The 57,671-nt window shown below is 71.3% G+C and carries 46 protein-coding genes (1 of these 46 running past the window's edge); 21 read left to right on the top strand and 25 right to left on the bottom strand.

The window, feature by feature from the left end; translation table 11 throughout:
- A protein-coding gene (locus ACVCAG_RS05380; RefSeq protein ID WP_447189548.1) for an AAA family ATPase crosses the window boundary here: on the bottom strand, nt 1-679 show its 5' portion. It extends 3,350 nt beyond the left edge of the window; the window shows 679 of its 4,029 coding nt (coding positions 1-679); the start codon lies at nt 677-679; the stop codon falls past the left edge of the window.
- Nucleotides 680-1,807 (bottom strand): exonuclease SbcCD subunit D C-terminal domain-containing protein, encoded by a 1,128-nt coding sequence (locus ACVCAG_RS05375; RefSeq protein ID WP_440082233.1) that lies wholly within the window; start codon nt 1,805-1,807, stop codon nt 680-682. It abuts the gene before it with no gap.
- Between the two features lie 141 nt (nt 1,808-1,948).
- Between ACVCAG_RS05375 and ACVCAG_RS05370 the strand changes: the two genes are divergently transcribed.
- The gene (locus tag ACVCAG_RS05370; protein WP_440082232.1) at nt 1,949-3,466 is read left to right on the top strand and encodes a prolyl oligopeptidase family serine peptidase; all 1,518 of its coding nucleotides are present in this window, start codon (nt 1,949-1,951) and stop codon (nt 3,464-3,466) included.
- Between the two features lie 101 nt (nt 3,467-3,567).
- On the opposite strand, the gene ACVCAG_RS05365 is transcribed toward ACVCAG_RS05370, so the two are convergent.
- Nucleotides 3,568-4,506, bottom strand: a complete 939-nt coding sequence (locus ACVCAG_RS05365; protein WP_440082231.1) for an alpha/beta fold hydrolase — start codon at nt 4,504-4,506, stop codon at nt 3,568-3,570.
- A gap of 331 nt (nt 4,507-4,837) precedes the next feature.
- Here ACVCAG_RS05365 and ACVCAG_RS05360 point away from each other — a divergent pair, with 331 nt between their 5' ends.
- A complete protein-coding gene (locus ACVCAG_RS05360; RefSeq protein ID WP_440082230.1) occupies nt 4,838-6,316 on the top strand; it encodes an LCP family glycopolymer transferase in 1,479 nt (492 codons plus the stop codon).
- Nucleotides 6,317-6,443: 127 nt separating this feature from the next.
- On the opposite strand, the gene ACVCAG_RS05355 is transcribed toward ACVCAG_RS05360, so the two are convergent.
- The 3 genes from ACVCAG_RS05355 to ACVCAG_RS05345 form a co-directional block, all read right to left on the bottom strand.
- Nucleotides 6,444-7,457, bottom strand: coding sequence for an enolase C-terminal domain-like protein (locus ACVCAG_RS05355; RefSeq protein ID WP_362846451.1), 1,014 nt, complete (start codon nt 7,455-7,457; stop codon nt 6,444-6,446).
- Between the two features lie 274 nt (nt 7,458-7,731).
- Nucleotides 7,732-9,201 (bottom strand): MFS transporter, encoded by a 1,470-nt coding sequence (locus ACVCAG_RS05350; RefSeq protein WP_440082229.1) that lies wholly within the window; start codon nt 9,199-9,201, stop codon nt 7,732-7,734.
- A gap of 49 nt (nt 9,202-9,250) precedes the next feature.
- Complete coding sequence (locus ACVCAG_RS05345) at nt 9,251-9,988, bottom strand: TetR/AcrR family transcriptional regulator C-terminal domain-containing protein (RefSeq protein WP_440082228.1); 738 nt, start codon at nt 9,986-9,988, stop codon at nt 9,251-9,253.
- 171 nt (nt 9,989-10,159) lie between these two features.
- Between ACVCAG_RS05345 and ACVCAG_RS05340 the strand changes: the two genes are divergently transcribed.
- Nucleotides 10,160-11,617 carry an MFS transporter gene (locus tag ACVCAG_RS05340; RefSeq protein WP_447189547.1) on the top strand — a complete coding sequence of 486 codons (1,458 nt, stop codon included), beginning with the start codon at nt 10,160-10,162 and terminating at the stop codon, nt 11,615-11,617.
- Nucleotides 11,618-11,761: 144 nt separating this feature from the next.
- Here the strand turns inward: ACVCAG_RS05340 and ACVCAG_RS05335 are convergent, their stop codons facing one another.
- The 5 genes from ACVCAG_RS05335 to ACVCAG_RS05315 form a co-directional block, all read right to left on the bottom strand.
- Nucleotides 11,762-12,922 carry a VWA domain-containing protein gene (locus ACVCAG_RS05335; RefSeq protein WP_447189546.1) on the bottom strand — a complete coding sequence of 387 codons (1,161 nt, stop codon included), beginning with the start codon at nt 12,920-12,922 and terminating at the stop codon, nt 11,762-11,764.
- Entirely contained in the window at nt 12,915-15,623 is a 2,709-nt protein-coding gene (locus ACVCAG_RS05330) for a DUF5682 family protein (protein WP_447189545.1), read from the bottom strand. Before ACVCAG_RS05330 ends, ACVCAG_RS05335 begins: the two co-directional genes overlap by 8 nt.
- Before the next feature lie 162 nt (nt 15,624-15,785).
- Nucleotides 15,786-16,853, bottom strand: a complete 1,068-nt coding sequence (locus ACVCAG_RS05325; protein ID WP_440082224.1) for an AAA family ATPase — start codon at nt 16,851-16,853, stop codon at nt 15,786-15,788.
- Nucleotides 16,853-18,265, bottom strand: a complete 1,413-nt coding sequence (locus ACVCAG_RS05320; protein WP_440082223.1) for a DUF5691 domain-containing protein — start codon at nt 18,263-18,265, stop codon at nt 16,853-16,855. Before ACVCAG_RS05320 ends, ACVCAG_RS05325 begins: the two co-directional genes overlap by 1 nt.
- Nucleotides 18,262-19,746, bottom strand: coding sequence for an SWIM zinc finger family protein (locus ACVCAG_RS05315; protein ID WP_447189544.1), 1,485 nt, complete (start codon nt 19,744-19,746; stop codon nt 18,262-18,264). The genes ACVCAG_RS05320 and ACVCAG_RS05315 overlap by 4 nt, the downstream gene beginning before the upstream one ends.
- Before the next feature lie 97 nt (nt 19,747-19,843).
- Between ACVCAG_RS05315 and ACVCAG_RS05310 the strand changes: the two genes are divergently transcribed.
- The 3 genes from ACVCAG_RS05310 to ACVCAG_RS05300 all read left to right on the top strand — a co-directional run bounded on the left by ACVCAG_RS05310 (nt 19,844) and on the right by ACVCAG_RS05300 (nt 22,961).
- Entirely contained in the window at nt 19,844-20,275 is a 432-nt protein-coding gene (locus tag ACVCAG_RS05310; RefSeq protein WP_447189543.1) for a cupin domain-containing protein, read from the top strand.
- Between the two features lie 153 nt (nt 20,276-20,428).
- The gene (locus tag ACVCAG_RS05305; protein ID WP_440082220.1) at nt 20,429-21,964 is read left to right on the top strand and encodes an aldehyde dehydrogenase family protein; all 1,536 of its coding nucleotides are present in this window, start codon (nt 20,429-20,431) and stop codon (nt 21,962-21,964) included.
- Nucleotides 21,965-22,151: 187 nt separating this feature from the next.
- Nucleotides 22,152-22,961, top strand: coding sequence for a class I SAM-dependent methyltransferase (locus tag ACVCAG_RS05300; RefSeq protein WP_447189542.1), 810 nt, complete (start codon nt 22,152-22,154; stop codon nt 22,959-22,961).
- A gap of 39 nt (nt 22,962-23,000) precedes the next feature.
- Here ACVCAG_RS05300 and ACVCAG_RS05295 read toward each other — a convergent pair whose 3' ends face one another.
- Nucleotides 23,001-24,830 (bottom strand): M14 family zinc carboxypeptidase, encoded by a 1,830-nt coding sequence (locus ACVCAG_RS05295; protein WP_447189541.1) that lies wholly within the window; start codon nt 24,828-24,830, stop codon nt 23,001-23,003.
- 152 nt (nt 24,831-24,982) lie between these two features.
- On the bottom strand, nt 24,983-25,390 hold the full coding sequence (locus ACVCAG_RS05290; RefSeq protein WP_440082217.1) for an ATP-binding protein: 408 nt from the start codon (nt 25,388-25,390) through the stop codon (nt 24,983-24,985).
- A 192-nt stretch (nt 25,391-25,582) separates the two neighbouring features.
- On the opposite strand from ACVCAG_RS05290, the gene ACVCAG_RS05285 reads away from it, so the two are divergent.
- Nucleotides 25,583-26,407, top strand: coding sequence for a Scr1 family TA system antitoxin-like transcriptional regulator (locus tag ACVCAG_RS05285; RefSeq protein WP_440082216.1), 825 nt, complete (start codon nt 25,583-25,585; stop codon nt 26,405-26,407).
- A gap of 33 nt (nt 26,408-26,440) precedes the next feature.
- The gene (locus tag ACVCAG_RS05280; RefSeq protein ID WP_440082560.1) at nt 26,441-26,671 is read left to right on the top strand and encodes a DUF397 domain-containing protein; all 231 of its coding nucleotides are present in this window, start codon (nt 26,441-26,443) and stop codon (nt 26,669-26,671) included.
- 188 nt (nt 26,672-26,859) lie between these two features.
- Here ACVCAG_RS05280 and ACVCAG_RS05275 read toward each other — a convergent pair whose 3' ends face one another.
- Together ACVCAG_RS05275 and ACVCAG_RS05270 are read right to left on the bottom strand one after the other, a co-directional pair.
- On the bottom strand, nt 26,860-29,811 hold the full coding sequence (locus ACVCAG_RS05275) for an AAA family ATPase (protein WP_447189540.1): 2,952 nt from the start codon (nt 29,809-29,811) through the stop codon (nt 26,860-26,862).
- A gap of 14 nt (nt 29,812-29,825) precedes the next feature.
- Nucleotides 29,826-30,518 (bottom strand): hypothetical protein, encoded by a 693-nt coding sequence (locus ACVCAG_RS05270; protein ID WP_440082214.1) that lies wholly within the window; start codon nt 30,516-30,518, stop codon nt 29,826-29,828.
- 1,013 nt (nt 30,519-31,531) lie between these two features.
- Between ACVCAG_RS05270 and ACVCAG_RS05265 the strand changes: the two genes are divergently transcribed.
- Genes ACVCAG_RS05265 through ACVCAG_RS05220 form a run of 10 tightly spaced genes read left to right on the top strand, consistent with a single transcriptional unit; the run spans nt 31,532 to nt 37,454 of the window.
- On the top strand, nt 31,532-32,266 hold the full coding sequence (locus ACVCAG_RS05265) for a hypothetical protein (RefSeq protein WP_447189539.1): 735 nt from the start codon (nt 31,532-31,534) through the stop codon (nt 32,264-32,266).
- A gap of 5 nt (nt 32,267-32,271) precedes the next feature.
- Nucleotides 32,272-33,456: an SRPBCC family protein gene (locus tag ACVCAG_RS05260; RefSeq protein ID WP_447189538.1), complete on the top strand. Its 1,185-nt coding sequence runs from the start codon at nt 32,272-32,274 to the stop codon at nt 33,454-33,456.
- Between the two features lie 25 nt (nt 33,457-33,481).
- Nucleotides 33,482-33,922 carry a gas vesicle protein GvpJ gene (gvpJ, locus tag ACVCAG_RS05255; protein ID WP_440082211.1) on the top strand — a complete coding sequence of 147 codons (441 nt, stop codon included), beginning with the start codon at nt 33,482-33,484 and terminating at the stop codon, nt 33,920-33,922.
- Between the two features lies 1 nt (nt 33,923).
- Nucleotides 33,924-34,802, top strand: a complete 879-nt coding sequence (locus ACVCAG_RS05250) for a GvpL/GvpF family gas vesicle protein (RefSeq protein WP_447189537.1) — start codon at nt 33,924-33,926, stop codon at nt 34,800-34,802.
- A 16-nt stretch (nt 34,803-34,818) separates the two neighbouring features.
- The gene (locus tag ACVCAG_RS05245; RefSeq protein ID WP_440082209.1) at nt 34,819-35,040 is read left to right on the top strand and encodes a gas vesicle protein GvpG; all 222 of its coding nucleotides are present in this window, start codon (nt 34,819-34,821) and stop codon (nt 35,038-35,040) included.
- Nucleotides 35,041-35,085: 45 nt separating this feature from the next.
- Nucleotides 35,086-35,517 carry a gas vesicle protein GvpO gene (gvpO, locus tag ACVCAG_RS05240; RefSeq protein WP_447189536.1) on the top strand — a complete coding sequence of 144 codons (432 nt, stop codon included), beginning with the start codon at nt 35,086-35,088 and terminating at the stop codon, nt 35,515-35,517.
- 1 nt (nt 35,518) lies between these two features.
- Nucleotides 35,519-35,953, top strand: coding sequence for a gas vesicle protein GvpJ (locus ACVCAG_RS05235; RefSeq protein WP_440082207.1), 435 nt, complete (start codon nt 35,519-35,521; stop codon nt 35,951-35,953).
- Nucleotides 35,946-36,740: a GvpL/GvpF family gas vesicle protein gene (locus ACVCAG_RS05230; protein WP_440082206.1), complete on the top strand. Its 795-nt coding sequence runs from the start codon at nt 35,946-35,948 to the stop codon at nt 36,738-36,740. Before ACVCAG_RS05235 ends, ACVCAG_RS05230 begins: the two co-directional genes overlap by 8 nt.
- Entirely contained in the window at nt 36,730-37,023 is a 294-nt protein-coding gene (locus tag ACVCAG_RS05225; RefSeq protein ID WP_440082205.1) for a gas vesicle protein GvpJ, read from the top strand. The genes ACVCAG_RS05230 and ACVCAG_RS05225 overlap by 11 nt, the downstream gene beginning before the upstream one ends.
- Entirely contained in the window at nt 37,020-37,454 is a 435-nt protein-coding gene (locus tag ACVCAG_RS05220) for a gas vesicle protein GvpK (RefSeq protein ID WP_440082204.1), read from the top strand. Before ACVCAG_RS05225 ends, ACVCAG_RS05220 begins: the two co-directional genes overlap by 4 nt.
- Nucleotides 37,455-37,559: 105 nt before the next feature.
- Here the strand turns inward: ACVCAG_RS05220 and ACVCAG_RS05215 are convergent, their stop codons facing one another.
- The 3 genes from ACVCAG_RS05215 to ACVCAG_RS05205 form a co-directional block, all read right to left on the bottom strand.
- The gene (locus tag ACVCAG_RS05215) at nt 37,560-40,223 is read right to left on the bottom strand and encodes a glycoside hydrolase family 3 N-terminal domain-containing protein (RefSeq protein ID WP_440082203.1); all 2,664 of its coding nucleotides are present in this window, start codon (nt 40,221-40,223) and stop codon (nt 37,560-37,562) included.
- Between the two features lie 399 nt (nt 40,224-40,622).
- On the bottom strand, nt 40,623-42,167 hold the full coding sequence (locus tag ACVCAG_RS05210) for an MFS transporter (protein ID WP_440082202.1): 1,545 nt from the start codon (nt 42,165-42,167) through the stop codon (nt 40,623-40,625).
- A 209-nt stretch (nt 42,168-42,376) separates the two neighbouring features.
- Nucleotides 42,377-45,673 (bottom strand): BTAD domain-containing putative transcriptional regulator, encoded by a 3,297-nt coding sequence (locus ACVCAG_RS05205; RefSeq protein ID WP_447189535.1) that lies wholly within the window; start codon nt 45,671-45,673, stop codon nt 42,377-42,379.
- A gap of 236 nt (nt 45,674-45,909) precedes the next feature.
- Here ACVCAG_RS05205 and ACVCAG_RS05200 point away from each other — a divergent pair, with 236 nt between their 5' ends.
- Nucleotides 45,910-46,236, top strand: a complete 327-nt coding sequence (locus ACVCAG_RS05200; RefSeq protein WP_440082200.1) for a carboxymuconolactone decarboxylase family protein — start codon at nt 45,910-45,912, stop codon at nt 46,234-46,236.
- 95 nt (nt 46,237-46,331) lie between these two features.
- Here ACVCAG_RS05200 and ACVCAG_RS05195 read toward each other — a convergent pair whose 3' ends face one another.
- Nucleotides 46,332-47,591, bottom strand: coding sequence for a nucleotide sugar dehydrogenase (locus ACVCAG_RS05195; protein WP_440082199.1), 1,260 nt, complete (start codon nt 47,589-47,591; stop codon nt 46,332-46,334).
- A gap of 648 nt (nt 47,592-48,239) precedes the next feature.
- On the opposite strand from ACVCAG_RS05195, the gene ACVCAG_RS05190 reads away from it, so the two are divergent.
- A complete protein-coding gene (locus ACVCAG_RS05190) occupies nt 48,240-50,348 on the top strand; it encodes a DUF4082 domain-containing protein (protein WP_440082198.1) in 2,109 nt (702 codons plus the stop codon).
- Nucleotides 50,349-50,420: 72 nt separating this feature from the next.
- Here ACVCAG_RS05190 and rfbB read toward each other — a convergent pair whose 3' ends face one another.
- The 3 genes from rfbB to ACVCAG_RS05175 form a co-directional block, all read right to left on the bottom strand.
- Nucleotides 50,421-51,398: a dTDP-glucose 4,6-dehydratase gene (gene rfbB / locus ACVCAG_RS05185; protein WP_440082197.1), complete on the bottom strand. Its 978-nt coding sequence runs from the start codon at nt 51,396-51,398 to the stop codon at nt 50,421-50,423.
- Nucleotides 51,395-52,462: a glucose-1-phosphate thymidylyltransferase gene (locus ACVCAG_RS05180; protein WP_440082196.1), complete on the bottom strand. Its 1,068-nt coding sequence runs from the start codon at nt 52,460-52,462 to the stop codon at nt 51,395-51,397. The genes rfbB and ACVCAG_RS05180 overlap by 4 nt, the downstream gene beginning before the upstream one ends.
- A gap of 86 nt (nt 52,463-52,548) precedes the next feature.
- Nucleotides 52,549-53,082 carry a GtrA family protein gene (locus ACVCAG_RS05175; RefSeq protein ID WP_440082195.1) on the bottom strand — a complete coding sequence of 178 codons (534 nt, stop codon included), beginning with the start codon at nt 53,080-53,082 and terminating at the stop codon, nt 52,549-52,551.
- A 14-nt stretch (nt 53,083-53,096) separates the two neighbouring features.
- Here ACVCAG_RS05175 and ACVCAG_RS05170 point away from each other — a divergent pair, with 14 nt between their 5' ends.
- Nucleotides 53,097-54,146, top strand: coding sequence for a glycosyltransferase (locus tag ACVCAG_RS05170; protein WP_440082194.1), 1,050 nt, complete (start codon nt 53,097-53,099; stop codon nt 54,144-54,146).
- Here ACVCAG_RS05170 and ACVCAG_RS05165 read toward each other — a convergent pair.
- The 3 genes from ACVCAG_RS05165 to ACVCAG_RS05155 form a co-directional block, all read right to left on the bottom strand.
- Nucleotides 54,064-54,888: a GNAT family N-acetyltransferase gene (locus ACVCAG_RS05165; RefSeq protein WP_440082193.1), complete on the bottom strand. Its 825-nt coding sequence runs from the start codon at nt 54,886-54,888 to the stop codon at nt 54,064-54,066. The genes ACVCAG_RS05170 and ACVCAG_RS05165 overlap by 83 nt on opposite strands.
- Nucleotides 54,888-56,042 carry a dTDP-4-amino-4,6-dideoxygalactose transaminase gene (gene rffA, locus ACVCAG_RS05160; RefSeq protein WP_440082192.1) on the bottom strand — a complete coding sequence of 385 codons (1,155 nt, stop codon included), beginning with the start codon at nt 56,040-56,042 and terminating at the stop codon, nt 54,888-54,890. The genes ACVCAG_RS05165 and rffA overlap by 1 nt, the downstream gene beginning before the upstream one ends.
- A gap of 79 nt (nt 56,043-56,121) precedes the next feature.
- The coding region (locus ACVCAG_RS05155; RefSeq protein ID WP_440082191.1) for a hypothetical protein at nt 56,122-57,671 on the bottom strand (1,550 nt) is incomplete at its 5' end.

The following is a 57,671-nucleotide window of genomic DNA, read 5'->3' as shown; positions in this document are numbered from 1 at the left end:
GGAGGGCGGGGCCCGCGGCCTCCTCCAGGCGCTTGACGGCGAAGTCGACCTCCTTGCGGAGGGTCTGCTGCTCGCGGTACGCCTCGGTGCGCTGCTCGGCGAGCCAGGACTCGGCGGTGGCGTAGATCTTCACCGAGAACAGGCGCTCCAGCACCCTGCGGCGATCCTCGCCGTCGGCGCGCAGGAACTTGGCGAAGTCCCCCTGGGGCAGCATCGCGACCTGGAGGAACTGCTCGGCGTTCATGCCGAGCAGGGTGCCGACGAACTCCCCTGCCTCGTCGACCCTGGTCGTCAGCCCCACCCACTCCCCGGAGGGCGCGAGCTCCTGGAGCAGGGCCTTCTCGTTCTCCCTGGTCGTGCCGGTGCCCCTGAGCTTGGGGCGCTGCCAGGCCGGCGACCGGGTGATCTTCAGCCTGCGGCCCCTGACCGTGACCTCCAGTGCCACGCTGGGCCCCCGGCCCGGGGGCGCGTGGTCGCAGCGCAGGCTCTTGGCACTGTCGCGCCTGCCGGGCACCCTGCCGTACAGGGCGTAGCAGAGCGCGTCGAGCACGGTGGTCTTACCCGCGCCGGTGGGGCCGTGGATCAGGAACAGCCCCGCCTCGGCGAGGGCGTCGAAGTCGACCTGCTCCTCACCGGGGAAGGAGCCGAAAGCGGTGATCCACAGACGGTGCGGGCGCATCTACGCCTTCGCCTCCTTCATGCGGGAGAACTCCACGGCCTCCCGCAGCAGCCGGGTCTCGGCGGGGTCGGCGGCCTCGCCGCGCACCTCGCGGACGAAGTCGAGGGCGACGTCGATCTCGGGGCGCCCGGCCGCCCTGGCGCGGGTCACGGTCTCGTGGACCCCGCCCTCGGGTTCGAAGGACAGGGCGAGCGTGTGCGGGAAGCGGGACCGGAGCCGCTCCATCGCGCCCTTGGGCCGGATCCGGTCGACGAGCGTCACCTGGAGCCAGTGGTCCTCGTGACGGGCGTGCTCGGGCGCGGCCAGCAGGTCGTCGATGCGGCCGGTGAGGCGGCTGACCGGCCGGGGCACCGGGGCCTCGACGAACTCGGCGCCCTCGTAGCCGCCGGGGTCGATGTCGACCACCCAGGAGCCCTTCGTCTGGCCGCTCTCGGAGAAGGAGTAGGCGATCGGGGAGCCGGAGTAGCGGGCGGTCTCGCTCATCCGCTGGCGGCCGTGCAGGTGGCCGAGCGCCACGTAGTCGACGCCGTCGAAGGCGCGCACCGGGACGTGCGCGACGCCTCCCACGCTGATGTCGCGCTCGCTGTCGCTGCCCTGCCCCCCGGTCACGAACGCGTGGGCGAGGACCACCGACCGGGGCCCTCGCCGCCCGAGGTCGGCGCGGACCAGGGACATGGCGTGCTCGATCGCGGCGGTGTGGGTGCGCTCGGGCAGCTCCCAGGGGACGCGTACCAGCTCGGGCTCCAGGTAGGGGATGCCGTAGAAGGCGACGTCGCCGACGACGACCGGCTCGCCGACCCGCTCCGGGTCGGTGCGCAGGTGGACACCCGCCGCGTCGATGAGGTCGGCGCCGAAGCCGAGGCGGCGGGCCGAGTCGTGGTTTCCGCTGATCAGCACGGTGCGCACCCGGGCGTCGACGAGCCTGCGCAGCGCCTGGTTGCACAGGTCGACCGCGTCGACCGAGGGCAGCGCCCGGTCGTAGACGTCACCGGAGACCACGACCACGTCGATCCGCTCCGACCTGACCGTCTCGATCAGGTGGTCGACGAAGACGCCCTGGGCGGCCAGGAGACTCTCCCGGTGGAACGAGCGGCCCAGGTGCCAGTCCGATGTGTGCAACACCCGCATGTCGCACGAAGCTAACAGGACTCAGCGACAAATGTGGCCACTCGCGTCACGCGAATCCCCCCTCTGGTGGGGGCTTCCGGTGGTGAGTACGCTTGAAGATCGGATGGAACGATACCGGAACAACGACGATCGCGGAGGCGAGTGACCATCGGGGATCGCGTGGGTGTCCAGGTGGGCCGCGGTGTCCTGAGCGTCGCATCCGGCCTGATCCTGGTGGTTCTCGCGACGGTGGGCTACACCCTGCCGCCGCCGTTCGACCCGACCCCCCTGCACGTCGATCCGGTCTTCCAGGCCCTTCCGCCCCAACCGCCGTCCGAGCTCCGGCCGGTCACCGCGAACAGGCAGATCACCACGCGGGACGTCACCGTCACGGCCGAGGACGGCACGTTGCTGGGAGCGACCATCCGCGCGCCGATGGCCCCGGGACGGCACCCGGCGCTGGTCTTCGTGCAGGGGGCGGGTCCCGGGGTCAGGGGCGAGTTCACCACCCAGGCCGAGTGGCTGGCCAGGGCCGGGATCGTCACCCTCGTCTACGACAAGCGGACCGTCGGCTACGACTTCATGAAGCGCGACTTCGGCCTCCTCGCCCGCGACGCCCTGCGCGTCCTGAAGGAGCTGCGTTCGCGCGAGGACGTCGACCCGGCCAGGGTGGGACTCTGGGGGGTGAGCGAGGGGAGCTGGGTGGTGCCCCTCGCCGCCAACGAGAGCGGCGCCGTCGGGTTCACCGTGCTGGTGTCGGCCCCCAACGTCTCCCCCATGCGGCAGGTGACGTGGGCGCTGGGCGAGCAGCTCCAGCGGTTGTACGCGCCCAGCGGGGTGCGCGAGCTGCTCATCCGCGCGATCGGCGCCGTGGACGCGGACTTCCTGCGCTACGACGGCCTGCCCGCGCTGCGCGAGCTGCGGCAGCCGGTCCTGGCCCTGTACGGCACACGCGACCCCTCGATCCCGTTCGTGGAGAGCAGCAAGGCGCTGACCGGTGCGCTCGCCGAGGGCGGCAACAACGCCTACACGATCCGCTACCTCGACCGCGCCGACCACGGCATGCGCTTCCACGGCGGCCCTCTCGTCCCCGACTACCTTCGGACGCTGGCCAACTGGGTGCTGGGCCTGCCGGGCACGGCCACGCCGTCGGTGCACATCGCCGGTGCCACGCCGGTCCAGCGTCTGGAGGCGAGCGACGTCCCGGCCGCTCCCTGGTACGCCGGGGGTACGGTGATCGGCCTGACGCTCTGCCTGGCCGTGGTCGGTTACGTGGTCGGGCCGGTGGCGGAGATGGCCGCGCGGCTGCGCGGCCGGGCGGCGGCCGCGGAGGCCGGCGTCCTGATCTGGCCGCCGATACGGCGGCGGTTCCGCCGGATGGCGTGGACCGGGGTCGGGCTGCTCGTCTCGGTGGTGGCGTTCATCACGCTGCTCGTGCTGTTCTCGGTCAACCAGGCCGGGGCGTGGCCCGCGGTGCTCGCCGGGTGGCTGGTCATCAGGATCCTGGCGCTGCTGATGCTGCTGCAGGAGGTCACGGGCGTGGCGGCCGTCGTGTCGGGCCTGCGGGAGGGCTGGCAGCCCTCCCGCCCGCAGAGCTTCGCGGTGGCCGGGGTGCTGGGCAGCACCGGCCTGCTGCTGGTGGCCGCGGCCTACTACGGCCTGTTCTCGTTTCCCTGGTAGGGCTTTCCCGGTGGGGCCGCGGCGTCCCTCGCCTCCGCGTCCCCCGGCAGGCCACGACGCAGGCCACGACGGCCGGAGGCGGCGTCACGTCCTCGTGACCGTCAGGGACAGCCGTCGAGCCAGCGGTCCATCTCGACGAAGACGCGCTTGCGGACCGGCTCGGCTGACAGCACCAGGTCGTGTACGCCGCCTGGCACGCGGACGCACGTCACGTGCGAGCCGATGCTGGTCGACCAGCGGGCGATCCGCCGGGGGTCGAGCACGACGTCCGCCTCCTGCGCCTCCGGCGCGAAGGCGCGCAGCCGCAGGCCCTTCTCCGCGCAGAGCACCAGCACCGGCACGTCCACCCGGAGACCGTCGTGCAGCCTGCGCTGCGCCCGGCGGATCGCCCCGATCCAGGCCGCGTGCACCGGGAACCCGCCGATGGGCTTCCACTCCAGGTCGAAGTCCCACTCGCCGTGGTGGCTGCGGTGCAGGCTCGTGCCGTACGCGGTGGCGGTCACCATGGGCAGGACGGTGCGGGTGGGCAGCCTGGACAGCTGCACCCGCAGCAGGTCCGCGGCGACCCGCACGGGGGCGGGGACGTTGAGGTCGAGGAAGGGGCTGTTGAGCACCAGTGCCTGGACCAGTCCCCGGCCGCGGACCCGGTCGGCCCAGAGCGGGGCGATCAGGCCCCCGGTGGAGTGGGCGTTGAGGACGACGTGATCGTGCCCGTCGCGCTCGCGGATGATCCGTACCGCCTCGTCGATCTCCGGGAAGTACTCGGTGAGGCTGCGCACGAACCCGCGGGTCTGGTGCGGCAGCAGCGAGCGGCCGTACTTGCGCAGGTCGAGCCCGTAGAAGTCGAAGCCCCTGGCGACGAAATGGTCGGCCAGGTGGGTCTGGAAGAAGTAGTCGGTGAAGCCGTGCAGGTAGAGCACGGCTCCGCGGGCGGGCTCGGCGGCACGCCGCCGCACCAGCGAGGCCACCACCGCCCCCTCGTCGTCATCGGCCATCGGCAGGACCGTGAGCTCGTAGTCGGGACCGAGAACGTCGGGCATGACGGCCAGGGTAGTTCGTGCGGATTGTCCGCTCTCCAGGGGGATCTCGCGAGGAGGACCGGAGGACCCGGCGGGGAGGGTCACGGGGGCGTTCCTCCGGGGAGACCGTGACGGTTCCGCCGGGGGCGAGCCGGTGCGGGTGACCGGGAATCACCGCGGCGCCGCCGTGATTCGATCCCAGTGAAAACCATGATCGATTCTTATTGCTGTAGAAATGACGCGATATAGGAGCATTAGCTTCCCGAGTTGTTCACCGACTTGTCGCCCGCGACCTGGTTTCACCCCCCTACCATCTCCCTGCGGCGGTCAAGCGCGAGGAAACGGGGAGCAGTTGCGGGACAGATCAAAGCCGCCCGGAGTCGGCGCGGTCATCGGCTGGACGGCACTGGCCGCCATCGTCCCGGGCGCCGCGCACCTGCGCGCCGGATGGCGCAGGACGGGGCTGGCGATCCTGTGCGCGTACACGGCGCTGCTGCTGGCCCTGCTCTGGGTGGCGCTCACCTCCGACCTCGGCGGGATCGCCGGGCGGCTGGCCGCCTCCTCCGCGCTGACCAACGTCACCGTGGTCGTCTCCCTGGCGCTCGGCGCCGCCTGGTTCGCGCTGGTCGTGCACTCGTTCGTCGTGATGAACCCCGGCACGCTGCCCAGTGTGGGACAGGCGATCGCCGGAGGCGTGGCGGGAACGCTCGCGGTGGCCGTACTCCTGCCGTTCGGCCTGGTCGGGCAGTACACGGCGGTCTCGCAGTCGGCACTGGACGACGTCTTCAACGCCCCGTCCACGCCGCGCCCGGCGAGCGACGGGGGCGGGGGCGGCGAGGACGACCCGTGGGCGGGCCGCAGCCGGGTGAACATCCTGCTGCTCGGCGGCGACGCCGACACCCATCGGGTGGGCGTGCGGACCGACAGCATCAACGTGGCCAGCGTGGACGTCAAGACCGGCAACACCGTGCTGCTCAGCCTGCCGCGCAACCTGGAGAACGTCCGCTTCGTGCCCGGCTCCCCCATGGCGAAACGCTTCCCCGAGGGGTTCCGGCTCCCGGCCAACCCCGACGGCTCGCGCGAGGATCTGCTCTTCGCGGTCTGGGAGTACGCCGACTCCCACCCCGAGATCTTCGGGGGCCGTAAGGGCCAGGGCACCAAGACGCTCATCGACACGGTCGGCTACACGCTGGGCCTGAAGATCGACTGGTACGCCCTCGTCAACATGTGGGGCTTCGCCCGGCTGATCGACGCGATCGGGGGCGTGACGCTGACCGTTCCCCAGGACGTGGTCTTCGGCAAGTACAACGAGGGCCTGGTCAAGGCCGGAACCCGCAAGCTGCGCGGCGCCGACGCGATGTGGTTCGCCCGCTCGCGCACCAACAGCGACGACTACACCCGGATGGGACGCCAGCGCTGCGTGCTGGGCGCCCTGCTCTCCCAGTCGGACCCGGCGACCGTGCTGTCCCGCTTCAACCAGGTCGCGCTGGCCACCAAGGAACTGCTGCGCACCGACATCCCGCGCCCGATGCTGGAGCACCTGGTCCCGCTGGCGCTGAAGGTCAAGAACGCGAAGGTGACCAGCGTCCAGTTCGTCCCACCGCTGATCAACACCGGCTACCCCGACTGGAGCAGGATCCGCACGGTCACCGCCAAGGCCCTGCGCGCCTCGGCCGTCACCCGGCGCCCCCTCACCGCCACCGCGGCCCCCACCACCACGCCGAAGACTGCGGCTGAGCGAGGACCCACCCGCACCCCCCGCCCCGGGACGAGCACCACGGCGAAACCCGATCCGACCTCTCCCAAGGGCATCACCGAAGGCTGCGGCTGAGCGGGGCCCTGTCTCCCGTTCGTCTCCCCGTTCGTCTCCCCGTTCGTCTCCCGTTCGCCTCCGGCCGGCGGCGGACAGGCCAGGGTGCGACCGGGCGGCCGGGCCGGCTCCCCGCGCGGGCCGCGGGCTAGACCGAGTACGACTCCTTGGACAGGCGGCGGACCCGGTCCTCGTCGATGCGGTGACCGAGGCCCGCCTGGGTGAGCGGCACCGCCACCACGCCGCCCGAGGCACCGACCGGCGGGTCGACGATCTGCGCGCTGCGCGGCGGCTCGGCCACGTCGCAGGGCAGGCCGCAGCCGGGCAGGCTGGCCGCGGCGACGGTGGCCGCGCGGGCCAGCCCGGTGCCCTTGCCCCCGGCGCAGGCGATCTCCCATCCGGCGCGTACCGCGCGGTCGTGCACCCGTCGCACCTCGCGCAGGGAGCCCAGGGCCGCGGGACGGAGCAGCAGCGCCCGGCCCGCCCTCGCGGTGATCGCCTCGTCCAGCTCGGCGGCCGAGGCGACCTCGAGCAGCACCGGGGCGGCGACGCGCTCCTGCAGGTCGGCATGGTCGCCGAGACTCGCGAGACCGGTGAAGGGGCGTTCGATGACGGAGAGCGTGTAGGCGTCCAGCGCCTCGAGGGCGTCGACGTCGGTGTAGGCGCCGCGGGCGTCCACGCCGATGCCCAGCGCGGGGTACGCCCGGCGGACGGCGCGCAGCGGCTCGATGTCCCAGCCGGGGTGGACGTCCAGGGTGACGTGGGCGTACCCGGCGCAGACGTGCCGGTTCACCCTCGCGACCAGGCTCTCCAGGTTGCGGTCGGCGCCGATCCTGACGGTGGCCATGAGGGAGGTGCGGGTGCCGCCGAGCGCGTGGGCCAGCGGCACCCCGCGCATCTTCGTCCACAGGTCCCAGCAGGCCATGTCGGCGGCGGACCCCCCGGGGACGGCTCCCAGCTCGTCGGGATGCTCCCAGTCGACGCCGATCAGCGCCTGGGCGAGCCCCTCCTCCAACGCGACCCAGGTCTTGGGATCGGCGTCGACGACCTCTCCCCACCCGGTCATGCCGCCGTAGTCGGTGAGCCGGACGAGGATGCTCTCCGGCCGCCTGCCGTACGGCAGGACCAGCCGGAACACCTCAAGCTCACGGACGCGCGGCATGGACCCCCCTGGACCTCTCCGAGCCCGGACGACTCCGGGCTCCGACGACTTCCCAGGCTCGGAGGACCCGGGCTCTGGAAACGCGAATCCCGCCCGGAGGCGGGACTCCCCCCTCAACACCGCGAAGAACGGCGTTCTTCCCATGGTGCCACGATGGCCCGGGAACGCCTCCGGCGCGGAGGGGGAATCCGGTCCGGTACTTCCGTCCTTTCCGGCTCGGAGAGACCGGGACCAGGGGGCCGGGAGTGCTTGAGGGGTCGCAGGACGGGGGAGCTCAGCTCCGGGGAAGGACGCGTCCGGAGACCAGGGCTCCGGTGGCCGCCATCAGCGCCGTCAGCCCGAAGCACAGCACGTAGACGGCGACGGAGGCGCCCAGGGCCGCCAGGAGCGCTCCGGTGACCGCTACCGCGACGACCGTGTAGACCGACTCGGCGACGCCGAGCGACGCGCTGTTCTCCCCCTCCTCGCCCGGGGGCGACAGCTCCAGGATGAGCACCGACAGCGTCGGGTACACGATGCCCATGCCGAGCCCGAGCAGGATCTCGCCGAGGAAGGCGGTGGCGACCGGGACGGCGGCGAAGACGGTCAGGCCCATCAGCGCGAGGCCCACGGCGATCAGCACCGAGCCGGAGCGCAGCACCAGGACCCGGTCGAACCGCTTGCGGCCCACCACCCAGGAACCGAACGACCAGCTCAGCGCGCCACCGGTCAGGGTGAGCCCGGCCATGGTCAGCGACAGGCCGCGTTCCTCGTTGAGCATCAGCGGCAGGAACGCCTCGCCGCCGATGGCCGCGCCCGCCGCGATCCCCCGCAGGGAGATCACCGATGGCAGGCCGCGGGCCGCGCGCAGGGTTCCCGGGGGGAGCAGCCGGGGCAGCGCCGCGACCAGCATGGCCAGACCGGCGGCGAGCAGGACGAGCCCGGTGCCGGGCACCGCACCGCCGGAGCGCGTGAGTGCCGACGCGCCGTACTGCATGAGCGCGGCTCCGGCCGCGACGAGCAGCGCCCAGCCCAGCCGGTGCGCGATCGAGGAACGGGCACCGGACGGCCGCTCCGGCATCGCCCCCGACACTGTCTCCGACACCGCCCCCGGCACCGGCCCCTGCTCCGTCACCGGCCTTGTCACCGGCTCCGTCATCGGCTCCGTCATCGGCGCGGAGGCCAGCCCGCGCCAGAGCAGCAGGGCCGCCGGGAGGAGGATCGCCGTCACTCCGATGAAGACCCAGCGCCAGCCCGCGTTCTCCACCACGACGCCGGTGATCGCGGGCCCCACCATGGAGGGCACCACCCAGGCGGTCGCGAAGATCGAGAACACCCGGGGATGAAGATCCGCCGGGTAGGAGCGTGAGACCAGCACGTACATCGAGACCTGCAGGATGCCCGCGCCGAAGCCCTGGACGAACCGGCCCGCGACGAACACGTCCATCGTCGGCGCCACCCCGGCGACGACCAGCCCGGCGGCGAAGACCGCCACCCCGGTCCAGAGCGGCGCGACCGGCCCCCCGCGGTCGCCCCACCACCCGCCCAGCACCGTCGCGACCACCCCGGCCGCGAGCGCCCCGCTGAACGCCAGCCCGTACAGCGCGTGACCGTCCAGCTCGTCGGCCACGACCGGCATGGCGGTGGCCACCGCGAGGTACTCGAAGGCGGCCAGGGAGATGAGGGCCACCATCCCCACCGTCAGGGCGCGGTGACTCCGGGCGAATATCCCGGCAGGAGGCTCGTCGGTCATCACGGTAGTCATGGGGTCGACGGTACGGCCCGCGCGCGGTGGCACACATCAGGCTTTCGGATCAGCCCTTGGTCGTAGGACCGGCGTCCTGGACGTGGGAGACCAGGCCCCGCAGGAGCAGGTCGAGCCCGAACTCGAACCGCTCGGTGCCGTTGGCGGCCATCAAGGTGTCGACCTGGGCGACGATGTTGGGGAACCGGTCGACGGGCAGGCTGCGGTAGAACGCGGCGATCTGACCGAAGAATTCACCCAGGAAGCTCGCCAGGTCCTTGCCGCTGCCGCGCTGCCGGTTGACGTAGAGCGACCCCTCGTAGGCGTCCGAGCAGACGTACAGACCGAGGCGGTCGATCATCAGGGCGGCGGCCCTGGGCGGCACACCGCCCGCGAGCATGACGGCCAGCTGCCCCTCGGCCACCCGCAGCGCGTTGGGCCCGGTCGGGATGCCCGCCAGGCCGACCCTGGCGATGTCGGCGTGGGCGCTGAAGACCCGGAAGGCGTCGAGGACCATCTCCCTGAGCTGCTCCAGCCAGCGCTCCGGCTCGGGCTCGGGCACGTGGATCTCGCCCACGACCTCGTCGTACATCAGGTCGAGCAGCTCCTCCTTGTTCGCCACGTGGGCGTAGAGCGAGGCGGGACCGGTGCCGAGCTCCTGGGCGACACGGCGCATGCTCAGCGCGTCCAGCCCCTCGGCGTCGATGAGACGCAGCCCGGTGGCGACGATGAGATCCCTGCTCAGGACGGTTCGCGGAGCGCTCACCTTGCGGGTCTTGCGCCACGGCGGGACGGGGATCTCGGTCACGCGCCGATCCTATACCGCGGCGGATCACGGTCGCGAACACCGTACTTTTTACGAACATCGTTCGTTTGCTGCGAACGACGTACTTGACTCAAACGTCGTTCGTTTATAAAACAGTGTTCGCAGTCAACGAACACTGTTCTTCGGCCATCGACTCCCCAGATCGGATCCCCCATGACACACACGGTCGAGACCGGCTCCTCACCCACCGGCGCGGAGCCGTACCGATGGCGCTGGCCCGCCCTCTTCGTGGTTCTCGCCGCGGAGGTGATGGACCTGATGGACGCCATGATCACGATCATCGCGGCGCCGTCCATCCAGAAGGAGCTGGGCGGCTCGTCGAGCATGATCCAGTGGCTCAGCGCCGGATACACCCTGGCGATGGCCATCGGCCTCGTCACCGGGGGCCGCCTCGGCGACCTCTACGGGCGCAGGCGCATGTTCGTGGCCGGCGCCCTCGGCTTCACCCTGTTCTCGCTGCTGTGCGGCCTGGCCACCTCCCCCGAGATGCTGATCGGCGCGCGGGTGCTGCAGGGCCTGGCCGGGGCGGTGATGGTGCCGCAGGGCCTCGGCATCATCAAGGAGGTCTTCCCGCCCAAAGAGCTGGCCGCGGCGTTCGGCGCGTTCGGCCCGGTCATGGCGCTGTCCACGGTGGCGGGCCCCGTCCTCGCGGGCTGGCTCGTCGACGGCGACTTCTTCGGCACCGGATGGCGCATGATCTTCCTGATCAACCTGCCGGTCGGCCTGATCGCCCTCCTCGGCGCGCTCCGCTACCTGCCCGCGTCGAAACCCTCGCACGCCTCGCGCCTGGACCTGACCGGCACCGGGCTCATCTCGGCCGCCTCCTTCCTGCTGATCTTCCCCCTGGTCCAGGGTCGCGACCTCGACTGGCCCGCGTGGACCTTCGCCCTGATGGCCGCCTCGATCCCGGTCTTCGCGCTCTTCTGCCTGCACCAGTCCCGCAAGGAGCGCGCGGGCGGCGACCCGCTGGTGGTGATGAGCCTGTTCCGCAAGCGCTCCTTCACCGGCGGCCTGATCACCGGTCTCGTCTTCTTCGCCGGGATGATCGGCTTCTCCCTGGTGTTCGGGCTCTACACCCAGATCGCCCTGGGCTACGACCCGTTGAAGGCGGGGCTCGCGGGCCTGCCGAACGCCATCGGCACCCTGGTCGGCTTCGGCCTCGTCAACGCCTCGGGACTGGCGAGGAAGGTGGGTCGCAGGCTGATCCACATCGGCGCGGTCGCGATGGCCGGGGGCGTCACGGGGGTCGCCCTCACCCTGAACATCGCGGGCATGGGCGTCACCCCCTGGCAGCTCGCACCCGCCCTGCTGCTCACCGGCGCGGGGATGAGCCTGATCATGGCGCCGTTCTTCGACATCGTGCTGGCCGGGGTGGAGCCCCACGAGTCCGGCTCCGCCTCCGGCACCCTCACCGCCGTCCAGCAGCTCGGCGGCGCCCTGGGCACGGCGGCGATCGGGACGCTCTTCTTCGGCCTGGTCAAGCAGGGCCGCAGCCTTGAGGACGCGATGCTGCTGACGATCTGGGTCGAGGTGGGCCTGCTCGCCGTCACCTTCGTGACCGCCTTCCTCCTCCCCCGGCGGGCGCGGGCCGAGCAGGAGGTCGCGCACTGACACCCACCGGCGAACGGGCGGGCTCCCGAGGGCCCGCCCGTTCACGGCGCCCCGAGTACCGCGGCCTCCGAAGGTGACCCGGCCCTCCCTGGCGTCCCGGCGAGGGCAGGCCCCCGTGGCCCTGCCGCCCTCGCCGGGACGGGATCAGGTGGCGGCGCGCTCCAGCCGGCGTTCCGCCCACTGGCCGATGTCGCGGCGCTCGATCGCCGCGGCCATCAGGTCGGGGAAGGCGTCGGGAGTACAGGCGAAGGCGGGCACCCCCATGGCCGCGAGCGCCGCGGCGTTGTCGTGGTCGTAGAAGGGCGCGCCCTCGTCGGAGAGCGCGAGCAACACGATCACCTGGACACCGCCCGCGGTCATCTGGGCGACCCTGCGGAGCATCTCCTCCCGTACGCCGCCCTCGTAGAGGTCGCTGATCAGGATGAAGATCGAGTCACTGGGGCGGGTGATGAGACCCTGGCCGTAGGCGATGGCCCGGTTGATGTCGGTGCCGCCGCCGAGCTGGGTGCCGAACAGCAGCTCCACCGGGTCGTGGAGCTGGTCGGTGAGGTCGACGACCGCCGTGTCGAAGACGACCAGCGAGGTCCTCAGCGAGCTCATCGAGGCGAGCACCGCGCCGAAGACGCTCGAGTAGACGACGGAGGCGGCCATCGACCCGCTCTGGTCGATGCAGAGCACGACCTCGCGCTGGACGGCCCGCTGCCGCCTGCCGTATCCGACCAGCCTCGACGGGATCACGGTGTTGCGCTCGGGCAGGTAGTTCTTCAGGTTGGCCCGGATCGTGCGGTCCCAGTCGATGTCGGCGGCCCGCTTGGGCCGGTGGGTCCTGGCCGAGCGGTCCAGGGCGCCGGTCACGGCGGCCTTCGTCTTCTGCACGAGTTTCCGCTCCAGCTCGGAGACGACCTTGCGCACCAGCGCCCTGGCCGACTCGCGCGCCTTCTCGGGCATCACCCGGTTGAGCGACAGGAGCGTGCCGACCATGTGGACGTCCGGCTCGACCGCGTCCAGCATCTCCGGCTCCATCAGCAACCGGGTCAGGTTCAGCCGGTCGACGGCGTCCTTCTGCATGACCTGGACGACGGTCGAGGGGAAATAGGAGCGGATGTCGCCCAGCCAGCGCGCCACCCTGGGCGCGGAGGCGCCCAGGCCCCCGCTCCGCTCGGCCGAAGCACCACCACCACCGCCGCCGTTGTACAGCGCGGCCAGCGCGCCGTCCATCTGGGCGTCGGTCCCGGTGAGCGAACACCCGGTGCCGTCCGCGTCGCCGCCCAGGACCATCCGCCAGCGGCGGAGCCTCTCATCCATCGGCACTGCCCGTCCTTCCCTCGATCGCCGGCTCCGCGGTCGCCGGCCCCAGAATCGTCAGCACGGTCCGCACGGCCGCCGCCGCGCGCTCCTCGTCGAAGTCCTCCGCGTCCGGCGCCAGGCCGCCGGTGCCCGCCCCCAGGGAACGGACGCGCGAGCCGATCGAGCGCCGCTCCGGGGCGGCGAAGGCACCGAACGTCCTGCGGAGCAGGGGCAGCACATCGACGAAGGTCTCCGGGGCGAGCCCGGTGAGCCACTCGTCGACCAGCCCGAGCAGCCTGGGATCGTGCACGAGCAGCAGCCCGCCCCCGGACAGGAACCCCTCGATCCAGGCGGCCGCCCTCGCCGGCGGGTGCCCCGCCGACATCGCCCGCGACATCCGCAGTCCCACCTCGGCCGTGTCGAGGTCGGCGGCGTCCAGCAGGATCCTGGTGAGCCGTCCCTCGATGAGCCCGTGCAGGTCGGCGCGGCCGGAGGCCCCGCGCAGCGCCACCAGCCACCGGCCCTGCGGCGTCTCCTCCCCGGAACCGGCCGAACCTCCCTGGACTCGCGAGCCACCCGCGCCCGCTCCCTCGGACACGCCCCTTTCCCCGGAACCGTCCTTTTCCCCGGAACCGTCGATTTCCCCGGGACCGCCGAGGGCACGGGAACCGTCCGGGCGGACGGGTCCGGTGTCGAGCAGGGCGACGGCGGCGTGGACGGCGTCGACGTGGCGGATCAGGTCGCGGGCGGCGTCGTCGTCAAGACCGGTGACGGCCCCGCCGAGGCCGACGCAGATCCTGGTGAGCATGGCCTCGACGATGGTGACCAGGCCGGTGGCGGGGGTGCCGCGCACGTCGCCGTAGCGCTGGGCGCGGACCATGGCGGGGAGCGCGGCCATCAGGTGCGTGACGTCACCGTCGAGCGCGGCCCGCGCCGACAGGGCGTCGAGCACGTGCGGCAGCGCCTCCGGCAGGTCGGCGAGCAGGCAGCGCTCCACCAGGCCGGTGAGCCCGGCCAGCGTGACGCCGCCGGACATGCCGCCGGCCCCCCCGCTCCCACCCGGCCCGCTCCCACCCGGCCCGCTCCCTCCAGGACCGCCTCCTCCCGGACCGGACGTCCCGCCGGGCGCCCGGCCCCGAATGGTCCGGCCGGACGGCCCTCCCCCGTCGGCGAGGTCACGGACGCGGGCGGCGGCCGCCGCGGGGACGGTCGTGCCCCAGGCGCCCGCCTCGATCAGGTCGATGTCGAACTCGGGCCGCCAGGCGAGCGACCACGACTCACGGAAGGTGCCCTTACCCCTGCTCTCGCGGGGAGTGCCCCAGTCGACGCCGAGCAGGCGCAACCGGTGCAGCAGCCTGCTGCGCTCCAGGTCGAGGGGTTTGCGCAGGTCGAGGTCGTACTCCCGCTCGAGCGCCTCGGGCTTGAGTTTCACCCGCCGCTGCTCCTCGCGCAGGTGGCGCTGGAGAGGGACCATCGGGGTGGCGTCGGGCACCTGGCCGAGCCGCTCCCCCACGACCATGCGCCGCTGGATCAGCTCCACCGGCAGGTCGTCGCCCTCGCACAGCACCGCCCTGACCGCCTCGGTGACCTCCGCCAGCCCGGCCAGCGGCCGCCCCCTGAGCACGGCCAGGCTCTCCGCGAGCCGTACCGCCTCGATGACGTGCGCGGAGGAGACCGGCAGGTCCTCCTCGCGGAGCACCCCGGCCGCACCGGTCAGCCACCGCTCGACCGGCCGGTCGGGTGAGGCGAACAGGTGGTGGTACCAGCCCGGGGAGGTCACTCCCGCGCCGTACCCGCTCCAGGCGGCCAGCCGCCCGTACGTCCACGGCACCCAGGTCATCTCGGCCCTGACCTTGGGCAGCCCCCTGAGCAGCGCGTCGTCGGCCTTCACGGTGGGCAGCCCGGCCCCCCACGGCGCGCCCTCACGCGCCGTGCCCGCCAGCGCGGGGACGTGCCAGGCCCCGCAGACCACGGCGATCCGCTCGAACCCGTCTCTGACCGCCCTGCGGATCGTGCGACGCATGAAGGCCTCGCGCCGCGCCTCGTACTCGTCGGCGACGTGCCCCTCGCGGACGGCCTCCATGGCCTGAGCGATCATGTGGAACGGGGTGTCGCCACGGTGCTCGACCGCGTCCTCCCACCACCGCTCCGGGTCGTCGTACCCGGCGGCGCGGGCGAGAGCCCCGATCGGATCGATCCGCACGGCCTCCGGGGCGACGTCGTCCGGCTCACCGTGAGTGTCGCCGTCCCTCTCACCACCGGTCGTCTCCCCCTGGGAGCCGGGGACCCTCCCGTCCGGTCCCCGCGCGCCGGCGCCCTCCGGCGTCTCCCCCTCCCGGGGTTCCGCAGGTCCGGCGTCACCGGTCTCCCCCGGCTCCGCGTGACCGCTCGCGCCGGGGCGGGAGGCGAGGCTGTGCACGGCCGGCAGGTCGCAGAAGCGGACCGGGACGCCCGCCGCGACGGCGTGGCGGATCGCCTGCCACTCGGGGGAGAACACCGCGAACGGCCAGAACGCGGCCGTGGACGGCTCGCCCGGCACGTGGGCGAGCAACGCGACCGGCGGCTGGAGATCGGGGTCATGGGCCAGCGTGACCAGCTCGTCGGCCTCGGGCGGGCCCTCGATGAGCACGACGTCCGGCTTGAGACGTTCGAGCTCGTCGCGCAGGGACCGCGCCGACCCCGGGCCGTGGTGCCGGATGCCCAGCACGGAGACGCTCATCCGCGCCCCCCGGCCGGCCGGGGGACCGCCGTCATCGGCGGCACCGGCGACGCGAGGGCCGGAAACACGGGGTTCGGAGACATGGGGGTCGGAGACATGGGAGCCGAAAGCGAGAGGGGCGAGAACGAGGGAATCGGGAACGCGCCCGTCCCGGGGGCCGCCTCAGCCCGCGTCACGGCAGGCCCGGTAGAAGTCGCGCCAGTCCTGGCGCTCGCGCACCACGGTCTCCAGGTATTCGCGCCAGACGACGCGGTCGGAGACCGGGTCCTGGATCACGGCGCCGACGATGCCGGCCGCCACGTCGGAGGGGCGGAGCACCCCGTCACCGAAGTGCGCGGCCAGGGCGATGCCGTTGGTGAGGACGGAGATGGCCTCGGCGGTGCTGAGCGTTCCGCTGGGGGACTTGACCTTGGTGCGGCCGTCCTCGGTGACGCCGGTGCGCAGTTCCCTGAAGACCGTGACGACGCGGCGGATCTCCTCCAGACCTGTGAGGGTCTCTGGCAGCTCCAGGGAGCGGCCGAGCTGGCCGACCCGCCGGGAGACGATGTCCACCTCCTCCTCCGCGGTGGCGGGAACCGGCAGCACGACGGTGTTGAACCGGCGGCGCAGCGCACTCGACAGGTCGTTGACGCCGCGATCCCGGTCGTTGGCGGTGGCGATGACGTTGAAACCGCGCGCGGCCTGGACCTCCCGGTTGAGCTCGGGGATCGGCAGCGTCTTCTCCGACAGCACGGTGATCAGCGCGTCCTGGACGTCGGAGGGCATGCGGGTCAGCTCCTCCACGCGGGCGAGCCGTCCCTCGGCCATCGCCCGCATCACCGGGCTCGGCGTGAGCGCCTCCATGGACGGACCCTCGGCCAGCAGCCTGGCGTAGTTCCAGCCGTAGCGGACGGCCTCCTCCGCGGTGCCCGCCGTTCCCTGCACCAGGAGGGTGGAGTCACCGCTGATCGCGGCGGCCAGGTGCTCGGACAGCCAGGTCTTGGCGGTGCCCGGCACGCCGAGCAGCAGCAGCGCGCGGTCGGTGGCGAGCGTCGCCACGGCCACCTCGACGATGCGCCGCGGCCCGATGTACTTGGGGCTGATCTGGTCCCCGTCGCCGAGGACGTAGGCGGTCACCGCCCAGGGAGACAGTTTCCACCCCGGCGGGCGGGGGCGATCGTCGCCCTTGGCCAGGATCGCCAGCTCCTCGGCGTACTGGTCTTCGGCATGGGCCCGCAGAACCGTTGTCACTACGTGAGCTCCTTCAACATGTCGTCACGGAAACGCAGGAGGGCGGCGACCTCCTGGATGGGCGGCTCCGGCGAGAGCCGTCCGGCCAGGCCGTGCAGGGTGGGGTCGATGCGTTCGCCGGCGAGCTTGACCAGCTCCCCGAGGTTCCACGGCTGGGTGCCGGAGACATCGATGATCTTCTGGAGGACGGCCCTGGCCAGGGTGGGTCCCCACGGGGCCGCGGCCCCGCCGAGAACCATGATCAGCTGACCGTCCAGCCCGTGCCACCGGACGAAGTCGGCGGCGACGACCTCCTGCTTGTCGCGGGGCAGCGCGGCCAGCAGGTCGGCGAGCGGATCCCAGGTGAAGAGCTCCAGCGCCCACTCCGGGTCGGCCTGGAGGACGGAGGCCCTGACCCATCCGGCCATGACCTCGCGGCCCCAGTCGACGATCTTCAATCGGACGAGCTCGCGGGGCGGCCGTCCGAGCAGTGAGGGCCAGACACCGAGCGGGGTGCGGGCCACGGTCTGCTGCAGCCACCAGCTCCGCTCGCCGGTCCCCCGGGGCGCCTTGGCCCGGACGCCGTCGCGCTCCAGGGCGCTGTCACAGGCCACCGGCGGGTCGACGTGGATCTCGTCGCCGACGACGGTGACGTACCGGGCGGCCCGCTCGGCCATGCGCAGGGCCAGGCGCGACTCGGGGAGGCGGGTGAGCAGGTCGGCGGCCCGATGGCGGACCTCGCGGCGGCGGTCGTCGAGGGCGGCCTCCAGGAACGGCTCGTCGTCGGGTGAGAGCCCGGTGACGAGGACCTCCAGGAAAGCCGCCCGGTCGTCGGGCGTCTCCTTCTCCCAGGTGGCGGCGAGCAGCTCCCTCGCCCGCGCCGGGTCGGCCGCCCGCAGCGCTCCCAGGTGGACGCGGCGGTCACCGGAGGTGCCGAACTCCCAGACCTGGGAGACCCCGTCGGAGCCGGTGCCGGCGATCCCGGTGACCTCCTCCAGCAGGAAGCCCCACGCCGGGTTCAGTCCCGCCAGCCAGCGTCCGCGGTTTCCGGCCAGGACCCCGAGGTGCGGGCGGATCGACCGGTCCTTGGCCGCGTGGTCGAGAAGCTCGGGCAGCAGGTGCGGCGAGAGGCGGTATCCGCGCGCGGCCGCGGTCTCCAGCCACTCGGTGAGCAGCCTCGGCTGTTCACCCCCGAGGATGCGGGCGAGCCTGTCGCCCGCGGCGCGCGAGACCGCGGGCTGCTCCTCGGGGGCCGCGACGGCGGGCGGCTCGGCCGGGACGACCGGCCTCCGCCCGGCGCGCGTCCGCAGCGTGTGCACGGCCGCGCGCCCGAGCAGCTCGACCTCGCTCGCCCCCTGACCGGGCAGGGGGCGACGGTCGGTCCCGACGAGCGCGGCGGACACCAGGTCCTCCCATTCGGCGGAGGTGCTCACAGGACGATCACCCGGTCTTCCTCGTCCCAGGTCGTGAGGGGACGCAGTCCCCTCGGGGTCCATTCGACGGCGACGGTCAGCGGGTGACCGCCGGAGGTGGCGACCAGCCGCCACGGGGTGCCCGCGGACGGGTGGAGCGGCAACCCGCCGGAGGGCCCGGCCAGGAGCCGCGAACCGCTCCCCGCGGGAGTCACCCCCGCCAGCACGAGCGGCCAGGAGTCGAGCCAGGGGTCACCGGCCAGGGCCTCGGCCACCTCGTCGAGGGCCTGCTCGACGGTCGAGCCGGGCGGCGGACCGGCCGGGGCGACACGGTGACGGACGGCGTCGTCACCGACGGGTTCGTCCCGGACGGCGTCATCGCCGAGGTGTTCGTCCCCGGCGGGATCATCCGGAACGGGGTCGTGACGAGCGGCACCGTGCTGGACGGCGTCACGGCGAGGGGAATCGTGACGGGCGGCGACCACCGCGCGCAGCGGGGCCGAACCGGGATAGAACGCCAGGTCGGCGTCGATGGTCGTGCCGGTGACGAGCGAGGCGTCGAGCGCCTGCCCGACCGGGGCGAAGGAGAGCACCAGGGCCGCCCGGCCCGTCGAGCGCCCGCGAAGCCAGACCCGGCGCGCGATCAGCCGGTCGTGCTCCTCGTCGCGCCGTCCCAGCACGTCCCACCGGTCGCGGACGGCACCGCGGGCGAGCACCTCCTCCTTCGTCACCGGGAAGCCGATCCGGTCGCGCACCCTTTCGAGAAGCTCGGCGGGGGCCGCTTCCCGATCCGCCCCCTGGGAACCGGCCCCGTCGCCGTCCGGGACGGAAAGACGGCGGTGGGCCACGCAGAGCAGGTGCAGCAGCGCGTACTCGCCGAGCAGGCGAGCGGGCCAGTCGTCGCCGTCCAGCACGGCGCCGAGGCGGGACAGCGAGCCCGCGACGGCGGGCGCCTGGGCGTCGACCAGGCGTTTGACCAGGTCGTCCCACAGGTCGTGGCGCCGTGACCCGGCGATGCCCTGCCTGATCTGGTCGGCGAGCCAGCGCTCCAGGTCCGACAGCCCCGCGGTCACCCGCTGCTCGCGCCGCGCGGCCCGGCGGCCGTCCGCGGGACCGGCCTCGGCGGCCTTGGCGGCGCGGGCCGTCCCCGCCTCAGCGGCCCTGGCCGCGCGGCCGCGCCGCCCGTCGAGCCACTCGCCCACCCAGTCGGCGGGCTCCCCGGCGGCGGGGACACCGTCGGCCGACCACAGGAGCAGCAGGCCGAGAGCGTGCTTGCACGGGAACTTCCTGCTGGGGCAGCTGCATCGGTAGGCGGGCTCGGACAGGTCGACACACGTCCGGTAGGGCTTGGAGCCACTGCCCGCGCACTCGCCCCACACCGCGTCGGCGGTGGCTCCGGACCCCGACCACTTGCCGGGGGAGGAGATTCCCCGGGCCGCTTTCTGGGACGAGGCGTCGGGCGCGAGCGCCAGCACCTGATCCCGGTTCCACCGTTCGATCACGGACCGAACCTAGCCAACCCCGCCGACAAATCCGGGCCCGTCCTCGACGGCCGTCCCACGGCACGCCCTCCGGGACCGGGTCCCTAGAATCGGTGCGATGACGACCCCTTCGCGCCCTCCGCTCGCCGAGGCCCTTGACCTGCTGCCGCACCCCGAGGGCGGCTGGTTCCGCGAGACCTGGAGGACCTCCGTCGACCTCGCCCCGCCCGGGTACGCCGGCACGCGGGCCACCGCCACCGGCATCTACTTCCTGCTGGAGCCGGGCGAGGAGTCGCGCCCGCACGTGGTCGCCTCCGACGAGGTGTGGTTCTGGCACCGGGGCGGCCCGCTGACGCTGATCCTCGGCGGTCATGAGGGCCGGCCCTCCGGCACCGTGACCCTGGGGCCGCTGGTGGAGGAGGGGCAGGTCCTCCAGGCCGTGGTGCCCGGCGGCACCTGGCAGGCCGCCCGCCCGGCCGGGGCCGAGGGCGTGCTGGTGAGCTGCGTCGTCTCCCCCGGTTTCGACTTCGCCGACTTCCGGATGGTCTGACGGGCGGCGTGCGGATGACGTGACGGACGCTGCGACGGACACCGTGACGGACGGGCCGTTGGGGAAGATGACGCGAACGCCCTCCCGGTCGATGTGACGGTCTCCCCCGGCGCGGGGAGAATGCGGTCACAGGTCGACACCGGGAGGTCGAAGGTGACCAGCGAGATCGTCTCCGTCATCGGCGGAAAAGAAACGTCCAGCGGCACGGCCTACGAGTCGGTCAACCCGGCTCGCGTGGACGAGGTGGTCGCGCGGGTCCGGCTGGCGGACGCGAGCACGTTCTCCTCCGCGTGCCGCACGGCCGCCACCGCGCAGCGGGAGTGGGCGCGGGTCCCCGCGCCCGTCCGGGGACGGGTGATCGCCTCGATCGGACGCCTGGTGGAGGCCAACGCGGAAGAGCTGGCCCGCCTGGTCACCCGCGAGATCGGCAAGCCGTACGCCGAGGCGCTGGGCGAGGTACGCGAGATCGTCGACACGTGCGACTTCTTCCTCGGCGAGGGCAGGCGGCTGTACGGGCAGACGGTTCCCTCCGAGATGCCGGACAAGAACCTGTTCACCTTCCGGGTCCCCGTGGGGGTGGCCGCGGTGATCACCGCGGGCAACTTCCCTGTCGCGGTGCCGTCGTGGTACCTCGTCCCGGCGCTGCTGTGCGGCAACGCGGTGGTGTGGAAGCCCGCCGAGTACGCGGCGGCCTCCGCGCACGCGCTCTACCGGCTGTTCACCGCGGCCGGTCTGCCCGACGGCGTGCTGAACCTGGTCCTCGCCGACGGCGCCGCGACGTTCGAGGGCCTGGAGGCGGCGCTGGCCGAGGGCACGGTGCACAAGGTCGGGTTCACCGGCTCCACCGAGGTGGGCCGCCGCGTCGGCGAGCTGTGCGGGCGCCACCTGCAGTCCCCCTGCCTGGAGCTGGGCGGGAAGAACCCGATGGTGGTCATGCCCGACGCCGACCTCGACCTCGCCGTGGAGGGCGCGCTGTTCGCCGGCTTCGGCACCGCCGGGCAGCGTTGCACGTCGCTCGGCACGGTGATCGTGCACGAGAGCGTCCACGAGGAGTTCCTCCGCCGGTACGCACGCGCCGTGGCCGGGGCCGCGGTCGGCGACCCCGCGGGAGACGTGCTGTGCGGGCCGCTGCTCGACCGGAGGTTCGCCTCGCGTTACGAGGAGTACCTGGGCTGGATCCAGCCGCATCACGCGGTCGTCTCCGGTCCCGTCGGCCGCATCACCCCGGACAATCCGCGCGGCGACTTCACCGGGGACGGCGGCCTCTACTACCACCCGGTGGTCGTGGACGGCGTCCGTCCCGATGACCGGCTCTTCCTGGAGGAGACCTTCGGCCCCATCGTCGGCGTGACGCCCTTCGGCGCGCTGGACGAGGCCGTCGACCTGGCCAACCTCCCCGGTTACGGGCTCTCCTCGTCCATCTACACCACCGACCCGGCGTCGGCCTTCCGCTTCCGCGAGGGCATCGGCGCGGGCATGGTCAGCGTCAACAACTCCACCTCCGGCGCTGAGGCCCACCTGCCCTTCGGCGGCAACGGCAAGTCGGGCAACGGCAGCCGCCAGTCGGGGGTGTGGGTCCTCGACCAGTTCACCCGGTGGCAGGCGATGAACTGGGACCATTCGGGCAGGCTTCAGAAGGCCCAGATGGACGTCGCCGAGATCGTCCCCGACCTGGAGTTCCGCCTCTGACGCGCCCGACGTCCCTGACGTCGCCCGGTACCGGCCGGACGTGCCGGTACCGGTCCGTCGCATGCCCCGACGCCACTCGCGGGGGGCGTCGGGGCACATTCACGATGCTCATATAGTGAGACTATTTTTCTTGAGATATGAGACCCGTGTTATGGTCCGACCAGCGGACGAGAACGGGGAGGACCCCATGACCGGCAAGGACGCCACATACACGCACGGGCACCACGAGTCCGTGCTCAGGTCCCACAGGTGGCGTACGGCGGAGAACTCGGCGGCCCACCTCCTGCCGCACCTGAGGCCGGGCATGACGCTGCTGGACGTGGGCTGCGGGCCGGGCACCATCACCGTCGACCTGGCGGAGCGGATCGCGCCCGGCGCGGTCACCGCGGTCGACATCACCGAGGCGGCACTCGGGCCGGCCCGCGCGGAGGCGGCGCGGCGCGGGCGCTCCGACATCGCGTTCGCCGTGGCGGACACGCACGCGCTGGAGTTTCCCGACGACACCTTCGACGTCGTCCACGCCCACCAGGTGCTGCAGCACGTCGGCGACCCGGTCCGGGCGTTGCGCGAGATGCGGCGGGTCTGCAGGCCGGGCGGGATCGTCGCGGTGCGCGACAGCGACTACGCCGCGTTCGCCTGGTTCCCCGAGACGCCCGAGCTTGACGAGTGGCTGGACCTGTACCAGAGGGTGGCGAGGGCCAACGGCGGCGAACCCGACGCGGGACGGCGGCTGCTGTCGTGGGCGCACGCGGCCGGGTTCACCGACGTCTCGGCCACCTCCTCGACCTGGTGCTTCGCCACTCCCGACGACCGCGCGTGGTGGGGCGGCATGTGGGCCGAGCGGATCCTGGAGTCCGACATGGCCCGCCAGGCGCTCGCCTCGGGCGCCGCCACCCAGGAGGACCTGCGCCGCGTCTCGGAGGGCTGGCGGACCTGGGCCGGGGAGCCGGACGGCTGGCTGTCGCTGCTCCACGGCGAGCTGGTCTGCCGCGCCTGAAGCCCGGGGCGCCCCCGGTGGGGACGCCCCGAGGGAGGATCAGGGTTGCTGGGTGATCTTGACGTTGTCGACCCCGGCCTCGACCAGGGAGGCGCCGGAGGCGTCACCGGCCTCGACCAGGATCCGGACGCTCTGCCCCGCGAAGGCGGACAGGTCGGCCGTGGCCACGGTCCAGGCACCGTTGCGGTTGGAGGCCGCGCCGAGTTGCTGGAACACCTGGGTGGTGGTGGAGCCGACGACCTTGACCCGCAGGAAGTCGGCGCTGGAGGCGTTGGAACCGTGCGCCAGATACCACGACAGCGACAGGTTCAGCGTCCCGGTCGACGGCAGGGTGATGGCCGGTGACCGGACGCTGGTGATGCCTCCGTCGATGTCGTGGTCGCCCGCGGCGGTGCCCGCGAGCCTGCCGGTGACCAGGTCGTTGGTGCCGCTGACGGTGGTGCCGAGCTGCTTGGCGCCGCTGGAGGTGGTGGCCTCGGGGTCGCCGCGCTCCCACTGGCCGGAGGTGGCGGTGTCGGTGCCGGACGGGTTGGTCGTCCAGCCGGTCGCCGTCTCGAACTCGTCGGAGTAGACGGTCACCGGCGGGGTGCCGGTGCCGCAGTACTGCGACTCCTTGCCGATGATCCGGTAGACGCAGTCGGCGTATTCCAGGAAGCGCAGCGTGGCCTCCCGGTTGCGGGTGGTCTGCGGGACGATCTGCTCGTCGGGGGGGTAGAAGCCCGGCGAGGAGCTGACCGGGTACATCTCGAAGGTGTAGCTGAAGATCTTGTAGACGCCCCACAGCCAGTCGTCGATCGTGCCGTCGGTGATGTAGAGGTCGCTGGCCTGCTGGGGGGTGTAGTTGTTGGTGGAGGCCATGTTCTGGCCCAGGGCCGCGTGGGCGTCGCGGTCGTCCTGGGTCAGGCCGGGGCCGGTGTCGTTGTAGGTGTAGCCGTACGGCCACAGGATCAGCTCGCTGTAGGTGTGCCAGTCGATGTGCGCCTTGATCTGCTGCACGCCTCCGACGACCCGGCTGCGCACCCAGTTGGCCACCGCCCTCACCTCGGGGGCCGACTCGGCCGCCGAGCCCCGGTAGGTGTCGCTGGAGGGGGAGCCGGAGGAGCCGCCGCAGCAGCCCCAGTTGTGGCCCCAGTTGCGGTTCATGTCGGTGCCCACGGCCGAGGAACCGGAGTTGGGCTGGCGGTTCTTGCGCCAGGAGCGGTAGGAGCCCGCGGCGATGTCGTACTCGCCGCCGTCGGGGTTGAGGTCCGGCATGATCCAGATCTCGCGGCCGTTGACCAGGCCGGCGATGCGGCTGTCGGTGGCGTACCCGTCGGTGAACAGGTTGAGCAGGTAGATCGCCATCTCGACGGTCAGGTGCTCGCGGGCGTGCTGGTGGTGGGTGAACAGCACCTCGGGTTCGTTCTCGTCCGTGGCGACGTTGTCGCTGATCTTCACGGCGATCAGGTCGCGTCCCTCGTACGAGGTGCCGTAGCTGATCTTGCGGGCGATCGTCGGGTGGTCGGCGACGATCTGGTTCACCGCGGCGGTCATCTCGGCGTAGTTGTGGTAGCCGGAGTCCGCCGACGGGAAGTCGGAGCGCTGCTCCGGCCCGGTCGGGTATAACGACCTGGGGATCTTCGTGACGGTGTGGCCGAGCTTCTTGATCTCGGCGACCTCGGCCTCGCTGGCGGTGATCACGACCGAGTCGGGGTCGACCTGGTCGATCGCGGCACCGGTGGCGGCCACCGCGCTTCGCTGCTGGGCGGTGCTCGGCCCCTGGACCTTGTACTGGCTGTTCGGTTGTGGCTCGGCCGAGGCTCCCGCCCCGGTCACACCGAGGCACAACAGCGCCAGGGCGGCGAACACCACGATCAGACGGCGTCTCACCTGCGTCCTCCTCAGGCACGCACTCTAGGGTTTTGTCGCGTGCCTCCACCGAGAGTCAAACAGCCGCGTTGATTAGCAAAGGCCCAAATTTTGGGAGCGGCGGGAACTCGGCTCCGCGCCCTGGCCAGGAGCGGGGTGAAAGCGAGAGAGGTTCAGAAGACGACCTCGAACCAGAGCGTCCTGGACCCCTCGGGGGCTTCGTCCTGGATGCCCCAGTTGTCGGCGAGCAGATCGACCAGGAACATGCCCCGCCCGCCCTCCGCCTCCGGGTCGTTGCGCACGTGCGGCGCCGACGCCCCGGACCCGGCGTCGCAGACCTCGACCAGCACCGCGGCCGACCCCACCGCCACCGTCATCGCGACCTCGCCGCCCCCTCCGGAACCGGAGTGGAGCACCGAGTTCGTCACCACCTCGCTCACCAGGAGGACGACGTCGTCGGACGCGGGATGCCCCTCACCGAGGAGCTCCCTGACCCGGCTCCGCGCCACCGACACCGACTCCGGAACCCCTTTGAGGGTCACCGTTGATCGGGGTGAGACGGCCCGCCGTCCGGTCGTCATGATTGACCTCACTCCCTGACACGCATATTCCATACACATCGCCCTGTGAGATGGCACACTCACTCACGGTGAACTGTTCTATCAAGGACTGCAATACCTCATGTTGGGATTCCGCAGATTTGCTATCAAAGGACGGAGGGAGGTAGATGCGTGGCTTCTCGACGCAGCCCCACGGCCCGTCATCGCCGTCTGATGGCTGAACTGAGCCGTCTGCGAAAGGACAGCGGCCTGACACGGGTGGAGGTGGCAGAGCGGATCGGCTCCACCGACACCACCGTCTGGAGGTACGAGACGGGCCTGTCCCGGCCTCGCCCCTCGGACGTGTCGGCCCTCACCGATGTGTACGGCGTGACCGGGGAGGCTCGAGACTCCCTGATCCAGATGGCCGTCGAAGCCAGGAGGCGGGGCTGGTGGCACCCCCACCGCGAGACCCTGAAACCCGGTTTCGACTCCTACATCGGGCTCGAGGCGGAGGCGTCGCTCGTGCGCTCGTACGAGCCGCTGGTCGTCCCCGGCCTGATGCAGACCGAACCGTACGCACGCGCGGTGACCGAGGCGACCTCAGTTGTTCCGACCCCCTCCAAGGTCGAGGAGACGGTCTCCGTGCGCATCTCGCGTCAGCGGTTGCTGCACGGGCCCGGTGACCCGATCCACCTCGTGGCCGTGCTCGACGAAGCGGTGATCCGGCGTCGGATCGGCGGTCGCGACATCATGTCGGAGCAGCTGGAGCATCTCGTCCACCTCAGCGGGCTGCCCAACGTGGAGATCCGGGTCGTCCCGTTCTCCGCGGGGGCGCACCCCGCGATGGACGGCCAGTTCTGCCTGCTCAGCTTCCCCGAACCGGAGGATCCCGACCTGCTCTACCTGGAGCAGGCCGCGAGCGGGAACGTGCCGGACGACCCCGAGCAAGTCAGCCGATACGCCTCCATGTTCGAGAGCCTCTGCGCCATGGCTCTCAGTCAGGAGGCGTCGGCGGCCTTCATCGCCCAGATGGCGAGAAGGTTTTCCACCCCCTAGTACCCGAAGGAAGAAAAAGTGCGAGGGTCCACGATGGATCTGTCCGGCGCCCAGTGGCGTAAGAGCGTCCGCAGCACCAACGGAGGCAACTGCGTGGAGGTGGCGGTCGTCCCCGGTGGCGCGGCGGTCGCCGTCCACAAGGCCGAATCCGACCACCTCTACCTCGTCCGCGACTCCAAGGATCCGGGCGGCCCGGCGCTGGCGTTCACCCGGAGCGAGTGGGACGCCTTCGTCGGCGGCGTGAAGGACGGCGAGTTCGACTGACGGACCTCCGGGGAGACCTGCCTCACGGTTTCCCCGGAACCTCCGACCACAGCCCGCCCGCGGCCTCGGCCCGGCGGGCTGTGCTCGTCGTCCGTCACTCGTCGTCCGTCGCCGTCGCTCGTTACCTCGTCGCTCGTCGCCTCGCTTCTACGTCACCTGTTGGAAACCCCGCGATCCACCGGGAATCCTCAGCGCGAGGGCCGTTCGTCGTCGCCGTTGTAGCCGAGGATCCGCATGGCGACCTCGGGGTCCATCGCCGCGGCGAGCAGCTGGGCCCGTTCCACGGCACTGTCCCGCTGGGCCTCGGCCCTGGCCCTGGCCGCCTGCGACCCCCGGGTGACCGCCGCCACGATCGCCGCCCCCACGATCGCCGCCAGCACGGCGACGAGCACCACCACGAGCGTGCCGGAATCCGGCGAGCCCGCCCGGCCCAGCGCGACCGTCCCGCCGTTGAGCGCGTAGGTGCCCAGTGCCGTGAAGATCGCCAGCGCGGCCAGGCTGGCCGCGATCACGAGCACCGTCCGCGGTTTCCCGCCGCGCGCCGCGGGGGCGGCGGGCGGCGGCGCGGGCGACGGCGGTGACGGGCGCACCGGGGTGTCGTCGCCCCAGGGCACGAAGTCGGGTTCGGTCATGGCCGCCGGGGACGCCGGGGACGCCGGGGACACAGCGGTCGGCACCGTACCCGGCATCGTGTTCCGCACCGTGCTCGACACCGTGGAACCGTGACCGTTGCCCGTGAGCACCGCGCCGTGGACGACCGCGGCGGGTTCGAGCCGGGGCAGCGCCGGCGGGACGGGCAGGGCGCGCGCCACGTGGCTGTGCTCGCGGTGCGCCCGCGCCGCCTCCAGGTGATACTCCTCGATCTCGTCGTAGAAGTCCTCCGAGAGATAGATGGAGCCGTCGATCAACGGCCCCCGCCTGCGTTCCAGGATCGCGACCACGTCGTCACCGTTGAGCGTCTTGTGCGCCTCCAGCGCGTGCGCCAGGCACAGGACGTCCCGCCGGTGCTCGCGCAGCAGTTCCTCGGTCCGGTCGAGCAGGCCCACCAGGTTGAACTCGATGCGCTCGCCCAGCACGTCGGGTGCGAGCGGCTGGCTGCCGCCCGGCGCCTTGGTGAAGCCGATCCCCCCGCCGCCGGGCTTGGGCATCGACTTGCCGCCCAGGATCTCCAGCTCCTGCAGCGCGGGCACCGAGGTCACCCCGCGGCCCATGCCCCAGTGCGCCTCCATCAGCGCGGTGAGGTACGTCGCGGAGAACAGGTCGCCGGAGACACCGGAGGAGTTGTCGTCGCCGAAGAACATCCGCTCCCCCGCCAGGGAGGCGAGCGAGACCATGATGTCGGCCTCGTGCTCGGACTTCCAGCGGGTGAACTGGTCCTCGGGCTTGATGCTCGCGACCATGCCGAGATAGTCGGCGCCCTTCTCGATCGTGGCGATGTCGATCTCGAGGTGGTAGCGGGTGCGGTACGCCGCCACGGCGTGGCAGGCCTCGTGCACGGCCACGGCGTGCCGCTCGCGCTCGATGTACTCCACGTCCTCGGGGGGCCCGAGCTGCTTGAGCCGCTTGGCGCGGGTCACGTCCGACCAGGTGATGGTCTCCCGGCCGTCGCGGATCGCGGTGATCAGCGACTCGTTGACCAGGTCCTTGATCGTGGCACCGGTGGCGTAGGGCGTGATCGTCGCCAGCTTGTCCAGCTGCGCGTCGGTCAGCTCGTGGTCGACCTTGTCGAAGTAACCGCGGTAGGTGCGGACCCGGCCCGCCTTCGACGGGTAGCCCACCTTGTAGATGCGGTCGATGCGGCCCGGCCGCAGCAGTGCCTCGTCCAGCGAGTTGGGCATGTTGGTGGCCATCATGACCAGGATCCGGTACTTCGGCGGCGGCTTGGGCCGCATGCCGAAGAGCCTCCGCACGTGCCGGTTGACGATGCCCCTCGGTTTCTTCAGGCCGGACAGCTCGGTGAGCAGCGCCTGCAGCGTGCCGGGGTCGCCGCCGCCCCCGCCCATGCCGCCCATCATGAAGCGGCTGCGGCCGGTGTCGGGTTCCTTCGGTCCGGCCGCGCCCTGACGGGTCAGCAGCCAGCGGGTGTCCTCGCTGAGGTAGCCGAAGCCGTGGCATCCGGCGGTGTGCGGGGAGAACCCGGGGGCGCCCCGGGGTCCCTGCTGCGCCAGCGAGCCGCGCTTGCCGAGGGAGTCGGCCTCGTCGAAGAAGACGATCACGCCGCCGTACCGCAGTGAGAGCTTGCGCAGCTTCCTGAACAGCGACTTCACCTTCAGGATGCCGATGCCCATGAACATGTTGACGAACGCGCCGGGATCGACGAACACGTACGGCTTGCCGGTCTCCCCGGCCACGGCCTCGGCCATCAAGGTCTTGCCGGTGCCCGGCGGGCCCCACAGCAGCAGGCCGCTGGGCACGTAGCCGCCGCGCTCCTCGATCGCGTCGGGCCTCTCCAGGAAGACGATGTTCTCCTTGACCCGCTCGACGACGTGGTCCTGGCCCCAGACGTCGGTGAAGCGGGTCTTGATGTCGTCGGGGAAGTACGTCTCCACGCCGCCCCGCGACAGCAGCCAGAACAGGCCGATGAACTGGAAGGCGATGAAGAAGAACGCGAAGGCGAGCTGCGCCACGTACGGCAGGGCCTGCCAGAGCAGGGCGGGTGCCTGGAACAGCGCGAGCGCCGGGGAGGTGTCCAGCACCTCGCCGAGGATGAGGGCGAGCACCGCGATCCAGAACATCCACTTGATGGCGCGCGCCATCCTGAAGCGGTTCCAGTCGGAGAAGCGGCGATGGGTCCAGCGCTCGAAGCCGCCGAACACGCCACGCGTCCAGAACCGGTTGTACCCGGCGGACCGCTCGCTGACGAAGAAGTGGAGTTGCCGCAGTAACTCGGCCCCGAGGAGCCAGAAGATCCACGGTGCGGCGATCGCGGTGATGATCATCGCATCCCGGAACGTGATGATGCCCTCGTACGAGGCCATCTCACTCCACACCAGAACGAAATAGATGATCGTAAGGATGAGCAGGAATTTGATCCGGTCCCAGAACGGCATCTTCTTGCGCTTGTCGGGATGCGGATCCGTCGGACCGGAGCCGGGAGCCCGGAGTCCTTCGAAGTTGGGAGGCGGTGGAGGTGACTTCATGGACGGGCTTCTCCTCACCCGGCGAGCCGCTTGACCTTGAAAGATTGCGCGATCTTCTCGAACTCCCCGGCGCGCTTCCGGTAGCAGGCGGCCGAGCAACGGATCAGCAGGGTGGAGATCTGCTTGCCGTCCTGGGCCAGGTAGGAGGTGAGGTCGAAGGTCTCGATCCCGGCCCCCTGGATCGCGTAGTTGAACCGCACGTGCACCCCGCGCAGGCCGTCTCCCGGCTGGAGCACCTCGTCGGCGAGCAGTTCGAAGTCCCGCAGCGGATAACCGGGAATCTCCGCGTACTGCTTGCGCACCGTCTCGGTGACGGGCAGGACGGAGTTGCGCATGGTGTTCAGGGACAGCGAGTCCTGCTCCTCGGGGAGGAGCTTGGCGATCCGGGCGAAGACGAACGGCTCGTCTCCGGTGCCGTAGCCGAGAAGGTGGTCGGCGGACGGCTCGGCGTGGGCGTCGTAGGCGGCCGACCAGACGAGCTGCTTGCGCAGCCGCGCGGTGGCCGATTCGGGATCGGCCCCGATGGTCGCCTTGTCCAGCGCCGCCTGGTCGACCTTCCGCCAGGTCGCCGGAACCTTGAAGTACGTCTGCCCGTCGTCGTGGCGAACGTAGGTGAACTCGGCACGTGCGCATCCCGTGAGCCCGCCGACCATGGCGGAGACGACCGCCACGGCCGTCACGGCGAACCCGGCCCTCGATCTTTTCACCAGGGCTATACCTCCGCTTTACGGGTTAACGAGGTGGTTGTGCCCGTTTTCCAGGCAACTCTCTCCTCTCTCGACTCTCCCAATCTGCGAAAAATTGACCAAATCTTTCCAGGAACCCGGCTTCACTTGTTACACACTGCCGCTGTTGGATTCCCGACATCATTGAACCCTCAACCTCAGCCTCGGAACAGAGGCCGGACGGGCCTTCCCTCTCCCTTTTTCTCCGGACCGGACGATCCCCGGACCACACCACGCGTTGAACCGTGTCGCTAACGGGCCGGCACCGGTGCGGGGTCCGCCGGCCACGCCCCGCGGCATTCCCGAGCGGCCCCGGGCCGGACTCCGGCCGCCCCCGGCACGGCCGGGACGGAAAGGGACCTGACTCCGGTCGCGGCCGGGGCGAGGAGAAAAGGGAACCGAAGCCGAGGCCGGAAGGGAGATGATCAAGGGCCGGGGCGGGGCGGAGAAGGCCCGGAGCCGGGGCCGGTGAGGGTCGGCGGCACGGGCGCGGAGGATCCTCCCCCGCCATGACATGAATCGATGAACGGCGCGCGTACCCATTCGGCGCGGCATTAACAATAACGACGGATTATGTTCCGCAACAAAGTTTCACAAGCCGGTCATGAGCCGCCGCCACCGGTCGAGGTCACGGCCGCCGGCGATCAACGACCCCCGTGGGGATGGCGGGCCCCCGGCGATCGGGCCGCCGAGTTCGGGCGGACACGCCTCCCACCTGCCCCACACGGGCGCGCCCACTCCGGCGGAGGACCCGAAAGAGCTCGCGGAACGCCCCCGACCAGAGCAATGCCCCTTTTGTTACCTTTTTACCCATATATACCGTTATTCAGATTTTTCAGGGTAAGGAGACACATAGCTTACGAAATATAATGATTTTATGCCTTTAAAAGAAAGGGCATTAAAAATCATCGATGCCGCCTTCCTCAGCGATGTGCCGGTGAAAACTCTCAGGGAGGTGGAGCGCACGACGAGACCGCCGACAAGGAGTGATGATCGTGAACAATGAAGTACGAATAGCCCTCGCCGTAGCCGGCGGCTACCTCCTGGGGCGACGCCAGAAGCTACGACTGGCGATGGCACTGGCCGCCGCCGGAGCGACCGGCCGGTTGAGCTCCGGCCAGGGCGACCTTCTCCAGCAGGGGCTGAAGGTGCTCAGCTCCTCCCCGGAACTGGCGAAGATCACCGAAAGTATCCGGGGCGATCTCGTGGACGCGAGCAAGGCCGCCGCCAAGGCCGCGGTGAGCAGGCAGATCGACTCGCTGAGCACCAGGCTTCGCGACCGGGCGGAGTCCCTGCGCAACCCGCTGGAGGACCTGGAGGACCTGGGAGAGGAGCCCGAGGAGGGCGAGGAAGGCGAGGAGCCTAAGGGACGCCGCGGGCGCATAAAGGGCATCCTGTCCCGCAGGAAGGCCCGGCGACACGAGGAGGACGAAGAGGAGCCGGAGACCGACGAGGAGGAGCGGGACGAGGAGGAAGAGGACGAGGAAGAGGAGGAAGCCCCGCCCGTCCGCAGGCGTCCCGCCTCCGCCGAGCGCCGTGGTGCGGCCAAGCCCACCCGGAAGGAACCCCGGGACTCCGGCGACGAGGAGGATGAAGCGGACGAAGAGGACGAAGAAGAGGACGAAGAAGAGGACGAGGAGCCACGGCCCAAGGCCAAGCGCCGGCCGCCCTCCCGAAGCGGATCGGCCTCTTCCCGCAGCAAGCCGACGCCCGTCAGGGCACGGGGGTGACCTAGATGGCCGAGACCTCGAAGAAGCGTCCCGACCGTGAGGGCGGCGGCGAGCCGCCCGCCAACCGGATCAGCCAGGAGTTCCACAACCTCATGGGAGCCCTCGGAGAGCGGGCTCTGTCGTCGGTGAGCGGAAAGGTCGAGGGCGTGACCGGCCGGCTGACCGACTACGCCGGAAGCGGTGGATCCAGTCTGATCAGCGCGCTTACCGGCTCCAAACACCCCAAAACGGCGATCGCCGGAGGCATGGTGAAGGGGCTGGGCAAGATGGCGGTCGGCGGCCTGGTCAAGAAGTTCACCGGGGGCGGCAAGGGTGGTCAGAGCGGGAAGCTGAAGATGACCAACATCATCGAGTCGATCGACGTCGGTGCCCCCGTACGTGTCGTCTACGACCAGTGGACCCAGTTCGGCGACTTCTCGAGCTTCATGAAGAAGGTCGAGGGCGTCGAGCAGAAGTCCGACGAGAAACTGGAGTGGACGGCGAAGGTCTTCTGGTCCCGCCGGATCTGGGAGTCGACGATCCTCGAACAGCTGCCGGACAAGCGGATCATCTGGCGGTCGAAGGGGCAGAAGGGCCATGTCGACGGCGCCGTGACCTTCCACGAGGTCGCCCCCGAGCTCACGCGGATCCTGCTCGTCCTGGAGTACTACCCGCAGGGCCTCTTCGAGCGCACCGGCAACCTGTGGCGCGCCCAGGGCAGGCGCGCGCGCCTCGAGCTCAAGCACTTCCGGCGGCACGTCATGAGCCGGGTGCTCCTGCATCCCGACGAACTGGAGGGGTGGCGCGGCGAGATCCGCGACAGCGAGGTCGTCAAGGACCAGGAGACGGCACTCCGCGAGGAGGAAGAGGAGAAGAAGAAGGCCGAGGAGGAGAGGTCCGAAGGCCCTGAGCGGGATCGCGCCGAGACCGGCGAGGAGCCCGAGGAGGACGAATTCGAAGAGGGCGAGGAAGAGGAAGAGGAGCCTGAAGAAGAGCGCGCGGCCGACGAGGAGGAGGAAGAAGGCGAGATAGAGGAAGAGGAAGAGGAGCCCGAAGAAGAGCGCGCGGCCGACGAGGAAGAGGAGCCCGAGGAGGAAGAAGAAGAGGAAGAGCCCAGGCGCCCGTCGCGCCGCCGCGGCGCCGCAGGTCCCGAGAACGCCGAGGAGGCGCCCAAGCGCCCCGTTCGCCGCAGGGCGGCAAGTCGTACGTGACCGGGGAGACCAGGGAGGAAACGCCATGACCATCGTTCAGCCCTCGGGCGGCGGGGTGAGCGGCCACGGGTCCTCATCGAGCCTGGCCGACGTCATCGACACGATCCTCGACAAGGGACTCGTGATCGACGCCTACGTCAGGGTCTCCCTGGTCGGGATCGAGCTGCTGACGATCGACGCACGCGTCGTGGTGGCCAGCGTCGACACCTACCTGCGCTTCGCCGAGGCCGTCAACCGCCTCGACCTCACCCAGACCGGCAACCAGAAGGGGCTGCCGGAGCTGGTGGAGGGCATGACGGAGAGCGGCAGCAGGAAAAAGGTCAAGGGTGCGACGCAGGGACTGCTGGACACGGCGGGGGAGAAGATCCGCGGCCTGACGAGCGGCGAGTCCGGCGAGGACGAGTTCGCGGAGGCCGACGGGGAGCGCGAGCCGGCGCCCCGCCGCAAGCGGCGCAGGGAGGAGTGAGATGCGCGGTTCCAGTGAAAAGCGCGGAACGGTCCGGACCGGCAGGTCCAGGACCGAGGCCCCCAGGACGGCCGGACGGCACGACACCGGTCGCGGTGATCGGGCCGCCGCGGCCCGGCCCGGAGGACCCGACGCCCCCGGGCGCGTGACCGGCACCTACGTGTACGGGATCATTCCCTCCGACGTCGAGCTGACCCCGGGCACCCGGGGGGTGGGAGACCCGCCCAACGCGGTCGAGCTGGTACGCCACGAAGAGATCGCCGCCCTGGTGAGCGACGTCTCCACCGACCGCCCCCTCGGCAGGCCGGACGACCTCGTGGCCCACCAGCGGCTGCTGGACGCCACCGCCGCGGAGGTGCCCGTGCTCCCCCTGCGTTTCGGGGCGGTGGTGACGGACGCCCGGGCGGTCGTCGACGAACTGCTCGCCCCCCACCACGACGAGTTCCTCGCCACGCTGAACGAGCTGGAGGGACGCGTGGAGTACGTCGTGAAGGGGCGCTACGTCGAGCAGGCCGTCCTGCGGGAGGTGCTCGACGAGAACCCGGAGATCGCGCGGCTGCGCGACGAGATCCGCGGACGCCCCGAGGAGGCGACGTGGGACACGAGGATGCGGATCGGAGAGCTGGTCAACACGTCGATCGCGGCCAAGCGCGAGGCCGACACCGGCGCGCTGGTCGACACCTTCGACCCGCTCTGCGTCTCCATCGTCGTGCGCGAGCCCACCCACGAGCGGGACGCCGCCCACGTGGCCCTGCTCGCGGACACCGACCGGCGGCCGGAGATCGAGCAGGCCCTGGACGAGTTCCGGACCCGGTGGGCCGACCGTGTCGAGCTGCGCCTGCTCGGCCCGCTGGCGGCGTACGACTTCGTCAAAACGTGAAGGAAGGTGATCGATCGTGGAACCGCTGGGACTGATCCTCGGGCTGCCGTTCGCGCCGTTGCGCGGGCTGATCCGGCTCGCGGAGCTGCTTCAGGAGCAGGCCGAGCAGGAACTCCGGAGTCCCGCGGCGGTCAGGCGCCGTCTGGAGGAACTGGCGGAGGCCAGGGCCTGTGGCGAGATCTCCGAGGAGGAGGAGGCCGCGGCGGCGGAGCGGATTCTCGCAGAGATGATCGCCTAGCCGGTACGACCGCACCGGTACGGAGACGACGAGGGGAGTGATCGCGTGCCTGTCAGGCGCAGAACCCGTGAGGAACGCTCCGCCGACGATTCCTACAGAACCGCCGGTGACGAGGCCTTCGAGAACGAGGAACCGTACGAGGAGGACCTGGACGAGGACCTCGACGAGGACGAGGACGAGCCCGCGAAGGAGCCGCGGCGGCGTTCCCCCGCCCTGTCGGCGGCGACCGCCGGGGCGGCCGGGTTGCGGCACATCGTCAGCCTGACCGCGAAGGACACGGAGGGGGTGACGCTGGTGCGACGGACCGAGGACGGCTGGCTGGTCGAGGTCGAGGTCGTCGAGGACCGTCACGTCCCCTCGTCGGGCGACATGCTGTCGCTCTACCAGATCGAGATGGACCCCGCCGGCGACCTGTTGTCGTACCGCAGGACGAGGCGTTACAGGCGCGGCCGGGCGGACAGCGGCGAGGCGGGCTGACGTGGCCGACGTGACGCGACCCGGCGGCGCCTTCCCGCGGTCCTACGGCGGGGCGACGCCCGGCGGGCGGGAGTCGTCCGGCAACCTCGCCGACATCCTGGAGCGGGTGCTCGACAGGGGTGTGGTGATCGTGGGCGACATCCGGGTGAACCTGCTGGACATCGAGCTGCTCACCATCAAGCTGCGCCTGCTCATCGCCTCGGTCGACACGGCGCGGGAACTGGGGATCGACTGGTGGGAACACGATCCGTGGCTCACCTCCCGCGACCGCGACCTGGTCGAGGAGAACCGCGTCCTCCGCGAGCGGCTGGCCACCGTGGAGGACGGCCAGGTCACCCGGCGCCGTTCCCTCGGCAGGGGCGAGGGCACCCGTTCGCCCGACGACGCCCGGGAGACGAGAAGGGCCGGAAGGCCGAGGGAGGAGCGCGATGCCTGAGGCGGGCACGTATCTCTACGCGATCGCCCGGGACGTGGGCCGCGTCCTCCCGGATCACGTGGTGGGCGTGGCCGGAGCGCCGGTGCGCGCGATCACCCACCAGGGCCTGGTCGCGTACGTGAGCCCGGTGCCTTTGGAGGAGTTCGGCGAGGAGCCGCTGCGGCGTTCCCTGGAGGACCTGGACTGGGTCGGGGGGACGGCCCGCGCCCACAACCGCGTCGTGGAGGCCGTGGCGGAGGAGGCTCCCACGGCCCCGGTCCGGCTGGTGACGGTCTACAGCACCGAGGACCAGGTCCGCGACCTGCTCCGGCGCAGGCACGACGACTTCACCGAGGTGCTCGCCCACGTCACCGGGTGCAGGGAGTGGGGGGTGAAGGCGTACGCCGAACCGGGCACGGACGCCCCTCGCGCCGAGGAGGCGCCCGCGAAGACCGACAGCCCGGGAAGGGCGTACCTGGAACGCCGCCGGGCGAGCCTGCGCGGCCGGGAGGACGCCTGGCGCCGGGCGGCGCGGCGTGCCGAGGACATCCACGCCGCCCTGGTGTCCGTCTCGGTCGCCGGCCACCGCCACCGGCCGCAGGACCCGCAACTGTCCGGCCGCGAGGAGGTGATGCTGCTCAACGGCGCCTACCTCGTCGACGAGGACCGCCGCGAGGAGTTCACCGCGGCCGTCGACGCGCTGCGGAGCCAGGGGATCGAGATGCAGCTCACCGGTCCCTGGGCACCGTACTCCTTCACCTCGATGGACCTCGGCCCGGCCCGCGCGGAGACGTCCGATGACCCGTGACCACCGGCCGCGAGGCGCCGAGCTCGCCGCCCAGGGGCGCATTCCCCCCGAGCGCGTGGCACTCGTGGACCTGCTCGACCGGCTGCTGGCCGGCGGGGTGGTCGTGAGCGGGGACCTCGTGCTGTCCATCGCCGACATCGACCTCGTCCGCATCTCCCTGCGCGCCCTGATCACCTCCGTACGGGACTCCGACCCGATCCCGTCCGCCCGGCCACCCGGTGCGGTCACACTCCTCGGGACCTCAGGGACCTCAGGGGCCCCAGGGGAAGGAGGCCCGCCGTGACCCGCCTCCCCGGCGACCCCCTCGCGGAGGACCTCCGCGGCACGGAGGACCCTCGCGTCACCCGGGAGCGGCCGCGCCCCGCCGCGAGAAGGTTCACGGTCACGCGAACCGCGCCCGCGGGCACGGCCGGAAACGCGCGAGGAGCGGCGCGGGCCGTCCGGTGGCGGGTGAACACCGATCCGGAAGCCGTCGAGCGGGATCTGACCCGCCTCGTGCTCACCCTCGTCGAGCTGATACGGCAGCTGGTGGAACGCCAGTGCGTGCGCCGGATGGACCAGGGAGACCTGTCGGACGAGCAGGTGGAGGTGCTGGGCGTGACGCTGATGCGCCTCGAGGAGGCCATGACCGAGCTGTGCGAGCGCTTCGGGCTCTCTCCGTCCGATCTCAACCTCGACCTCGGGCCGCTCGGGACCCTCCTGCCCACCGACTGACGCCCGCCGCGTCCCCCGGAGCCCCCGCCGGTAGCCGTGGAGTTCTCCGGACGCGTGACGTGGCCGGAGGGGGCGAGCCCCTCCGGCCACGTCGTCTTCGGACTCCTAGGTCAGGTCCTCACACTTCTTCGCGTCGGGGTCGTCGGCCGCCTGCGGCACCCAGCGGACGTTGGCGAACGAGGCGGAGAAGGCCCCCTCGGTGTAGACGAGGAACGGAGTGTTGACCACTTCCAGATCGAGGCCGCCCGCGGCGAAGCAGGCGATGGGGATCTTGACGGTCGACTTCGTACCGACCGGAAGCCCCTGGAAGAGGGAGGTCGCCACCACCTCGGAGAAACACGGGTAGACGCAGTGGACGCTGAGCACGGTCCTGGCGGCCGGGGGCTGGTGGACGATCGTGTCGAAGACCAGCGCCCCCTTCGCGTTGAGGTAGCCCCGCAGGTCCGTACCGCCCGCCGGGTCCTGCATGTAGAGCTGGGCGGGACCGGTGCCGGTCCAGGTCGCCTTCAGGCCGTCCTGCTGCACGTTGACGTCCGACTGCACCACGCCGATCTCGGCGTGCGCCGCCTGGCCGTCGGCGCCGATCTCGGTGCCGCCCCAGTTCTCCGGGGAGCCGATGAAGCCCCTGTACGGCGCGATGTCGGTCCGGTTGAAGATCTCCAGCTCCTCGCTCGCCTCGCCGCCACCGCCCTGCTCGCCACAGCCGAACGGGGGCGCGGTCTCGTCGAGCGTCCCGACCGACCCGCTCTGGCCGTCGCGCAGGCCGTACCCGAGCGGGAACAGCGGGTCGTAGCCCTCGGTGCCCGGGTTCAGCGGCGACTGGCAGGCGCTCTTCGGCCACGAGTACGGCAGCCTGCCGGTGAAGCCGTCACGGTGCCCGCCCCGGACGAGCACGTCGGCGACGCCGCCGCCCTCGGTGCCGGGCAGCCACGCGGCGACGAAGGCGTCGGAGCGGTTGAGCTCCTTGTTCATCCAGAGCGGCCGGCCGCCGACGTAGACGGTGACGACGGGCGCGCCCTTGCCGGTGACCTTGTCGAGCACCGCGAGGTCGGCGGGGTAGATCTTGGCGGCCTCCAGCGTGCGCCGCGCGAGGTCGCCCACGCCCTCGGCGTAGGGCGTCTCGCCGATCACCGCGATGACCGCGTCGTACGCCGAGGGGTCGACGCCGTCGCCGGTCTCGCTGAAGGTGACGTCGGCCTCGCCGAGCGTCTCGCGCAGGCCGCCGAGGATCGTCGTGCCGTTGGGGAAGTCGGCGTTGACGTTGCCGGTGCCCTGCCAGGTGAGGGTCCACCCGCCGGTCTGGTTCTGCAGGCTGTCGGCGCTCTTGCCGACCACCAGGACCTTGGAGTCGGCGGCCAGCGGCAGCACCCTGCCGTTGTTCTTGAGCAGGACCTGCGACCTGCGCACGGCCTCCCTGGCGAGTCTCTTCGACTCCAGCGCCTCGGCCGACCCGGCGAAGGCGCGCCTGGACGGCTTGGGACCGTCGAGCACCCCGGCGCGCAGCTTCACCCGCAGGATGCGCGTCACCGCGTCGTCGATGCGCGCCACCGGGATCGCGCCGCTCTCGACCTGGGCGATCGTGTTGGTGATGAACGCCTTCCAGTCGTTGGGCACCATCACCACGTCGATACCCGCGTTGATCGCCTGGGGGCAGCTCGCGTTGGTGCACCCGGCGACCTGGCCGATGCCGTTCCAGTCGGAGACGACGACGCCGTCGAAGCCCATCTTCTGCTTGAGGATGTCGTTGACGGCGCGCTTGCTGCCGTGCAGCTTGCCCTCGGCGATACCGAGCTCGGCGTTGGTCCAGCTGTTGAACGAGACCATCACGCTCTGGGCCCCGGCCGCCAGGGCTCCGTAGTAGCCCTGGCCGTGCACGTTGATCATCTCGGCCTCGGACGCGGGGTTGACGCCCTGGTCCACGCCCTTGAGCGTGCCGCCGTCACCGATGAAGTGCTTGGCGGTGGCGATGACGCCGTCCTGGCCGATGCCGCGCGGGTGCCTGCCCTGCAGTCCCCTGACGGCCTCGTACCCGTACGCCCGGGTGATCCGGGGGTCCTCGGAGAAGCCCTCGTACGTGCGGCCCCACCGGTCGTCCTGGGGAACGGAGACGCTGGGCGCGAACGCCCAGTCCTGGCCGGTGGCGCGCATCTGCCGGGCGGTCGCCGCACCGATGTCGCGCACGAGGCACGGGTCCTGGGCGGCGCCCAGCCCGATGTTGTGCGGGAAGACCGTCGTGCCGTAGACGTTGTTGTCGCCGTGGACGGCGTCGATGCCCCAGATGACGGGGATCTTCGCGCGGGTGGCGACGGAGGCGTTCCAGTAGGCGTCGGCGAGGTCGAGCCAGGCCTGCTGCGTGGCGTGCTTGTCCTTGCCCGGCCAGGAGCCGCCGCCGTTGAGCACCGAGCCGATGAAGTACTGCCTGACCTCGTCGGGGGTGATCGCGGCGATCTCCGGCTGGGTCATCTGGCCGACCTTCTCGGCGAGCGTCATGCCCGCGAGGATCTTCGCCACCCGCTTCTCGTCGGACCGGTTCCGCCCGATCCTGCTTTCGACCTTGGGCCACTCGGAGAGCGTGGGCAGCTTCCTCTCGATGCGGGCGCAGCCGCGGGAGTCCAGGGCGGGCTTGCCGATCACCGGCTGCCGGCCGCCCGTCGCGGTCTCGGCGCCCGCGCTCGGAATCCCGGTGGCACCCGCTGACAGGACGGCGAGACTCGCCAGCACCGCGAGTCCGCTCCGGCGGGCGCCCGGTCGGGCGAAGGGTCTGATCATCGAGGATCCGTTCTTCAGGCACTGCGATGGGCGTGGCGAATCCCCCGAGTCCGCACTGCGCAGATCCTGACGCTGTGACACAGCCGAGTCAATACCCTCGCGAGAGCGCTCTCTCGAGCCGACATGTGATCTACGGGCGTTTCACCGCTCGCGATCCGCTTCCACCAGGCGCATCGCCGCGCCCACGCCAGCGGGTGCGGCATCCACATGAGAGCGCTCTCAGCACACCGGGCGCCCCCGCGACGAGGCTTCGCCGGACGGCGGGCGGTCAGGACACGGTGTCGCCGCCGTCGCCGCCGTCGATGGCGGACGCCCTGGCACGGGGCGTCCTCACCCGAAGCGTCCACACCCGGACATCCGCACGGCCGCTCGTACGGCGCTCGCACGGCGCCGCACGAGTCACCGACGCGGCTCGGGAAGAAGCTCCTCGGGGATCACGTCGGGGACGCCGCGCAGGCTGACGAGCGAGACCGCCGCGAGTACGGCGATCGTCACCGCGGCGGTGATCGCGGTCACGTGGACCCCGGCGACGAAGGCCAGCCTGGCGGCTTCGGCGACGGCCCCGCCCAGCCGGGCGGGCAGTGCCGCGGCCGCCTCCAGGGCGGTGGGCAGCGACTCCCCGATGGGGCCCACCACCTCGCCGGGCACCCCCGCCGGAAGCCTGAGCTCTCCCCGGTAGACGCCGGTGAGGACGCTGCCCAGGACGGCGATGCCCAGCGCGCCGCCCAGCTCGAAGGAGGTCTCGGAGATCGCCGCCGCGGCGCCGGCCCGCTCCCTGGGCACGCTCGCGAGCACGGTGTCGTTGGTCACGGCGAACGTCAGCCCGATGCCCACCCCACAGACGATCATGGGGGCGAGGAAGTAGAGGTAGGGAGTGTCGAGAGCGGTCTGGCTGTAGCAGGCGAAGCCCGCGGCGGCCATCGCCAGGCCGAGCGCCACCACCCTGGCCCGGCCCCAGCGGGTGATCAGCCCCGCCGCCAGGACCCCGCCGACCGCCGCCGACATGCCCCCGGGCAGTCCCGCGAGACCGGCCCGCAGGGGCGACCAGCCCAGCACGAGCTGGAAGTACCAGGCGAAGATCAGCGACAGCGCGGACATGCCGAAGATGGCGACGAGGTTGGCACCGACCGAGGCGGTGAAGGCCCGGCGCCGGAAGAGGCGGATGTCGATCAGCGGGTCGGCGAGCCGGGTCTGCCGCCGGGCGAACAGCGCCAGGGCGGCGATCCCGACGACCCCCGGCACCAGGACGCCGGCACCGGTGAGGCCGTGCACGGCAGCCTCCTTTACAGCGTAGATCACGCCGATCACTCCGGCGATGGACAGCGGCACGCTCACGAGGTCCACCCGCCCCGCGGCGGGGTTGCGCGACTCCGGGAGCACGACGAGGCCGGCGAGCAGGATGAGCAGCATCACCGGCAGGTTGATCAGAAAGACCGAGCCCCACCAGAAGTGGTCGAGCAGCAGGCCACCGACGACCGGTCCCAGGGCGAACCCGGCCGCGCCCATCCCGCTCCACAGGCCGACCGCCGTGGTCCGCTCCTTCGGATCGGTGAACACGTTGCGGATGATCGACAGCGTCGAAGGCATGATCGTGGCACCCGCCACCCCGAGCAGGACGCGGGCGGCGATGAGCAGCTCGGGGGTGGGGGCGTAGGCGGTCACCCCCGAGGCCACGCCGAAGGCCGCGGCGCCGATGAGGAGCAGCCGCCTGCGGCCGATCCGGTCGCCGACGTTGCCCATCGTGATCAGCAACCCGGCGAGCGCGAAGCCGTACGCGTCGCCGATCCACAGGATCTGGGTCGACGAGGGCCGCAGGTCGGCGACCAGCTGGGGAAGGGCGAGATGCAGGACGGTGACGTCGACGGACAGGAGCAGCGCCGCCAGGCAGGCGACGGCGAGGGTCGCCCACCTGCGGCGCCCCGTGACCGGAGATTGATCGTTCATGCCCGTCATCGTGACCGGCGGCGCTGACGGCCCACGCACCTCCCGCTGACGCCCGCCGCACCGGGGGCGCGTGTCGCCGACGAGGACGCGTGCCGTCCACGCCTCCATCCCCGTCGGGCCGGCCCGGTGCCGGGACCGTCCGGGCCGTCCAGGCCGTGACCGTCCGGGCCGTCCGGGCCGCCGGGGTCGTCCGGGCCGTCAGGCCGGGGTCACGGGGCGAGCATCGCGAGCATCCCGCTCCGCGACATCCGGGTTCCCGCGCGCCACTCCTCCTCGTACGCGGCGTCGCCCATCCGGGCGCGGACGGCCGGCGTGACACCGGCGCCGGAGTCCGCCGCGGCGGTGCCGCAGAGGGCCGCGGCCGCGCCCAGCAGCCGGGCCGCGCTCCTGACGTCGCCCTCCAGCAACGCGACCTCCGCCAGCCCCTCGATCGCCGAGCCCGCCACCAGGGGGTAACGCTGCAGCGCCGGTTCCAGTGCCCTGCGGTACCAGGTCCTCGCCCCGGCGCCGTCTCCGCCCGACGCGGTGATCCGGCCCAGGTCGACGATGATGCGCAACCGGACCTCCTCGGTGCTGTACCACTCCTGCGTGCACAGCTCCAGGGCCCGGAGGGCGAGGTCGAGCGCCTCGTCCAGGTTCCCGCGAAGCCTGGCGATCTCGGCGAGACCGTGGTGGACCTTGGCCATCACGTCGGGGGCTCCCGCCCGGCGGGCGTGGTCGATCGCGCGAAGGTACTCGGCGTGGGCGGTCGCGAGGTCGCCGTCGCGTACGGTCCCCGCGGCCCCACGGCAGACGAGCTCCGCGATGTCCTCGTCCGACCCGAGTTCCTCCGCCAGGCGAAGCGCCTCCCCGCCCAGCGCGCGCGACGCGTCCCTGTCCTGCCGCAGGTCGGCGAGCCCGGCCAGCTCGGCCAGCGTGAGCGCGCTCCCCCAGCGCTCCCCGAGGGACCGGAACAGCTCCAGCGCCTCCCCGAAGGAGCGCTCGGCGCTCCCGGCGTCGCCGCCGTACCGGTAGAAGTAGCCGTAGCCGAAGTGGGACAGCGCCCGCAGCCACGGGTCGGCGATGACGAAAACCTTCGGCTCCTCCGGCAGGAAGTCGGGCGGACCGGTGAACATCGGCCACAGCATGCCCAGGAACGGCCACCGGTACGGCAGGTCGATCGGCGGGATGATCTGAACGATCGTCTCCAGAAGGGCGAAATGCCTGGGCGACCGCGTCTCCCCGGAGGAGGCCACGAGCACGCACATGGCGTACTCCTCCTCCATCCCCTCGGCCGGAACGGCCGCCGTCGCGCTCCCCGCCGGAGCGGACCCCGTCACGTCCCCGAACGGCGCGAGCCCGATCGCGCGCTCCGCCGGTGCGGAACCGGCCGGCCCCCCGGCCGGAGCGGCCCCGGTCGCGCCCTCGGCGGGGACCGGCCCGATCGCGGCGAGCAGGTCGGCGGCGATGGCCGCGCCCTCCGAGCGGCGGCCCCGCAGCCACCAGTACATGGCGAGCCCGGCGAGCAGGCGCAGCCCCAGCCCGGTCCTGCCGGTGTCGACGGCCCAGCGCAGCGCGGCGTGCAGGTCGTCGTGCTCCTCGTCCAGCCGCCGCAGCCACTCCAGCTGCCCGGCGTCGCGCAGGTGGGAGTCCGCCGTGGCCACCAGGTCCGCGTAGTACGCGGCGTGCGCCTCGCGGCGCGCCTCGGTCTCGCCGGTCTCGGCCAGCCGTTCCGCGCAGTACACGCGGATGGTCTCCAGCATCCGGTAGCGCTCACCCACCCGCTCGACGAGCGACTTCTCCGCGAGGGAACTCAGCAGGTCGACGGCCTCGTCCTCGCGCAGCCCGCACACCCGCCCGGCCGCCTCCAGCGTCGCGCCGCCCACGAAGACGGTGAGCCGCCCGGCCAGCGACCGCTCGTCGCCGTCGAGCAGGTCCCAGCTCCAGGCGACCACGGCGCGCAGCGTCTGGTGCCGGGGCAGCGCGGTGCGGCTGCCGCGCGACAGCAACCGGAACCGGTCGTCCAGCCGGGAGGCCACCTCGGCCACCGGCAGGGAACGCAGGCGCGCCGCGGCCAGCTCCAGCGCGAGCGGCAGCCCGTCCAGGGCCCGGCAGATGCCCAGCACCTGCTCGACGTTGGCGTCGTCGACGCGGAAGCCCGGAAGCACCGCCGCCGCCCTGTCGGCGAAGAGCCGCACGGCCGGGTAGGCCAGGGCCTCTCCCGCGGCGGTGCCCGCCCTCGGCACCGGCAGCGGCGCGACCGGGTGGATCACCTCTCCGGTGATGCCGAGCGCCTCCCTGCTGGTGACCAGGACGCGCAGCCCCGGGCAGGCGGCGAGCAGGCGGTCGGCGAGCTCGGCGACCTCCGCGACCAGGTGCTCGCAGTTGTCCAGGACGAGCAGCACGGGACGGTCGGCCAGCACCGCGACCAGCCTGGCCAGGGGGGCGGGCATCGGGCGGGCGGAGCCGGGGAACAGGCCGGCGTCGCGGACGCCCAGCGCGCCGAGGACGGCCTGGGCCGCCTCCCCCTCGCCGAGGACGGGGGCCAGTTCCACGAAGCACACGTCGCCCCGCTCCCCCGCGGCGACCTCACCGGCCAGCCGGGTCTTGCCCGCGCCGCCGGGACCGACCAGGGTGACCAGTCTCGCCTCGCCGAGCAGCGCGCGGAGCCTGGACATCTCGTCCTCCCTGCCGACGAAACTGGTCAGCGGGGCCCACAGACCCGATCGGACGGGCGCGGCACCGCCGGCTGCGACGTCGGCCGTGCCGTCGCCGGAGGCACCGGTCAGGGCGGGGTCGGCTCTGAGTACCGCCAGGTGCACGGCGGCCAGTTCCGCCGACGGGTCCACGCCGAACTCCTCACCGAGGATCCGTCTGGCCCCCTCGTACACCTCCAGGGCCTCGGCCCGCCTGCCCGCGTTGTACAGGGCACGCATCAGCTGCCCGTGCAGCCGCTCCCTGAAGGGGTGGGCCGCGGTCAGCTCCTGCAGCTCGGCGACGAGCTCGCGGTGGCGGCCGAGCTCCAGCTCCGCCTGGACGCGGTCCTCCACGCAGTCGAGCCGGAGCCTCTCCAGCCTGGCCGAGGGCGCCCGGGCGAACGGCGACTCCCCCACGTCGGCGAGGGCGGGCCCGCGCCACAGGGAGAGGGCCTCGCCCAGCAGCCCGACGGCCCTGCCGTGCTCGCCGGAGGCCAGGGCCCGGCGGCCTTCGGCGGCGAGCCGTTCGAAGCGGTGGGCGTCGACGGCGTCGGCACCGGCCGCGATCCGGTATCCCGCCGGGTGGAACTCGATCATCTCCTGGACGCCGAGCGTCCTGCGCAACCGCGAGACCTGGGACTGCAGGGCGTTGGCGGCGCTCGCGGGCGGATCGTCGCCGTACAGGCCGCCGATCAGCCGCTCGGTGGTCACCACCCTCCCCGCGTCGAGGAGGAGCATCACGAGCAGCGCGCGCATCCCCTGCCCGCCCACGGCGACCACGCGCCCGCCGTCGAGCCGGATCCGGGTGGGACCGAGGATGTCGAACCGCATAGCCCGATTATCGTGGCTTCTCCCCTTTCCGCTTCTCCTTCCCCTCGCACCGCCGATCGGGGTCCGCGCGTGTAATGCCGGATGATCTCTGGTACGACATATATCTACATGTAAGAGCTTTGGGGAAAAAAGATCTTTCTTTGGCGCCGGAGGGGGCGGGGCAGGCGGGGTAGGGACTCCACTGGCCGTCCCCGCCAGGGAACGGCCGCCGGGGGGGCTCCACACGGAGGTGTTCGATGGAACAGGTCCACAGCTGGGACCACGGCGAGAACGAGCCCGGCGACCTCTTCGGGGCGACCGCCGAGAGCCTGTTCGCCGAGGTGTGGTCCAGGAAGGGGATCTCGAACCGCGACCGGCGCATGCTGCTGGTCGGCCTGCTCGTCGGCCAGGGCATGGGCGAGGACGTCGACGTCCAGCTCGACGCGGCGCTGCGGACCGGCGACCTCACCCCCGACGAGCTCCGCGAGGTCGTCGTCTTCCTCACCCACTACGCCGGATGGCCCCGGGGCGCCAGGCTCAACGGCCAGGTCGAGGAGCTGATCGCCCGCGTCATGAGGTCCTGACGTCCGGCGCGACCGGTCGGCCGCCCGCCTCCCGGGATCGCGCCCGCACGCGCGGGTCCTGCCGGCGGGACCGGCCGGTCGCCCGCGACGCGAGGTCAGAGTCTCTCGACGTTGGGTCCCCGGCAGCGGTTCCTGGTGTCGAAGACGAGGGCGCTCGCCCTCTGGACGAGTCCGTAGTCGAAGCAGTCGTGGTCGGTGAGGACCACCACCGCGTCCGCCTTCGCCAGTTCCCGTTCCGAGAACGCGACGATCTCGATGCCCTGCGGCAGCAGGAAGCAGTCCACGTGCGGGTCGGCGGCCCGTACGTCCGCGCCCAGCTTGCGAAGGCCCCTGACCACGTCGATCGCGGGTGACTCGCGGCAGTCTCCGGCGTTCTTCTTGTACGCGAGGCCGAGCGCGAGCACCCGGCTGCCGTTGACCGGCTTGCGCAACCGGTTCAGCGCGAGACCGACCCGGCGCACGACGTGGTCCGGCATGTGGGCGTTGATGTCGTTGGCCAGCTCCACGAACTGGAAGTTGTGCCCCAGGCTGCGCTTGACCTTCCACGACAGGTACGACGGGTCGATCGGCAGGCAGTGCCCGCCGACGCCGGGCCCCGGGGTGAAGCGCATGTAGCCGAACGGCTTGGTGGAGGCGGCGTCGATGGCCTCCCAGGCGTCGATGCCGAGCTGCTGCGCGAAGATCGACAGCTCGTTCACCAGGGCGATGTTGACGTGCCTGAAGGTGTTCTCCAGCAGCTTGCACAGTTCGGCCACCTGCGGCGAGGAGACCGGCACGACCTCGTCCACGATCCTCGAGTAGAACGCCCGGATCCGCTCCAGGGACGTCTCGTCGACGCCGGAGACCACCTTGGGGGTGTTCCCCAGGCGCCAGTGCTCGTTGCCCGGGTCGATTCGCTCGGGGCTGTAGCCCAGATGGAAGTCCTGCGGTGCCCGCAGTCCCGAGCCCTCCTCCAGCAGCGGCAGCAGATACTCCTCGGTGGTCCCCGGATAGGTGGTGGACTCCAGGACCACCGTGACGCCCCGCCGCAGCAGCGGGGCGATCGACTCCCCCGCCGCGCCGATGTGGCGCAGGTCGGGAACGCCCTCGCGCAACGGCGTCGGCACGGTTATCACGCAGACGTCGAACCCCTCGGCGGCGGCGTAGTCGGCGCTGGCCAGGTATCGGCCGGACCGGTGGGCCAGGGACAGCATCTCGTCGCCGACGTCCTCGACATAGGACTCGGCGGCGTTGAGGCGCTTGACCCGCCACTCGTCCAGGTCGACTCCCACGACGTCGAAGCCTGCCGTGACGGCGCCCATCGCAAGTGGCAGGCCGACGTATCCCTGGCCGACCACAACCAGTTTCTCTCCCACGGCAGAACCTCCGTCGATTTGGGATTAAGACCCGACCTCGACTGTAGGAGTCTCGCTTTCCCGTACCACCGATTCCGCCGCCGTCCGGGCGTGTCGCCCGGAATCCGGGGCTGCTCAAGCACGGCGCACGGGACCGGACCGACCACCGATAACAGCGCCAAAACCTTAAAACATTACCTAATCATCTCAAATATGCATTTATACTTTTTATGCACATATTATGGGTGACCAGCAGGTGGGCCGGTGCGCGCGCGGACGAAATCAGGCCACCTTCCACCCGCACCCGGACGCCCCTTCGAACAGGATCGATACCGCTTTAACGCCGAAAAGTAAGTAATGTCCGGAAGAATTATCGAGTAAATTTTTCATCAGCCGCATATCAACATGCGCTCTTCCTGGACGTACGCGAGCCCGCGCACGCCACCCTCCACGGCAGAGTCGTCAGCGTGTTACGTGACGCCTTTTCAGCGACGTGACGACATTCCGATGATTTTTCTCAACATCCACCTTTAGTCTCCTCTGTGTGATTAATACGACAAAACACATAGAGGCTCGACAAAGACCTCAAGTTTCATTCATGACAGATCACAGGCGACGGAACGCTCCGGACGTCTGACGCATCACGAGATCAGTGAGGAGTTGTGTCGCATGTCCAAACCCGTTCGCGACGCGCTCGACCAGACGGCCGGCACGGCCGCAACCATGATCGACACCGGGGGTTCCCGGAGCCGGCCGCTCTTCCGGTTCCGCCCGCCCCGCCCGCGGGGTGCCGCCGGCCGCGTCCTGCTGAAGGCGGCCGTGGCGGCCGCCCTCGCGATGGGCGCGGTCGCCGGCACCCCGGCCGGCGCGAGCGCGGCCGATCCGGTGGACATCGGCGACGCCGCGCCGTTCGGGGTGCTGGCGGCCGCGATCACCAACGTGAACTCCACGACGGTCACCGGCGACCTGGGGGTGAGCCCGGGAACCACGGCGAGCGGCTTCCCGCCCGGCACGGTCTCGGGGACCAAACACCTGGGAGACGCCACCGCGGCGCAGGCCAAGGCCGACGCGGCCGGTGCCTACGACGACGCCGCCGGACGCACGCCCGACGCCACGGTGGCCGCCCAGCTGGGCGGGACGACCAGGGGGCCGGGCGTCTACGACTCCGTCAGCGGCAGCTTCTCGATCAACGGGACCCTCACCCTCGACGCGCAGGGCGACCCGGACGCCGTCTTCATCTTCCAGGCGTCCGCCCTCAACGCGGCGAACGTCAGCAACATCAGCCTCCTGCGCGGCGCCCAGGCCGACAACCTCTTCTGGCAGATCGACGGCTCGGCGACGCTGGGCACCTACTGCACCTTCCGCGGCAACATCCTGGCGCAGGACTCAGTCACGATCAGCAGCGGGGCCAACGTCAACGGCCGCGTCTTCGCGTTCGACGGCACGGTCGCCATCCAGGGCACCGGCAGCCTGCCGCACACCCGCGTCACCGTGCCGAACGACCCGCCGACCACCACCACCCTGACCTCCTCCACCGACCCCGCGTGGAGAGGGGAGCCGGTCACTCTGACGGCGACGGTGCAGGCGGTCAGCGGTACGGTCGTACCCGCCGGCGAGGTGGTCTTCAAGGACGGCTCGACCGTCCTCGGCTCGGCCTATCACGACAGCTCGGCCCCCGCCCGGATCACGGTCTCCGACCTCTCCGGGGGAGAGCACGAGATCGTCGCCGTCTATCTCGGGGGTGACACCTTCGACAACGAGGCCCTGATCCACTTCGCGCCGAGCACGTCACCGCCCGTCACCCAGAGCATGTCGGACAGCCTGTGGAACAGCGCGGAGGTGCCCGCCGTCCCCGCGCAGCCCGACGCGCAGGGGGTCACCGTCGGCGTCAAATTCAGGGCGACGACGAGCGGGACCGCGATCGGCATCCGGTTCTACAAGGGCCCGCAGAACATCGGCACCCACGTCGGCAGCCTGTGGACGAGTGGCGGCGCCCTCCTGGCCAGCGCCACCTTCACCGACGAGACCGCCTCCGGCTGGCAGCAGGTCACCTTCTCGACACCGGTGCCGATCACCGCCAACACCACCTACGTCGCCTCGTACCACGCTCCGGCCGGCCGCTACGCGACAACCCGCCCCTACTTCGTCTCCCAGTACTCCAACGGCCCTCTCTCCGCCCTCGCCAGCGGCGCCGCGGGTGGCAACGGCGTCTACACCTACGGGGCGTCGAACGCCTTCCCCGTGAGCAGCTACCAGTCGACGAACTACTGGGTCGACGTCGTGTTCATCCCGACGGACAGCCTGTGGGACAGGGTGGCGGTGCCCGCCATCCCGTCGCAGCCCGACACGCAGGGGATCTCCGTCGGCGTCAAGTTCAAGCCGGCGACGAACGGGAAGGTGAGCGGGATCCGGTTCTACAAGGGCCCGCAGAACACCGGGGTCCACACCGCCAGCCTGTGGGCGAGCAACAGCGAGCTCCTGGCCAGCACCCCCTTCACCGGCGAGACCGCCACCGGCTGGCAGCAGGCCAACTTCCCGCAACCCGTCGACGTCACCGGTGGCACCACCTACGTCGCCTCGTACCACACCACATCCGGCTACTACTCGATGAACCGCCCCTATTTCACGTCCCCGTACGTCAACGGCTCCCTGACCGCCCTCGCCAACGGCGCCGAAGGCGGCAACGGCGTCTACACCTACAACGCGAACAACATCTTCCCGACGAGCAGCTCCCAGGCGACGAACTACTGGGTCGACCCGGTCTTCCACGCCAACTGACGCGACGCTTGCGTAACCCGTAACCCGTGACCCGTGACCCGTGACCCGTGCCCCCGTGGCACGGGTCCGGTGTCAGGGCGTCCGCTCCTTGAGCGGGCGCCACCACCGAGGGTTGTCCCGATACCACCGGACCACCTCGGCCAGGCCGTCGCCGAAGTCCTTGCGGGGCTCGTAGCCGATGGCCCGGATCTTCGTCCAGTCGACGGAGTAGCGGCGGTCGTGCCCGAGCCGGTCGGCCACGGGCTCGACCGCCTCCCATCCCGCGCCGAGCGCGGCCAGCAGCCGCCCGGTCAGCTCCCGGTTGGTCAGCTCGACGCCGCCGCCGATGTTGTAGACCTCACCGGGCGTCCCCTTCCTCAGCACCGTCTGGATGCCCCTGCAGTGGTCGTCGACGTGCAGCCAGTCGCGCACGTTGAGCCCGTCGCCGTAGAGCGGGACCTTCTCGCCGTCGAGGAGGTTGGTGACGAAGAGCGGGATCAGCTTCTCGGGATGCTGGTAGGGGCCGTAGTTGTTGGAACAGCGGGTCACCCGGACGTCGAGCCCGTGGGTGCGGTGGTAGGCGCGGCAGAGCATGTCGCCGCCCGCCTTGGCCGCGGAGTAGGGCGAGTTCGGCAGCAGAGGTTCGCCCTCGCTCCAGGAGCCCTCCTCGATCGAGCCGTACACCTCGTCGGTGGAGACCTGGAGGACCGTGCGGACCCCGCCCTCCAGCGCGGCCTGGAGAAGTCTCTGGGTCCCCAGCACGTTCGTCGTCACGAAGTCGCCCGCGCCCGCGATGGACCGGTCGACGTGGCTCTCCGCCGCGAAGTTCACGACCACGTCGTGGCCGGGGACGACGTCCGCGAGGAGCCGCGCGTCGGTGATGTCACCCCGCACGAACGCGTAACCGGGGTGGCCGTCGAGGGGGGCGAGGTTGGCGAGGTTGCCCGCGTAGGTGAGCTTGTCCAGGACGGTGACCCGCGTGTCCTCGCAGCCGGGCCAGGAGCCGAGCAGCAGGGACCTGGCGTAGTGGGACCCGATGAACCCGGCTCCGCCGGTGACGAGGACTCTCATGCGCGCACCTGGATCCTGCTGTGGTCGCCCACCATGAGCTCGTGGGTGTTGGACACGCCGGCCGCGCGGCTGACCTCGACGTTGCGCCCGATCAGGGAGTGCGCGATGCGCGAGACGCCCTGCACGGAGGAGCCGTCGAGCACGATGGAGTATTCGATCTCGGCGTTGCCGACCAGGCAGCCGGAGCCGATCGAGGTGAAGGGACCGACGTAGGAGGAGAGGATCTTGGTGTCCGCGCCGATCACGATCGGGCCGCGGAGGATCGAGTTCTCCACCACCGCGCCCGGCTCGACGACGACCCGCCCGGTGATCTCACTCAGGCCGTCCACGGTGCCTTTGATGTCGGGCTCGACGCGTTCGAGGACGATGCGGTTGCACTCCAGCATGTCCTGGAGGCGCCCGGTGTCCTTCCAGTAGCCGCTGACGAGATGCGAGTGGACGCGGAAGCCGTTGCCGAGGAGCCACGCGACGGCGTCCGTGATCTCCAGCTCGCCGCGTGCCGACGGGGTGATCGCCCGGACCGCCTCGTGGACGGCCGGGGAGAAGATGTAGACCCCGACGATCGCGAGGTCGCTGCGCGGGTGCTCGGGCTTCTCCTCCAGCCCGAGGATCTCCCCTCCCGGCCCTATCTCGGCCACTCCGTAGAACTGCGGTTCGGCGACCCTGGTGAGCAGGATCTGCGCGTCGTGGTCGGCCAGGCGGAAGGCGTCCACCAGATCGGTGATGCCGTCCACCAGGAAGTTGTCCCCCAGATACATCACGAACGGTTCGTCGGCGAGGAACTCCCTGGCGATCAGGACGCAGTGCGCCAGCCCGAGGGGGGCCTCCTGCGGGATGTACGTGACGTCCAGCCCGAACCGCGAGCCGTCGCCCACGGCGTCCCGGATCTCGTGGCCCGTGTCGCCGACGACGATGCCCACGCTGGTGATGCCGGCCTGCCGGATCGCCTCAAGCCCGTAATAGAGCACCGGCTTGTTGGCGACCGGGACCAGTTGTTTCGCCGAGGTATGGGTCAGCGGGCGCAGCCTCGTTCCCTTGCCGCCCGCCAGAACGAGTGCCTTCAACGCTCTCTGAGTCCTTCCGCGAAGAACGCATGGCCGTGCGACCACATGTCCGGCCGATTTTACAGGGATCCGGAATCGATGCCTCTTCACCGGCTCGCGCCTTTACCGATGAGCGTACGGGGTGTTGCCTTTTTAACACTTTTCCTCGGTTCACGGAACACCCACGCCCGGTTTATCGCATAACTCAGCGGCGGGCTCATCACTATCACCACCCCCTGGGCCACCATGATCGAGATCCCGGCGTGTTCCACCAGAAGCGGGACCCCGATGACGGACGCCGCGAGGAAGCTCAGCCCGACCGCGTAGAACCGCAGGTAACCTGCCGGCCAAGAGTGCCCGGAGCCGCGGAAGACCACCAGCCTGTACCAGGGGTAGACGATCACCACGGTCACCAGGTGGCCGGCCACGGCCAGGAAAAGATAAGGGACGTCATCTTCAACGACCAGCAATCCTAGGCCGAGGAGAGCGTAATAGACCATGGCCGTCATGGCGCCGGCGAGCAGATATGTGATGCGGTGGCCAGCAAAAGCCGAGATCACGGCCGGCCGCCCGAAATGCGAATTATTGTCACGGGCGGTTCCACCTTCGACTTCAACCATGCGACGGTCGCTCCGGATCATGATCTGACATTGGGATGAAACAGGATTGTAGTAGGCGACGGGAAATAAGCGGGGGATCAATGTCGGTGTCGGTGGTTATTCCGTGTTACCGCTCAGCGCGGACCCTTCCGGCGCTGGTGGACAGGCTCATGCCGGTCCTTCGCGGGCTGTCCGTCCCGCACGAGGTGATCCTCGTCGTCGACGGAAGCCCGGACGACACGTGGGAGACCGCCGCCGAGCTGGCCCGCCGGGTCGACGCGGTCCGGGCGATCCGCCTGTCCCGGAACTACGGGCAGCACAACGCGCTGGTCGCCGGCATCAGGGAGGCGGCGTTCGAGGTCGTCGTCACCATGGACGACGACCTGCAACATCCCCCCGAGCAGATCCCTCTCCTGCTGGCCGCCCTCGAAGGCGACCGCCTCGACCTGGTGTACGGCGTCCCGCACGAGGAGGAGCACGGGTTCCTGCGGAGTCTCGCGTCCCGATCGGTCAAGGCCGCCATGGCCGGCGCGCTGGGCATCCGCACCGCGCGTACGATCAGCGCCTTCCGTGCCCTGCGCACGCACATGCGCGACGGGTTCGAGGACCTGTCCGGCCCGCACGCGTCGATCGACGTGGCCCTGTCATGGGCCACCACGCAGGTGGGCTCCGTCGGCGTGCGCATGAACGAGCGCGACCACGGGCGGTCGAACTACACGCCGCGCCTGCTGGTCGGGCACGCGATGAACATGCTCCTCGGGTACAGCACCGCTCCGCTCCGCGCGGCGAGCTACCTCGGATTCCTCGTCGGCGTGATCGGCCTGCTGCTGGGGGGCGCCGTCCTGTGGCGTTTCGCCGCGGGCGACACCACGGTGGCCGGGTTCACCACCATCGCCTCGATGGTCGCGCTCTTCTCCTCCGCCCAGCTGGTGTCCATCGGAGTCCTCGGCGAGTACATCGGCCGCATTCACGGAAACGGCATGGGCCGCCCGACGTACGTGGTGCGCGAGCGCGTCGGGTCGTCTACCGCCGATCTTCCCCAGCGGCCCGGCGGCCCTGGCGTTCCCGCGCGCGCAGGAGCCGGCTCCGGACCAGATGAACGGTGAGGAAGGTCTGGACGGGCTCGAATCCGTACCTCGCCCATGCCCTCTGCACCCGCGTGTTGTGTCCCTGGGTGGAGATGACGACCTCTGCCGCGCCACGCGCCAGCGCGCGGTCCTCGACGGCCCTGAGCAGGTGGGCGTAGAGACCCCGCCCCTGCGAGCCGGGGATCACCCCGGCCAGGAGGATCTCCGTCCGGGGGCCGTCCTCCTCCAACGTGGCCAGCCCGAGCAGGCGGGGCCCCTCCACTCCCGCGCCTCGCTCCTCCAGTGCCAGGCACTCCCCCTCCGCGGACGACCTCAGTGCCCATTCCCGGTAACCCGCCAGGGCCTTGACGGCGTCGAACAGCGGATTGGCCAGGTAGTGGTTCCCGTACGCGCCGAAGATGTCGGAGACCAGTGCCTCCACCGCGGCGGGACCGACCGGCTCCGACGTCCGCAGATCGGGCGACGGAGCGGGCCCGCGCCCCTCTCCCGCGCGCAGGCGCCAGTACACGAGGGAGTCCGCGAACACGGCGGTCCGGCCGAGCGCGGTCAGCTTCGCGAACCAGCCGACGTGTTCGGCCGGATACCGGAGCACGACGACGTCCGCGACCGACCCCAGGAGCGCCTCGCGGACCGCGGAGAACGGTGCCCCGGACTCGGCGGGGACGGTGAGGCGCTCCACGGAACATCCGAACCGGGCCGATTCCAGCGGCGACTCCACGGCCCGTACGGCCCGCGCCTCGATCACGTCGTGCCAGGCCATCAGCTCACCTCGTAGGACCGGACGGCGTCGATCACTCGCGCCACGGCGGTCTCGTCCAGGTCGGCGTAGAGCGGCAGCCGTACGAGGCGGTCGGCGACCCTCTCCGTGACCGGGCAACCGCCCGGGGCCACACGACCGAACCTCGCCCCCGCGGGCGCGGCGTGCAGGGGCTGGTAGTGGAACGTCGCCTGCACGCCTCCCCTCCGGAGATGGCCGATGAAGGCCTGGCGATTCTCCAGATCCGGGAGCAGCAGGTAGTACAGGTGCGCCGGATGCGTGCAACCGTCCGGGATCGCCGGCTGGGAGATCCCGTTCCTGGCCGCCCAGTCCGCCAGGTCCTCGTGGTACCGGTACCAGATGGCGTGACGCCGGGACTGGATCTCGTGGAACGACTCCAGCTGCGAGGTCAGCTGTGAGGCCAGGACGTCGGACAGCAGGTAGCTGGAGCCGATGTCGACCCACCGGTACTTGTCGACCTGGCCGCGGAAGAACCGGCTGCGGTCGGTGCCCTTCTCCCGGATGACCTCGGCGCGCGCGACGAGACCGGCGTCGTTCAGAAGTAGCGCGCCGCCCTCCCCGCACTGCACGTTCTTCGTCTCGTGGAAGCTCTGCGCGGCCATGCTGCCGAACGATCCGAGCGGCCGGCCCCGGTAGGACCCGCCCAGGCCGTGGGCGTTGTCCTCGATGAGGGTGAGGCCGTGCCGATCGCAGAGTTCGGCGATCTCCTCCATCGCGCACGCGATGCCCGCGTAGTGGACGACCACGACGGCCCGCGTGCGATCGGTGATCGCCGCTTCGATCAGCCGCTCGTCCACGTTGAGGGTGTCGGGCCTGCAGTCGACGAAGACCGGGACCGCCCCGCGCAGCGCGTAGGCGTTGGCCGTCGACATGAAGGTGAACGACGGCATGATCACCTCGTCGCCGGCCTGGAGGTCCAGGAGGATCGCCGACATCTCCAGCGCGTGCGTGCAGGAGGTGGTCAGCAGCACCTGGCCCGCCCCGGTGATCTTTCCGAGGATCTCGGCGGCCCGCCGGGTGAACGGCCCGTCCCCGCAGGTGGATCGCAGCCGCACGGCCTCCCCCAGGTAATCCAGCTCGTTCACCGAGATGTGTGTTCGGTTGAAGGGGATCGTCTTCAGGTCGGTTGCGTTCACGGCCGAAGTGAACAACGAAAGGACCGGGCGACACGTGTTGCGCCGTCGTTCCTTGGCGATCCATTACGCAAGTCTTAGGTCACGCCGATCCGTCCGGAATCCGGTAGACGGCGTAGTCGCCGGAACGAAAGCGGAGCTCGGCGAAGTCCCCGATGTCCCCGATCCTCGATGCCCGGCCCGCGCGGCGCTCGTCGGCGAGGAGCCAGCGCACCTGGTAGCGCTCGCGCAGGCGCTGGATCGCGGCCGCCGAGGGCGCGTGGAAGGCGGCGTCGTTCAGCCTGATCCGTTCACCGTCCCAGAACGGCAGATACTCCGTCAGGGACCCCGGACGCCAACGGCTCATGTTCGCGGAGGTGTAGGTCCACCCCTCGACCAGCACGCGCCGTTCGGACAGGGCGGCCACCCAGAACTGGCTGCTGTCGCACGGGTTCTCCCGCCCCCAGCGGCAGTGCGCGTTCGTGGCGACCAGGTCGTCCGGTCCGGAGTGGGCGCGCAACCAGCGCGCCGCGGCCAGTGTCCCCTCGGGGATCACCTCGGCCGCCGCACGGTGCGGGCCGCCCTTCGCCGCACCGTAGGCGAACGAACCGCCGTGCAGGAACGCGAGAATCCGCGCGTGCGCCGCCGCGGGCAGGCCGACGGCCGCCAGCATGAACATCACCAGGGCGAGGACGCGGAGCCTGCGCCGGCCGGCGAGAAGCAGCCCGGCGGAGGCCAGGAGCACGATGAGCGAGAGAGCGGCGTACGGCCCGTAGAGGGCGATCTCCGCCTGGTCCGGGCCGAGGGGGACCGTGACGCCGCAGGCGAGGGGGATCAGGTACGCGGCGACCACCCCGGCACCGGCCGCGCACGCGGCCGTCCTGAGCGGGAGCCGGGCCCGTCTCCGGATGACGAGGAGCCCGTGGACCGCGACGATCACCGGGTAGGGGTAGGCCCCCCGCAGGAAGTAGAGCTGGCTCAGGTCGGGGTGCCCGAGCAGGAGTGCCGCGCCAAGGCCCGCCGCGCCGATGCCCAGCATGAGAACCACCGCGGGGCGCAGGAGCAACCGCCGCCGGCAGAGCAGGCCGAGGGCTCCGCACCAGGCGACGGCCCAGCACAGTAGGTACAGCGCGGCGAAGCCGAACACGGAGGCCGGTGCGAGATCGTCCGCTCCCCCCCGCGAGGTCAGTTCCGCCCACGTCACCCGCACGAACCCGAGGACGTCGACGATCGTTCCCTGCCGCACCTGGCCGAACAGCACGAACTGGGCGTAGAGCAGGCAGGCCGTGGCCATCCCCAGGGCGATCAGCGCGGCCCGGATCGACCGGCGCCTCCTGACCGCCTGGACCGTGGCCACCGCCGCGAGCCCGGCGATGAGCAGGGGCAGGTAGGTCGCCTTCGCCCCCATGACGACGACGAGGAAGATCCCCAGCAGGAGCCACGGGCCGGTGCCGCGCTGGCGGCGCTCCAGAAGGTCGATGAGCACGATGACGACGGGGGCGAACAGCAGTGCCCCGAACGTCTGGGTGGGACTCGACCAGGCGGTGTCCTGGATGCCGCCCCAGGTGAAGTTGGGGTTCGCGCCGAGGTAGAGGCTCGGCGCCGCGACGAAGACCGTACCGCCGACGGCCAGGAGGGCGCCCGCCCACGAGC

Source organism: Streptosporangium sp. G12 (assembly GCF_052983175.1).
This window is presented reverse-complemented; position numbering and strand designations above follow the sequence as displayed.

Coding starts and splice junctions, on each gene's coding strand:
- ACVCAG_RS05375 (WP_440082233.1), bottom strand. CDS start 1,807: ATGCGGGTGTTGCACACATCGGACTGGCACCTGGGCCGCTCGTTCCAC.
- ACVCAG_RS05365 (WP_440082231.1), bottom strand. CDS start 4,506: ATGCCCGACGTTCTCGGTCCCGACTACGAGCTCACGGTCCTGCCGATG.
- ACVCAG_RS05355 (WP_362846451.1), bottom strand. CDS start 7,457: ATGCCGCGCGTCCGTGAGCTTGAGGTGTTCCGGCTGGTCCTGCCGTAC.
- ACVCAG_RS05350 (WP_440082229.1), bottom strand. CDS start 9,201: ATGACTACCGTGATGACCGACGAGCCTCCTGCCGGGATATTCGCCCGG.
- ACVCAG_RS05340 (WP_447189547.1), top strand. CDS start 10,160: ATGACACACACGGTCGAGACCGGCTCCTCACCCACCGGCGCGGAGCCG.
- ACVCAG_RS05335 (WP_447189546.1), bottom strand. CDS start 12,922: ATGGATGAGAGGCTCCGCCGCTGGCGGATGGTCCTGGGCGGCGACGCG.
- ACVCAG_RS05330 (WP_447189545.1), bottom strand. CDS start 15,623: ATGAGCGTCTCCGTGCTGGGCATCCGGCACCACGGCCCGGGGTCGGCG.
- ACVCAG_RS05310 (WP_447189543.1), top strand. CDS start 19,844: ATGACGACCCCTTCGCGCCCTCCGCTCGCCGAGGCCCTTGACCTGCTG.
- ACVCAG_RS05300 (WP_447189542.1), top strand. CDS start 22,152: ATGACCGGCAAGGACGCCACATACACGCACGGGCACCACGAGTCCGTG.
- ACVCAG_RS05290 (WP_440082217.1), bottom strand. CDS start 25,390: ATGACGACCGGACGGCGGGCCGTCTCACCCCGATCAACGGTGACCCTC.
- ACVCAG_RS05285 (WP_440082216.1), top strand. CDS start 25,583: ATGGCTGAACTGAGCCGTCTGCGAAAGGACAGCGGCCTGACACGGGTG.
- ACVCAG_RS05280 (WP_440082560.1), top strand. CDS start 26,441: ATGGATCTGTCCGGCGCCCAGTGGCGTAAGAGCGTCCGCAGCACCAAC.
- ACVCAG_RS05275 (WP_447189540.1), bottom strand. CDS start 29,811: ATGAAGTCACCTCCACCGCCTCCCAACTTCGAAGGACTCCGGGCTCCC.
- ACVCAG_RS05260 (WP_447189538.1), top strand. CDS start 32,272: ATGGCCGAGACCTCGAAGAAGCGTCCCGACCGTGAGGGCGGCGGCGAG.
- gvpJ (WP_440082211.1), top strand. CDS start 33,482: ATGACCATCGTTCAGCCCTCGGGCGGCGGGGTGAGCGGCCACGGGTCC.
- ACVCAG_RS05250 (WP_447189537.1), top strand. CDS start 33,924: ATGCGCGGTTCCAGTGAAAAGCGCGGAACGGTCCGGACCGGCAGGTCC.
- ACVCAG_RS05230 (WP_440082206.1), top strand. CDS start 35,946: ATGCCTGAGGCGGGCACGTATCTCTACGCGATCGCCCGGGACGTGGGC.
- ACVCAG_RS05225 (WP_440082205.1), top strand. CDS start 36,730: ATGACCCGTGACCACCGGCCGCGAGGCGCCGAGCTCGCCGCCCAGGGG.
- ACVCAG_RS05215 (WP_440082203.1), bottom strand. CDS start 40,223: ATGATCAGACCCTTCGCCCGACCGGGCGCCCGCCGGAGCGGACTCGCG.
- ACVCAG_RS05210 (WP_440082202.1), bottom strand. CDS start 42,167: ATGAACGATCAATCTCCGGTCACGGGGCGCCGCAGGTGGGCGACCCTC.
- ACVCAG_RS05205 (WP_447189535.1), bottom strand. CDS start 45,673: ATGCGGTTCGACATCCTCGGTCCCACCCGGATCCGGCTCGACGGCGGG.
- ACVCAG_RS05200 (WP_440082200.1), top strand. CDS start 45,910: ATGGAACAGGTCCACAGCTGGGACCACGGCGAGAACGAGCCCGGCGAC.
- ACVCAG_RS05190 (WP_440082198.1), top strand. CDS start 48,240: ATGTCCAAACCCGTTCGCGACGCGCTCGACCAGACGGCCGGCACGGCC.
- rfbB (WP_440082197.1), bottom strand. CDS start 51,398: ATGAGAGTCCTCGTCACCGGCGGAGCCGGGTTCATCGGGTCCCACTAC.
- ACVCAG_RS05175 (WP_440082195.1), bottom strand. CDS start 53,082: ATGATCCGGAGCGACCGTCGCATGGTTGAAGTCGAAGGTGGAACCGCC.
- ACVCAG_RS05170 (WP_440082194.1), top strand. CDS start 53,097: ATGAAACAGGATTGTAGTAGGCGACGGGAAATAAGCGGGGGATCAATG.
- ACVCAG_RS05165 (WP_440082193.1), bottom strand. CDS start 54,888: ATGGCCTGGCACGACGTGATCGAGGCGCGGGCCGTACGGGCCGTGGAG.